This is a genomic window from Actibacterium atlanticum (assembly GCF_000671395.1).
Classification (GTDB): domain Bacteria; phylum Pseudomonadota; class Alphaproteobacteria; order Rhodobacterales; family Rhodobacteraceae; genus Actibacterium_D; species Actibacterium_D atlanticum.
Genome location: NZ_AQQY01000008.1, coordinates 55,667 through 113,337, shown reverse-complemented (window position 1 = coordinate 113,337; position 57,671 = coordinate 55,667). Strand labels below are relative to the sequence as shown.

37 protein-coding genes (2 of these 37 running past the window's edge) are annotated in these 57,671 nt (G+C 59.5%); 15 read left to right on the top strand and 22 right to left on the bottom strand.

Translation table 11 applies throughout. The features are described from left to right. Positions 1-423: the 3' portion of a sulfotransferase domain-containing protein gene (locus tag ATO10_RS12670; RefSeq protein ID WP_035252096.1), read on the top strand. The gene continues 159 nt to the left of window position 1, outside the view; 423 of the gene's 582 nt are visible here — the last part of the coding sequence; its start codon lies beyond the left edge, outside the window; it ends in the stop codon at positions 421-423. 3 nt (positions 424-426) lie between these two features. Here ATO10_RS12670 and ATO10_RS12665 read toward each other — a convergent pair whose 3' ends face one another. Then, positions 427-3,513, bottom strand: coding sequence for an HlyD family secretion protein (locus ATO10_RS12665; RefSeq protein ID WP_035252095.1), 3,087 nt, complete (start codon positions 3,511-3,513; stop codon positions 427-429). A 302-nt stretch (positions 3,514-3,815) separates the two neighbouring features. Between ATO10_RS12665 and ATO10_RS12660 the strand changes: the two genes are divergently transcribed. The 4 genes from ATO10_RS12660 to ATO10_RS12645 all read left to right on the top strand — a co-directional run bounded on the left by ATO10_RS12660 (position 3,816) and on the right by ATO10_RS12645 (position 7,200). After that, on the top strand, positions 3,816-4,532 hold the full coding sequence (locus ATO10_RS12660) for a lipase family protein (protein ID WP_035252092.1): 717 nt from the start codon (positions 3,816-3,818) through the stop codon (positions 4,530-4,532). Between the two features lie 268 nt (positions 4,533-4,800). Beyond that, entirely contained in the window at positions 4,801-5,718 is a 918-nt protein-coding gene (locus ATO10_RS12655; protein ID WP_035252090.1) for a CE1 family esterase, read from the top strand. Between the two features lie 36 nt (positions 5,719-5,754). Next, complete coding sequence (locus ATO10_RS12650; protein WP_035252088.1) at positions 5,755-6,432, top strand: SDR family NAD(P)-dependent oxidoreductase; 678 nt, start codon at positions 5,755-5,757, stop codon at positions 6,430-6,432. Positions 6,433-6,456: 24 nt separating this feature from the next. Further along, positions 6,457-7,200 carry an SDR family oxidoreductase gene (locus ATO10_RS12645; protein ID WP_051598140.1) on the top strand — a complete coding sequence of 248 codons (744 nt, stop codon included), beginning with the start codon at positions 6,457-6,459 and terminating at the stop codon, positions 7,198-7,200. Here the strand turns inward: ATO10_RS12645 and ATO10_RS12640 are convergent. Beyond that, the gene (locus ATO10_RS12640) at positions 7,197-8,087 is read right to left on the bottom strand and encodes a sulfotransferase family protein (RefSeq protein ID WP_081806521.1); all 891 of its coding nucleotides are present in this window, start codon (positions 8,085-8,087) and stop codon (positions 7,197-7,199) included. The genes ATO10_RS12645 and ATO10_RS12640 overlap by 4 nt on opposite strands. 2 nt (positions 8,088-8,089) lie before the next feature. Next, positions 8,090-8,848, bottom strand: a complete 759-nt coding sequence (locus ATO10_RS12635) for a hypothetical protein (RefSeq protein WP_035252085.1) — start codon at positions 8,846-8,848, stop codon at positions 8,090-8,092. 230 nt (positions 8,849-9,078) lie between these two features. Here ATO10_RS12635 and ATO10_RS16070 point away from each other — a divergent pair, with 230 nt between their 5' ends. Then, the gene (locus ATO10_RS16070; protein WP_051598139.1) at positions 9,079-9,966 is read left to right on the top strand and encodes a CE1 family esterase; all 888 of its coding nucleotides are present in this window, start codon (positions 9,079-9,081) and stop codon (positions 9,964-9,966) included. Here the strand turns inward: ATO10_RS16070 and ATO10_RS16065 are convergent. From ATO10_RS16065 to ATO10_RS12550, 16 genes are all read right to left on the bottom strand, one after another. Continuing rightward, positions 9,963-11,801, bottom strand: a complete 1,839-nt coding sequence (locus ATO10_RS16065) for an NAD-dependent epimerase/dehydratase family protein (RefSeq protein ID WP_051598138.1) — start codon at positions 11,799-11,801, stop codon at positions 9,963-9,965. The two genes, ATO10_RS16070 and ATO10_RS16065, sit on opposite strands and share 4 nt — an antisense overlap. 29 nt (positions 11,802-11,830) lie before the next feature. Then, on the bottom strand, positions 11,831-12,793 hold the full coding sequence (locus tag ATO10_RS12620; protein ID WP_035252084.1) for an NAD-dependent epimerase/dehydratase family protein: 963 nt from the start codon (positions 12,791-12,793) through the stop codon (positions 11,831-11,833). Positions 12,794-12,856: 63 nt separating this feature from the next. After that, entirely contained in the window at positions 12,857-14,359 is a 1,503-nt protein-coding gene (locus ATO10_RS12615) for a tetratricopeptide repeat protein (RefSeq protein WP_035252082.1), read from the bottom strand. Between the two features lie 42 nt (positions 14,360-14,401). Beyond that, the gene (locus tag ATO10_RS16060; RefSeq protein ID WP_081806519.1) at positions 14,402-16,990 is read right to left on the bottom strand and encodes an NAD-dependent epimerase/dehydratase family protein; all 2,589 of its coding nucleotides are present in this window, start codon (positions 16,988-16,990) and stop codon (positions 14,402-14,404) included. 27 nt (positions 16,991-17,017) lie between these two features. Next, on the bottom strand, positions 17,018-17,950 hold the full coding sequence (locus ATO10_RS16055; RefSeq protein WP_051598137.1) for an alpha/beta fold hydrolase: 933 nt from the start codon (positions 17,948-17,950) through the stop codon (positions 17,018-17,020). Positions 17,951-17,955: 5 nt separating this feature from the next. Beyond that, a complete protein-coding gene (locus ATO10_RS12600) occupies positions 17,956-19,557 on the bottom strand; it encodes an alkaline phosphatase family protein (protein ID WP_035252081.1) in 1,602 nt (533 codons plus the stop codon). Positions 19,558-19,573: 16 nt separating this feature from the next. Next, the gene (locus ATO10_RS12595; protein ID WP_035252080.1) at positions 19,574-19,864 is read right to left on the bottom strand and encodes an acyl carrier protein; all 291 of its coding nucleotides are present in this window, start codon (positions 19,862-19,864) and stop codon (positions 19,574-19,576) included. Between the two features lie 24 nt (positions 19,865-19,888). Then, positions 19,889-24,661 (bottom strand): type I polyketide synthase, encoded by a 4,773-nt coding sequence (locus ATO10_RS12590; RefSeq protein WP_051598136.1) that lies wholly within the window; start codon positions 24,659-24,661, stop codon positions 19,889-19,891. Between the two features lie 11 nt (positions 24,662-24,672). Beyond that, entirely contained in the window at positions 24,673-32,652 is a 7,980-nt protein-coding gene (locus tag ATO10_RS12585; protein WP_051598135.1) for a type I polyketide synthase, read from the bottom strand. Between the two features lie 1,325 nt (positions 32,653-33,977). Beyond that, the gene (locus ATO10_RS12580; RefSeq protein ID WP_035252079.1) at positions 33,978-35,378 is read right to left on the bottom strand and encodes a TRAP transporter large permease; all 1,401 of its coding nucleotides are present in this window, start codon (positions 35,376-35,378) and stop codon (positions 33,978-33,980) included. Positions 35,379-35,389: 11 nt separating this feature from the next. Next, positions 35,390-36,022: a TRAP transporter small permease subunit gene (locus ATO10_RS12575; protein ID WP_035252077.1), complete on the bottom strand. Its 633-nt coding sequence runs from the start codon at positions 36,020-36,022 to the stop codon at positions 35,390-35,392. Between the two features lie 63 nt (positions 36,023-36,085). Next, positions 36,086-37,096: a TRAP transporter substrate-binding protein DctP gene (gene dctP, locus ATO10_RS12570; RefSeq protein WP_035252076.1), complete on the bottom strand. Its 1,011-nt coding sequence runs from the start codon at positions 37,094-37,096 to the stop codon at positions 36,086-36,088. 117 nt (positions 37,097-37,213) lie between these two features. Continuing rightward, positions 37,214-38,554, bottom strand: a complete 1,341-nt coding sequence (locus ATO10_RS12565) for a sigma-54-dependent transcriptional regulator (protein ID WP_035252074.1) — start codon at positions 38,552-38,554, stop codon at positions 37,214-37,216. Further along, positions 38,551-40,281, bottom strand: coding sequence for a sensor histidine kinase (locus tag ATO10_RS12560; RefSeq protein WP_035252072.1), 1,731 nt, complete (start codon positions 40,279-40,281; stop codon positions 38,551-38,553). Before ATO10_RS12560 ends, ATO10_RS12565 begins: the two co-directional genes overlap by 4 nt. 42 nt (positions 40,282-40,323) lie before the next feature. After that, on the bottom strand, positions 40,324-43,527 hold the full coding sequence (locus tag ATO10_RS12555; protein WP_035252070.1) for an efflux RND transporter permease subunit: 3,204 nt from the start codon (positions 43,525-43,527) through the stop codon (positions 40,324-40,326). Beyond that, positions 43,520-44,488 carry an efflux RND transporter periplasmic adaptor subunit gene (locus tag ATO10_RS12550; RefSeq protein WP_035252067.1) on the bottom strand — a complete coding sequence of 323 codons (969 nt, stop codon included), beginning with the start codon at positions 44,486-44,488 and terminating at the stop codon, positions 43,520-43,522. Before ATO10_RS12550 ends, ATO10_RS12555 begins: the two co-directional genes overlap by 8 nt. Before the next feature lie 213 nt (positions 44,489-44,701). Here ATO10_RS12550 and ATO10_RS12545 point away from each other — a divergent pair, with 213 nt between their 5' ends. The 3 genes from ATO10_RS12545 (at position 44,702) to ATO10_RS12535 (ending at position 48,478) form a co-directional block, all read left to right on the top strand. After that, positions 44,702-45,040, top strand: a complete 339-nt coding sequence (locus tag ATO10_RS12545; protein WP_035252064.1) for a hypothetical protein — start codon at positions 44,702-44,704, stop codon at positions 45,038-45,040. A 65-nt stretch (positions 45,041-45,105) separates the two neighbouring features. Further along, positions 45,106-46,116, top strand: coding sequence for a deoxyribose-phosphate aldolase (deoC, locus tag ATO10_RS12540; RefSeq protein WP_420313647.1), 1,011 nt, complete (start codon positions 45,106-45,108; stop codon positions 46,114-46,116). A gap of 4 nt (positions 46,117-46,120) precedes the next feature. Further along, positions 46,121-48,478 (top strand): aldehyde dehydrogenase family protein, encoded by a 2,358-nt coding sequence (locus tag ATO10_RS12535; RefSeq protein WP_035252062.1) that lies wholly within the window; start codon positions 46,121-46,123, stop codon positions 48,476-48,478. 2 nt (positions 48,479-48,480) lie between these two features. Here the strand turns inward: ATO10_RS12535 and ATO10_RS12530 are convergent, their stop codons facing one another. Then, positions 48,481-49,299, bottom strand: coding sequence for a sulfotransferase family protein (locus tag ATO10_RS12530; RefSeq protein ID WP_035252060.1), 819 nt, complete (start codon positions 49,297-49,299; stop codon positions 48,481-48,483). Between the two features lie 129 nt (positions 49,300-49,428). Here ATO10_RS12530 and ATO10_RS12525 point away from each other — a divergent pair, with 129 nt between their 5' ends. The 3 genes from ATO10_RS12525 (at position 49,429) to ATO10_RS12515 (ending at position 52,152) form a co-directional block, all read left to right on the top strand. Next, the gene (locus ATO10_RS12525) at positions 49,429-51,006 is read left to right on the top strand and encodes a DUF5928 domain-containing protein (protein WP_035252058.1); all 1,578 of its coding nucleotides are present in this window, start codon (positions 49,429-49,431) and stop codon (positions 51,004-51,006) included. A gap of 8 nt (positions 51,007-51,014) precedes the next feature. Beyond that, a complete protein-coding gene (locus ATO10_RS12520; protein ID WP_035252057.1) occupies positions 51,015-51,395 on the top strand; it encodes a histidine triad nucleotide-binding protein in 381 nt (126 codons plus the stop codon). Positions 51,396-51,456: 61 nt separating this feature from the next. Continuing rightward, positions 51,457-52,152, top strand: coding sequence for a hypothetical protein (locus tag ATO10_RS12515; protein WP_035252055.1), 696 nt, complete (start codon positions 51,457-51,459; stop codon positions 52,150-52,152). Positions 52,153-52,160: 8 nt separating this feature from the next. On the opposite strand, the gene ATO10_RS12510 is transcribed toward ATO10_RS12515, so the two are convergent. Continuing rightward, positions 52,161-53,093: an ABC transporter ATP-binding protein gene (locus ATO10_RS12510; RefSeq protein WP_035252053.1), complete on the bottom strand. Its 933-nt coding sequence runs from the start codon at positions 53,091-53,093 to the stop codon at positions 52,161-52,163. Positions 53,094-53,193: 100 nt separating this feature from the next. Between ATO10_RS12510 and ATO10_RS12505 the strand changes: the two genes are divergently transcribed. The 3 genes from ATO10_RS12505 (at position 53,194) to polA (ending at position 56,966) form a co-directional block, all read left to right on the top strand. After that, positions 53,194-53,373, top strand: coding sequence for a zinc-finger domain-containing protein (locus ATO10_RS12505; RefSeq protein WP_035252050.1), 180 nt, complete (start codon positions 53,194-53,196; stop codon positions 53,371-53,373). Between the two features lie 89 nt (positions 53,374-53,462). Then, the gene (gene trhA, locus ATO10_RS12500) at positions 53,463-54,113 is read left to right on the top strand and encodes a PAQR family membrane homeostasis protein TrhA (RefSeq protein ID WP_035252122.1); all 651 of its coding nucleotides are present in this window, start codon (positions 53,463-53,465) and stop codon (positions 54,111-54,113) included. Positions 54,114-54,179: 66 nt separating this feature from the next. Beyond that, positions 54,180-56,966, top strand: coding sequence for a DNA polymerase I (polA, locus tag ATO10_RS12495; RefSeq protein ID WP_035252048.1), 2,787 nt, complete (start codon positions 54,180-54,182; stop codon positions 56,964-56,966). Positions 56,967-57,029: 63 nt separating this feature from the next. Here polA and ATO10_RS12490 read toward each other — a convergent pair whose 3' ends face one another. Continuing rightward, positions 57,030-57,671, bottom strand: partial view of a hydroxypyruvate isomerase family protein gene (locus ATO10_RS12490; protein ID WP_035252046.1) — the 3' portion only. It continues 111 nt past the right edge of the window; 642 of the gene's 753 nt are visible here — the last part of the coding sequence; its start codon lies beyond the right edge, outside the window — the gene reads right to left on this strand; it ends in the stop codon at positions 57,030-57,032.

Sequence of the window (57,671 nt, the reverse complement as noted above, 5' to 3'; positions counted from 1 at the left end):
CCGGTCAAGGCGTTGAAAGAAGACAGTTCCTGGGTTCCCGGCGCGCGTGGGAAGTCTGTCAAAGTGATCTACAAACTGGTTTATGACCTGCCTGCCAACGTCGATTATCGCGTGATCTTCATGCAGCGCGATTTGGTCGAAGTCCTGCGCAGTCAGGAAACCATGATGCGCCGGGACGGATTGGACCCTGATTCGATTGGGCGCGATTTGCTGCTGCAAATGTTTCAGGGCGAGGTCATGGAATTCCGCCGTTGGGCCGAGGCCCAGCGCAATATCCGCATTTTTTACGCAGATTACGCGCGTGTGGTTTCTGAACCCGAAGACATGGCAAAAGAAATCGCCAAGTTTCTGGATACTGACCTGAACGTTCGCGCCATGGCTGAAGTCGTCGATCCGAACCTGTACCGCAACCGAAGCGCGTAAGGATCAGGGGATCCAGCCCCAGACTTCGATCCGGAAGAACCGATCAAACAGGCGGGTGAAAGCCCGCCAAGTGGTCATTTCTCCGCCGTCGATCTTTGCAACACCTGTCATGCCGGGGCGATAAAAACCCTCGGCATTTTCGAACTGCGTGATGACGCGCACGATCTGGCCCAGTTCTTCTTCCTCGGCCAATGGCGCGATGGTTACAACAGTGCCGTCCCATTCACTCTCAACACTGGCCCAGGCTTTCAGGCGGGCAGTATCGCCAATTGCCACCAGCCCCACATCGGTTTCCGAAACACGCACTTCTGCACGGGCAAGAGTGTGATCTTCGATTTCTACAAACAGGTCACCAACATCCAGATAGCGGCCAAGGACAAGATCGGCATTCTCGGTAACAACGCGCCCGGTCACGGGCGCATAGATGGTCACGCCATCCAGCGCGGTTTGCGCCAGTTCCAGCTGGGCCTCGATCTGGGCGATCTCGGCTTTGGCAATGGCGATATCCGTTTCAAGCGCAGGGGCTTCGACCCGTGCAAGGTTTGCTTTTGCTGTCGTCAAATCCTGCTGCGCCACGACATACGCCAGACGGAACCGCTCGGCCTCGGCATCGGAAATAGTACCGCGCGCAAGCAGGGTTTCCGCGCGTTCGGCCTGTGATTGGGCGAAAGGCAGTGCGGCCTCAGCTGCCGCAACTTGTTCGCGTGCGACCTGAATTTCTTCGATCGGTGCACCGGCCAACAGCTTTTGCAGTTTGCCTTTGGCTTTCTCCAGCCCCGCTTTGGCCGAGGCGACCTGGAACTTGGGTTGATGATCCGAAATTCTTGCCAGAAGCTGGCCTTCTTCAACGATATCGCCTTCACGGATCAGGACTTCGGTCACATCCCCTGACACCCGCACGGTCACCGCAGTCCGAGAATCCGGCAAGATTGAGAAGTCCCCGGCGACCTCATATTCATACGGTAGAAACGCCAAATAAATGAGCCCACCCAATGCGGCCAGCATTGTCAGACGGGTGACCCAACGCCAACGCCGGCGCTTGGGCGAATTGTCGACGTAAACGCCCTGCAATGGGCGACCAACCGCACCACCTCGCGGGAAGCCAACTTCGCCTTTGGATCCCTGCATCAAAGCACCACCGCGTGCCCCTGCAAGAGCCATCGCCCGTCCACCGCCAGCACCACCTTCGGCCATCATGTCGGCAAGACCGCCGCCACCGCCGCCCATACCCATGCCGCCGCCCATTCCCATGCCAGCGCCCATGCCCATGCCAGCGCCACCGCCCATGCCGCCGCCCATCGCACCACCGCTGTCGTTCTGGGCGCGGCGCTCTGCGATTTTATCTGCCATTTGGGCTTTCATGGCGCTTTTGCGGGCTTTCATCTGACTGGCTTTCATCATGTTGAACCACAACACAGCCAGCCCCACCAAAGCCACAAACATCACCAGACCTGTGCCGCCAAAACGCCCTTCCAATGCGGTCGTCGCGTAAATGAAGATGAGCGTCAGGATAACTGCCGTAAACAAGGCAGACCCAATGGCGTAAAAGCCGAACGCCCATTTTTCACGTGGTGTGGGATCAGGCAGATGCTGAGCGATCTGCTTGGATGTTCCGAACACATAATAATACGCCCGTTGGCGTAGCAGAGGTTGATCGAAATAGGTCGAAATCCACTTATACCCATCGCCCTGCGCCAGCGGAAACGCGGCCAGCAAAAAGGTGATCCCTGATATCAGCTCTACAATCAAAGCAATGTCCGGGATCATCGAACCAGAGCGTCGCGTCGCAATCCAGATAATGGTTGCAATGGCAAACATGAACAGGCGCGACTTTATAGATGCGGCATAGACGGCCAGTTTGCTTTCCTTATCCAGGCTGTTCACCCCCGTCAGATCAACCGCGAAACGCGGGATCACGAACAAGAAGAACATCACACCGAAGTGCTTGACCTTGGCACCGCGATTCACCGCCACCGCAGCAGTCACCAGCCGCGAGAACAGGTTCACCGATAGGAAAGAGATCAGCAGAAAACTGATCCGCGTCATCGTGGCACGACTGCTGGCCAAGTCGACGCCGAATTCCACAAGCCTGTGAAACACGACCATCAAAGCGAAAATAGTCAGCGGGTATAGCACCCAGCCAATATGGCGCCACCAGCCAAACATGTCCCAAAGGACGTGCGACAAGCCCGTGGGGTTGAACCAAGACCACATGCCCGGCGCGCTGGTCTTGCCTTCGGCTCCGGCATGGCGCTCGAATTTGACCTTGCGGTTGGCAATTCGCGGATCCGCCAGCTGTGGTTCCGGTTTTTTTGTTTCTGTCGCCTGTTCAGTGTCTTGCTCGGGGGCGTCCTTACGGGTCCGGTTGGCAAACAATGGCGTCTTGGCAGGCTGTTCTGCGCCTTTGGAGTCGGTCTCCTGAGACTCTGCCTGATCCTGCGGCGGCGTCTTGGCCTTCTTGCCGGCTTTCTTGGAAGCTTTCGGAGCCTTTGAAGCCTTGGGGGCGTCCGGCTTTGACGTGTTCGGGTCTTTATCTACGGGTGCCGCGGCGCTGGCATCCTGCGATGGGGGCACGCGATTTAAGGGCTTCTTGGCCTTGTTAGGCTTGTCCGAACCAAAGACCATGTCTTCAAGGGCACGCATATCCGCCGCCTCACCCTGACCTGGTTGAAACGGGTTATAATCGTCTTCCAGATCTGGCTCGTCATCGGTGTCGGAAACCGATTTTGCGGGCGTGGCGTCGATCACCTCGGCCACGTCTTCTTCGACGCTTTCACCCTGTACCAGAATTCCAGCGCCGCTCATCTGGCGGGCGAAAGACTCGACAACCTCGGGGCGCACAGACTTGCCAAGGTCTCGCGCCATGTCCTGAGCAATCGTTTCAAAGGTATCGCCGCTGTTTAACGCATTGACCAAAAACAGCTCTTCGCGCCCCAAACGCCAAAGTCGGCCACTTTGATTGTGCTTTACAAAGGCGGCATCTTTGCCACCTTCACCTGGCTCTCGAACGGTGACCGTCACCTTGGGATTGATGCGGAACGTCTTGCGTTTAACGCCTTTGGTCTTCTTTGCGGCGTTATGCGCGGGCATTTTTACCTACCTGAGTGTCCGTCTTTGCAAGCCTCATGGCGCATAAGGTCTCATAAATCAACAAAAGGTTCAATTCAGCGCTTCGCAGCCAGCCCAACATATGCTCAGCCAAAAGGCATCTATCGACGCTTGTGGCACAGGAACAATCACGAAAGTCCTATAAGGCAGGTCGGCGCCGGAAAAGTTGCCGAAAAAGTGATATTTTGTTAAGTTGACGTCGGATGAGGGATGAAACGGCGTACGCAAAGGGATCATTTACCCAGCTGCGACCATTACGCCATGACTATTTGAAAGTGAAAACTATGTTGAATCAGATTGCTGATGGCGCTGCGGTTGTAGAGGGATCGAAAGATCACCTGATCGTGTTCTTTAGTTCCCGAGGCGCTTACCGAAAAGGTGTGTTCGACTCGACCGACTTCAGCAAAGACATGCCCAACCTGCGCCTCTATTTACGCGACGAAGGTCAGGATTTGTTTTACCTGAACGGCATTCCGGGCCTTACGGATAATACCGAAGAAAACGCCGAATTCCTGAAGTACTTCATTGAGCGCTATCAAGCAGAACGCGTGACTTTTGTCGGCATGTCCCTCGGAGCCTTTGGCGCGTTGACCCTCGGCCATATGGTTGGGGTGGATGACATTCACTTGGTTTCCTCGGTGAACTATCTGAATGTAAACATCGGAAAAAACCCTGAAAACGGAGCGCTTTGGGAAGGCGTATTCGACAACGTCAACACCCTTTGCGAAGAGCGCGGGTTTGATAAGAAGCTGCTCGATTCCCGGACATTCATCGATGAAAACCCCGGTAAGGTTAAGCTTGTCCGCGCGCATGTCGTGGCCACAGAACCGGTGGATATGAACCATGCGGATCATATTCGCGGGTATAGTCACGTTCAAACCCACGTGCATCCGCGCGGTCGCCACGGCACTTTGGCGGCACTGATGCTGCGCAGTGGCCAGCTGATGCATGACCTGACAGCGCCACTCGAGGTGCTGATGGAATCCGAGGCCGCCGCATAAGCGCTCAGGCGCCCGCGAAATCGGCAAATACTCCTTCCGTTATAGATGAGCCGCAGGGATGATATTGAATATCATCCCTGTTTTACTCAGAGTTTGCATGTACACAGGCTTCTGTGCGCAGATATCCGCAAAGACCCGGCGAACGGGCATATATCTGTGGTGGGGCCGATGTGCACGTAGTAGAACGAACACGAAATACATACAGGCGGACGGGCTGCTTGAAGACCACACGATGTGCCTTCCGCAAAACCGATCAGGATCAATTGATATGAAATGTTTGACCCGACTTAATCTCGTGAAAGTGTTGCGCGCCGCATCGCTTGGCGTGGCGGCAATGCTGACCCTAGGCATGAGCGCGGCCCAGTTGGACGCGAAAGTCATGGAGCGTAAAATCTCTGTTGGCGGCACCAAGCGCAGCTATGTTCTGTACCTGCCAGACAACCTGTCAGCGCGGAGCAGCTGGCCCGTAATCATCGCCTATCACCCCGCTTTGGGCACAGGTCAGGGCATGGCCGACATCACTAAGCTGCATCAAACCGCCGGCGACAAGTTCATCGTTGCCTACCCTGACGGCTTCCGCCGCACGTTTAACGCGGGCGATTGCTGTGGTGTGGCTGAAAAGCGCAACATCGACGACGTTGGCTTCTTCAAGGCCATGATGGCGGACATTGGCTCGATGGCGCCGGTTCAGTCCAAGGCCTATCTGACCGGCTATTCCAACGGTGCTCGCATGGTCTATCATCTGGTCTGCAACGTCCCCGAAATGGTAGCAGCAGCCGCGCCCTTCGCCGCGACCCGCAACATGGACAACTGCAAAAGCAGCCGTGTGCCCGTTCTGCACATTCATGGCGACGCAGACGAGGGGTCTCCGGTTGATGGGGGCTATGCGCAATCAGGCTTGATGAAAAACTCTCTGGGTTACATGGAACCTGCGCAATCCGTCGTTTCACGCATCGCATCGCGCAATGGCTGTGCTTCGGGTGGCGCAACGATTTCGGAAAGCGGTCTGGGGAATTCCATCTGTAAACGCTATTCGACCTGTTCTGGCGGCGAGACGATCCTATGCGTCGTACCGGGACTGGGCCATGTCTGGCCGGGAGCTCCGGCAGGCAGCAAACGTTTTGGTCCGGCTCGTCCTGATCTGAATGGGTCGCGCGCTGTGGTCAATTTCTTCCTGCGGCACTAGGCTGCGCGCAACGGAATTGATTCACAGGGAATACCCATGCCCACAGTACTTATCGTTGGGGCCAGCCGCGGCATTGGTTGCGAGCTGGCCCGACAGTATCTTTTAGAAGACTGGAAAGTGCACATCACCACGCGTGATGCAAAGACCCCCGACCGCCTGAAAGAGGCGGGCGGGGATTTGACTGTTCACAAGCTGGATGTGCGCAACGCCGATCAGATCGCCGGGCTGGCCAAGTGGTTCAGTGGCAAGCCGATTGACGTTCTGATCATCGCTGCGGGGATTTTTGACCGCGTTGGCGGTGTTTTCAGCGATGGTCCCATGGTGCCCACCGATGAGGTCTTTGCCGTCAACACTGAAGCCCCCATCAACATTGCTGAAGCGCTGTTCCCCAATATGATTGCCGCCGACCTTGGCCGCATGGTGTTCATCTCGTCGGCCGAAGGCATTCGCGCCACAGGGCGTGAACAAGGCCCCTATGGTCAATCCAAGGCTGCCCTGAACGACGAAATCCAACGCTTTGCCGCCGATTGGTATCATAACGGGGTCATCGGCATCGCCATGCATCCCGGCTGGGTTGCCACCGATATGGGCGGGCCGCGCGGGCCTGTTACGCCGCAACAAAGCGCCAATGGCATTCGCGAGGTCGTGGCCGGGCTGCAACCTGATCATTGCGGCACGTTCCTGGATTTTCGCGGCAACTTTCTGCCCTGGTAAACCCGCCCCAACCGGAGACCTCACATGAGCCATGTTTTCCTACTGTTCGGCGCAAGCCGTGGTATCGGCGCCGCCACGGCGCAATCGCTGGCGCGTCGTGGGGCACAGGTCTGCGTGACCGCGCGCGACGAAGACCGGGTCAAAGATGTCTGCGCCCGCGCGGGTGGCAACGTCTGGGGCACCGGTTGTGATATTTCGGATGACGCCAGCGTGGCGGCCGCGGTGCAAACCACATTGGACAAGTTCGGACGGATCGACACGGTGATCAATTTCGCGGCCTTCACCGGGCCACTGGATGGCGCCAGCTGGCAGCTAAAGCAACAAGATTGGGACCGTGCCGTCGCCATCAACATGACTGGCCCCGCAAATATCATCCGCCATTGCACCCCGGTGATGCAAAAACAGGGCAACGGGGCGTTGCTGTTTGCCTCGTCGCCCTTCGGAGACGCCACCACCCCCGGCATGGGCGCCTATGGCGCCAGCCGTGCTGGCAGCCACGCCCTTGTCCGGCAATTGGCCGCCGAGCTTCAGGGCACGGCCCTTGGCGCCGCGCTCATCTATCCGGGGATGACGGAAACCGATGGCCTGTCTGATTTCCGCAAATCGCGTGGCGGGGCGATGCAGAACGCGCAGGTGGCCTCGGCCGAAACCATGGCCAACCTTTTCGTTTGGGCCGCGATGCAATCCCCCTGGGACATCAACGGCGCCACTCTGGCCTGGAGCGATCAGGCGATCCGCACTGAAGCCATGGCACTGGGGCAGGCCTAAGCGGCCTGATACCCCAACTGCACTGCCAGCTCGACAACCTCTTGCGGCACGCCCGCCGGGTTTAGTGTCATAAGGTCATCACGGTCATCGCGCGTTCGCAATTGCGGTGCCGTCAGGAAGTCGGGATTGTTGCCCCCCCGTGCGCCCATTGGGCCCCATCCCGCAAAGATCGACTCTTCGGGGTGCATCATGGCTTCTAGGTGCGCCTCTTCAGCAGGCAAGTCCAACCAATCCAGAACCTGTTTCATCGCCTCTTTCGGGCGCGTAACGACGTCTTCGCCGTAGATCTTGATGTGCTGTTCGGGGCGCAGCCCCTCCATCAGGCGGTCAATCCCGGTATAAGCCGCATGCCACAGGTCCAGCGGGGCCGGTTGATGCGTCAGCCCAACTTCCGAGGCCGCGAACATACGCATGATCTCTTCGCCGTAGATGCCCCATTTTTCCATCGAACGCACCCAGGACACCGGATTGCGGGTCAGGTGAATGAACCGGGCATCCGGATAGTTGGTCAGAATGCGCTGCAGGAAAGCGGGCTTTTGCATATAGATCGGAGACTGATCGATCAGCGCAGCGGGTGCTGCAGCTTCACGCAGGGCATCCATCAACTGCTGCACGCTCCAGGAAGCGCGAGATTGTAGCCAATCCAGTGCCTGCTGCACGGTCTGCGGTGTCTGCGCCCCGAAAAACAGCTGTGCCACGGTACGGATAAGACCGTCGCAGAAAATATTTGCGCTGGGCTGATCGGCCCATTGCTGAATGGTATCCCCGACAAAGATGTTCAGTTCGGGCGTGGTCATCAAGTTGGGGTGCTGTCCCAACATGCCGCTGAAAACCGAGGTATAGCTCTTGGGCAGAGCGACGACGAAAATAGGCTGAGGCAAGGACATCTTTACAGCAACTTTACGCTGGCATAGCCCAGCTCGATTGGATCAGTTTTGCGAGCACGGCGCAGTTCTTTGGGCTTGTCGACATGATCTGCGTTAATGCGATCCGACATGACCGGATCACGCCGCTGTACAAACATCGGCACCCGGAAATGATCGCCGCGGTGATAAACCGTTGAGCGCACATGTGGCAGGTCTTCGACATTGCCAGCCTGATCAATATCCATCTGATCATCCAGCCCATAGTACAGATCCACACAATCGACTTTGTCGGTGTTGGCCTGCATGAATTCACGCAAGTTCACGTACTCATATCCTTCGTCGACCATCTGTTGAGCCACTTTCGCGGACTCGGCAAAGGCGGGATGGTAGGCGCGCTCTTGCTCGATACCCAGCATAAGGTCGGTGACAGGGCCAATCAGGTGAATGTCATCAACGCCAAGCTTGTGGCCCCACAGCACAGTAGCGTGGCTGCCAAGTGAGCCGGAAATAAAACTCACGCGCTTGGGCCCGATTTTGTCCAACAAGTACTTCAGGAACTCGACACTTTCTTCCTCGTTTTCGGTCACACCTTGAATGCCCTTGGTATAGTGGCAGTTGGCATGATCACGCAGGAACAGTTTGGTTTGGCTCAGCGTGTTGGCAAAGGGCTGGAAATGAAAGTTTTGGTTCCCGGGCTGGCCCCACCCTGACACGAAGGCGACCAAATGATCGGGATCCCCATATTCCAGTTTGGCGCCCCAACCGATATCTTCTGTGGTCATCTTTCCCTCCAGTATGGTCGACACACGCAGCACGTCTTGTTGCAAGTCACGTAAGCAACCCAATTACTGCAATACACACGGCCATGGCATTTCAACGCAAATCCACTGTTAAAATCCACCGCCTAAATCGTGGGCAAGGTCACAGATAAGGTATCCAGCCGCAAGCATTTTCTGCCCGCTGCCTTGCATGTTACTCTAAGGATAGAACCGCAGTTCACAGGGGCCACACAATGAAAAACCGTCTTATGGCGCTGGTCGGCCCAATCTTGCTTGCCTTTCTCGCCGCCCAAGCTGCGGCAGGCACACGGGTTGTGCGCTCTGTTGAACATGACGGGTTGACCCGGCGCTATATCGCGCATGTCCCGGAACAGGCCAGCGACCCGCTCTCGGTGATCTTCGCGCTGCATCCCGGCTATGGGACGGGCCGTGGATTTGAACGCCAATTGGCGCTGCACGAGGACCCTGCTGCAAAGGACTATGTGATCGTCTACCCCACCGGAATCCAGCGTTCTTGGAACTCAGGGTATTGCTGCGGCAAGGCGTTTGCCAACCAAGTGGATGATGTGGGGTTCATCATGGCCATTCTGGCGCAGATCGGTCAGGATCTTCCGCTATCGCAAGACCGACACTTTGCCACGGGGTTCTCTAATGGCGCCATGCTGGCGCAACGGCTGGCCTGCGAGAAGAACACCGTATTTGCCGGGTTCGTTGCCATGGGGGGTAACCGGGACTATCGCGATGGCTGCGATGTGGCGCGCCCGGTGTCAGGCCTGTTTCTGCATGGCCTTCTGGACGCCTATTCCCCGATCGAGGGCGGACAGGGCAAACTGAAACGCCCGGGAGTTCGCCCCTCGCTCTACTCAAATGTGGATTTCTGGGTGGCCCAGAACCATTGCCAAGCGAGCAGCAGCACGACGCGTTTGGGCGCCGTGCCGTGCACCCGCCATTCAAGTTGCGATCAGGACAGCATCGTCGAGCTATGCTTGATCAAAGACCTGGGGCACTGGATGCCGGGTCAGACCGCAACGTCTGACCGTCAACGAGATGCGCTTGGCCCTGACCGCCCGGACTTGGACGCCCGCTCAGAGATATTCCGCTTTTTCGCGACTTTGCCTTAGGCGTCCACAAGCCCTGCAAACTCGGCACATTTGTCCCACAACAGCCAAGCCTGTTTACTGTCTTGCGCCGTTTCCGATGCCTGCCCTTTATCGCCCTTATCCATATAGAGCCCGTTTTCACCATTATATTCAGGTGAAACCGCAAGGTTCACGACATAGGCTGCGGCCTCTTCGGGCGAGATCATCTGCATGCGCTGGCGATCACGTTGGGTGTTGAGCCGCTGCTTGGCCTGCGGGCCGAGGTTCTTATCCTCGTCAGATTCCATACCGTTTTTCAGTGCGATGTCGGTACGCACTTCACCGGGATGAATGGCATGGGCCGCAATGCCTGTGTCTTTCAACTGTTCCGCCAGACAGCGGGTAATCATCAACCCACACAGCTTGGCGCGGCTGTAGACCTCCATCGGTTCATAGCCGTCCGTGCTTTGCAGGTCTTCCAACATCAGCTCGGCTTCTTGGTGCGCTTCGGAAGACAGAGTCACCACACGGGCGTGGTCTGCGGCCTGCAAAGGTGCCGCCAGTTCCTGCGTCAACAAGAAGGGCGCCATGACATTCAAGGCAAAGGTTGCCTCAAGGCCGTCGGGCGTTTCGGTTCGGCTGCCGTAGGCAGCGCCAGCATTGTGAATAAGATAGTCTATCGCATCATGCTGCTTGGCGATCTTTGTAGCCAAGGCACGCACTTCTTTCTGCGAGGTCAAATCCGCGGCCATAAACTTGCCGTTGGTATAGACCTTTCGACCCTTCATTTCATCCAGAAGGGCGGCGCCGGCCTCTTTGTTGCGACCCACGGCGACAACCTTGGCACCAAGGCGCGAGAACATCAGCGCGGTGGCGCGGCCAATTCCGTCGGTGGCACCCGTCACAACCGCCAGCTTGCCCTTCAACGGCTTTTCGCGGCGCTCCACCGCCATCTTGGCATAAGAGGTTTTATACGTGATTTCAGGCAGTTCGCCTTCAGCACGCTGCCTATGCACGATCTCTTGCGCAATTTCGGCAAGGCTGACCCACACGCGCTTGATCGCGTGTTTGGGGAGCAACGTCAAAGCGCGGTCGGTCGAAATCAGCGGGCTGGCAAACTCATATTCTGGGCGCACACGCACCTCAGAGTTTTCAGTGTCCCGCATGACACCCAACAAACGTCGCGCTTCGGCGCTGGCATCAGCTGTGAGAATGGCAATTGGGCCCGCGACATTGATCGCATGCCCTGCCGCTGACGGCGCTCGCCCTGCGGAAACCATCAAATCCGCCAGATCATCCGCGTCGATGGGTTGAACGCGATCACCGTAGTGAAGCTGTGCGTCATCTTTCAGCAAACCCTTAAAGAAGGTCTCAGCCAATGGCTTGTGATCAGCTGACAAAACCAGCGGCGCGCGCAAAACGATGCGCTCGATCTGTCCGGGCAACCCACGCACATAGCTTTCAAGCTCCAGCGCGGTTTTCCCCTTGGGGCTGGCTTGTGCCGGATCAATCTGCGCATCGCTTTCCAACAGCGTTCGCCCACCCAGCTTGGCCAGATCATAAACTTCGATACTGCTCAGCACGACAACGCGCTTTACGCCGACTTTGGCGGCAGCCTCCAACAAGGCTTTGATCTGCTTAAGTTCTGACGCAGGCAGGTCATCCACCAGATTGGGAACAAACAGCTGATCGATACCTTGCAAGGCATCTGCCAATTTGCCCGCCGCCTTGGGCCAGGCCATCAGCTGCGCCTCTCCGGGGTCGGCCTTGGCATGTTTGCCCGGCGCAAAGCCCACGACATCGTGTTTGAACGCCAGCAGGCGCTCAATCATCCGATTTCCAATCAACCCGCTGGCATCGCACACAAGTGCCCGCATGAGCCTTCTTCCTTTTGTCCTGCCGACGATCAGTCGTTCAGCATATATTCCGGCATATTGATCGCCGCAGACGAGTAGAACTCCAAACGTCCCAACACTTCGGCGATACATTGCTTCACACCAACCTGAGGTGCCCAGCCCAATGACTTCAACTTGCGCGAGTCGAACTTGCGCAGCCCCATGTTATTGCGCGAGGCGATTTCGGCATGGGGGTTGTCGCTGCGGCCAACATTCATGATGTCCCACATCAGGGCCTGCACATCATAGATCGTGATCGGCTCATCCCCGGCGACCAGAAAACACTGGTTTTTGGCTTTCTCATGAGTGCCTGCGATGACGGCGGCACGGCCAATGTCCGAGCCATGCGACCATTGCATCATGTCCCACATCCGGCGCTGCATTTCCAGATTGTCCGGATTACGCAGGATGTTGATCACCATCTGGTCGATGAAGGGCGTTTTACGCCCCGCGACCACGGTCGGGCGCAGAATGGCATATTCGATTTCGCCGCGTTCGGCCGCTTCAAAGATCAGATCTTCGGCGGCGATCAGGCTTTCGCCCACGGCAGACTGCTGTGGGTTCCCGTGTGCTTCGCGCGGGGCATCATCAGTAAGAGGCCACATCGCAGGCGAGCGATGCGGCGTATAGACGTTGTTGGAACTGGCAAAGACCAGACGCTTGACCCGGTTCGCACAAACCTCAAGCAAGTTGCGCGTGCCCTCGATGTTTACTTCGTTCATCGTTTCAGGCTTACGCCCCGGCGGAGGGCTGATCACAGCGGCGTGGAACACCACATCGACACCATCAACGGCCTCTTCCAACGCGATTTTATCGGACAACTGCCCCGGCACCATTTCGATCCGGTCGCGGAAATTGACCCGATGCATCGAGTCAGGCAGCGAGAACACACGGACATCAAATCCGGTGGTCATCAGGATTTCCAGAATGTACTGCCCGACAGCACCGCTGGGTCCGGTTACAAGAACTTTCACATGTCCCTCCGCGAAAACCCGGCCCACAGGGTGCAGGCCGGGGAATTACCAAATTTCCAGCGTTTAGTTTTGCTGGTTGCGACGGCGCTGCATCATTGCGCGCAGGAAACCACCACCGGCATTGCCGCCGGCGTTATCCCCGCCCTGACCGAAGTTGTTGCCACCCTGCTGGAAGTTGCCTCCCTGCATGTTGCCACCCATACCGCCTTGGAAGCCTTCGCCGCCGTTTTGCTCACGTGCCTGCTGGACGCGCTCACGGATGCGTTCGCGCATCTGACCTCGGCCGCCAGCACCGCCACGCTCTTCGCGACGTTCGCGCAGACGCTTCACCATGTCGCCACGATCACGGTTGCCAGCCTCTTCGCGACGGTTCTCCATGCGGGAGGTAAACTCGTCTTTGTAGAGTTTGACCAGCGCATCGCCTTTCAGCCCGTCCTTGGCATCGGCCTTGGCCGCGTCAATTTTCTTCAGCGACTCTTCGCCTTCGGGCGATTTAAGCAGTGCAGCCCGGTAGGATTGCTCAGCAGCTTCGGCTTTGCCTTCTACGGCATAGGCGTCACCGTACATGCGCTGCACGATCATCGAGGCCCGGCCATTGCGCGGCACCTTCGCCAGAATCTCGCGGGCTTCGGTCAGCTTTTTCTGCGGAATCAGAGCCTGAACCAAAGCCAGTTGCGCGGTGGTGTTGGGGCGCGGCGGACGGTTGCCACGTGCCTGCTCAATCCGTTCACGTATCTGACCACCTTGGCCCCCCTGACGCTGCTGCATGCGCTGCGCCATCGGGCCACCTTCACGGCGACGCGGGGTGCGCTTTGCGTTGACCGCACGACGCAGAACTTTTTCGGCCCCGGCATAGTCCTTCGCCGCCAGCTTTGTACGGCCAATAGCCATCATCAAGCGGGCATCGTCAGGAGAAGCAGCCAGCGCCTTTTCCAGCGCTTTCATGGCTTCATCGGGCTTGCCCATACGGTTGTTCAGGCTGGCCAGCATCATGGCACTGCGTTGATCTTCGGGTTTGACTGTCAGCGCATGCTCCAGCTGCGTTTTGGCCTCGGCTTCGTTGCCCATGTTCACATAGACCATAGCCAATTGCTGGCGCACACGCTCGGACTGGGGATCAACTTCCAAGGCCTTCTTGAGGACCTCGACGGCCTCTTCAGGCTTCTTGTTGCGCTGATGCAGGCGGGCCAGACCGGTCATCGCCTGAAGCGACGTCGGATTGGCAGACAGCGCCTTGTGATAATTGGCTTCGGCGTATTCGGGGTTGTCGCCCTGAACGCCAATCGATGCGGCCAGCAATGCAGCTGTCCCATTCGACGGGTCCACCTCCATGGCGCGTTCAAAATACTCGGCCGCCTCTTCCAGTCGGCGCTCGCGCTGCAATGACATCCCATAGGCCATGATGGCGCGGGTGTTGTTGGGATCCTGATCAATCAGGTTCTGCAGTTCAGCGCGGGCTTCATCTGTCCGCCCTTCGCTCATCAAGCTGCGAACATAGTTCATGGCCTGCGACTGGTCGCCACTGACCTGTTCCACATTCGGCATCCATTCATCTGTGTTTGCCATGTTTTCTCTCCATCATCTTCTGTGTGCCTGAAGGCACGAAAATCAATTTGCTGCCTTTTGCATTACCTCGTCCTGATGCGCAGGGTCGGGCGCGCCAGGGGTCTTGGTCGGCACTTCGTCGTTTTGCGCCGCAAATTCCGGCTGCATAAGTTGCCCCGCCCCGCCAAATGTCGGAGTGGAGTCGGCGGAAGCGACTGGCAAGTCGCCATCTGCCTGCGCGGCTTCGATGATCTGCCTAAGCCCTTCCGAGAACGGAATGGACGGGCGGAACCCGAGCTTCGTCTTGCCTTTGTTTATATCATATTGCTGGACATAGCGGCGCCAAACCCGGGTTCGGTCTGGGTCCAGGTCTTCTTTGGTCGCCTTGCCAACAGCAATCCGGGTCATCCGGCCAATGTCGCCATAGGTGATGACGTCCGGCCCGGCGACATTGAATGTCTCGTCTTTGGCTTCTTCCTGGAACATGGCCCGCAGGATCACTTCGACCGCATCGTCGATATGCACGAACTGGCGCATCTGATCGCCGCCCTGTGATTTGCCAAAGTCAACGTCCGTGGCTTGTTCCCGCACCATTGAATCGACCAGCGGATCCCCGATGCCATAGACCAGCGCAAAGCGCAGGATCGCATGTTCATAGCCGTGTTTGCGGCCATAGAAACGGGCCAAATTCTCGCCGGCGACCTTAGTCATGCCATAGTCGGCCAAATCCTGGCCACCATCCACACGCAAGGGGTGCGATTCATGGATCGGCCATTCTTTGTCGTTGAACTGGTTCTGATAGGCCGCGACCGAGCTGGAGAAGACAAAGCGTTTCAGCACATCCGACCGGTTACAGGCGCGCAGCAGTTGGTGGGTGCCCTCAACATTGGTTTCGCGCAGCGGCTCCACCGCGCATGAGCCACCCAGCCGAGCCGCCATATGCAGCACGATCTCAGCCCCATCCACCAACTGATCCAGAATATCGGAATCTTCCAGATAGCCTTCGATCACCTCGTGGTTGGGGTGTTCGGGGATGTCTTTGGCGGTGCCCGGCAATGTCAGCGACCGTATCGTATAGCCAGCATCCAAAAGGTGTGGCACCAGATGCCGTCCGATGTACCCCGTGGCCCCTGTGGTGGCGATGTCGACCTTCACCCCCTCTTTCCGCTTGGCCGGTGCCTTGGGCAGGGTGTAGGTGCGGTGGCTGGGGTCACCCAGAAAAATCTCGGTACCGCCATCCGGGTTTTCAACATATTCCCACCGCGAGGCGAACTTGGCGGGCGACTTGCCGCCAAACACGTTTGCAGTGCCCACAGCCAGACCTTTCGGGGTGCTGACCATGGTGCGACCACCATAGTTATAGGGGTTGTTCATGCCGTTGATCGTCACCGGCATCCAGTTCACACCATCTTTGGTGCGCCACATCTCAAACCCGCCGCCGACATCCGCCATCTGTTCAAAACTGTTGGCATCCACCAGTTTCTTGGCGGTCGGGGACGGACGGTGTGCGTATTGCAGGAACACCGACCAGTCAAACGTGGTCACATAGAGCCAGCCGTCGTGCACGCACATGCGCCATGTGTAGCCCGAGAAGATGTTGTCAAAGCCCGGCCCAATGCCCGAAAGCGGGTATTTCATCCCGTCCGGCGTGTCGCGCGGCAGGCCCACCAGCAGGTCCCAGCTGTCATCGGGATGAATGCGGATGATCTCACCCGCGGCAGGACCAACCAGATTGGTCCGGTCATAGCCGCCGTTCTGGATTGAACTGCCCACGTATAGCGCGCCATTGAATTCAACCATGCCCATGGCGATTTCAGAAAGCGGGCCACGATACGCGCCTTTGTCGATCACCTTGCGCCATTGCAGCGGGCCGTCGCCACAGGGCGGGGTGGTCCAGATCTGGTAGCCTTCGTAATTGTTGAACGTCCCGGCATAGAGCTGGTCATTGGCGGTGGTCATCATGAACACGCCATTGTTGGTCGGATCGCCAAAACCCAGATCCATCGCCACTTCCCAGTTGCCCGGTTTCGGGTCGTTGGAGCGTTTGATCACCCCCGTCCGATTTGAATTGAACTGGATGCCTTCACCCGCCGGGGGGGCATAGAGGTAGCCGTCAAACTCAACCAGTTCGCGGAAGGTCGAGATATTGTCGTTGCCGATGCCGGGCTCGCAGGCCGGTTCAAAGTTGATCCCGTCCTCGGAGCGCAGAACATGCGCCGCACAGCCGCGCAGAACGGTCGACATGGTCGACACATAGAGGTTGGGTTTTTCGTCAGATTTGCCCTGAAACACTTTTGCGCCACGATAGCCAAGGTCGCGCGGAGCGGGCTTGCCGTGTTTGCCGTCGATCAACGGTGAACGATAGGCCAGTTCCCAACTGTCGGTTTCCGGGGTCCAACGCCAAATCTGACCTTGCATATCAAGGTCTTCCACGCTGGGCGGCACATCCACAGGCCACGGATCCAGCGCGGGCGGGTCGATCGGCGGAAAGAGTTTTAGCAGCTTGAACGAGTTTCGGGTCATCCCGCAGTACAGCCGGCCTTCAAACCATTCCATGCCGTGCACATAGGCGTTCGACGGGTCCCCGATACCGTTCTTGGCGAGCTGCCGAAATTGTCCGGCGTTCAACCCAGTCCCCGATTTAAAAGTCACGTCCGCTCTCCGCCTTCTCTTTACGGGTCATCGCCGGGCCTGAGCCGCGCGATCCCGCCACGTTTCTTTGCCCCGGGTCAAGCCGGGTGCTTTTCCGCTTTCGCCCATGGCGCGTAGCAACGCGTCAGGCCGCAACAGCGGAAAGTAATGCCCCATTCCGTCAAGCTCTACCGGTCTGGCATCCGGCAACGCTTTAAGCAACCCGTCGCGGCTTTTTAGATAGCGCGAGCGGGTGCCATAAATCAGGTCGACCGGACCGCGCACGGCCTTCAGGTCATCCATGCTCAGCCCTGCAGGATCGCGGAACTCGGCGTTGGCCGGTGTACGTTCCATCAACTCGCGCCAACGACGCATGGCGCGGGTGGGGCGCTGACGCCCGCCACCGGCTTGCATCCCGGCAAAAGCCCCTGCCCCGCCCGAGGCGCTCGCTGCCGCAGCGCCGCCTTCGTCTTCGGCGTCCAGAAGCTCTTCAAAAAATGCCTGTGCCACACGGGGCATTTCGCCTTCGACTTCAATGCCGCGCTTGGCCAACCGCCCCTTGAGTTTTTGCCAGGCATCCTGATCGTTAAGCGGAGGCATGGCTTGCAACGACGGCACCCATGCATCAGCCAATGTCAGTTTGCTTACCCGGTCTGGGGCGGTGGTCGCCACGGCCAAAGCCACGGCACCCCCAAAGCTATGGGCCACAAGATGCGCGTCCTTGATCCCCAGATGGGTCATCAGTTCGGTCACGTCTTCGGCCAGATCAACCGCGCGATACCCTTCCCCCGTCATCGCCGAGAACCCGTGGCCGCGCAGATCAAGCGCGGTCACGCGATGCGTTTCCGCCAGTTTCGGGGCAACCCGAAACCACCAGAAGGCGATGTTGCAAAACAGGCCGTGAATCAGCACCACATCTGGGCCTTGGCCCGTCTGCTGGTAGTGGATCACATGACCCGGGCGGAGGGTTGCGCGCGGCATATCTGTTACAGATAACCAAGCGACTTGAGCCGCTCTTTAATCTGCTCCTGTGCCTCGGCATCCAGGGCCGACATATCCGCATCGCCTTTCAACGCTTCGACATCTGCATAGGTCAGCGCGTTTTCAGCCAGATAAGCGTCATCATAGGCGGCAGTGCAAACCTTGCCTTCCATGTCCGAAGGCACCGACAGACCCAGCGAATAGATCGCCGTGGGGGCCACATCTGCGATGTACATATCGTCCAGCGCGGTCTCTTTTTTGAAGCCCGGGCCGGTGGCGACAAAGATGCCATCGGGGTGGTGCGTGGCATAGGGCACCTGACGGTCCTTGATCGGCGCATCGGCGCGCAGAACCGACAAAAAGCTGTAATCGTGCAGCATAAGCGTGATGTCAGGTGCACGATCAGTATAGGCCCCGGGGAACGCATCTTCGCGTTTGAAGACATGCTTGATAACCGGCTTGCCGGTATCGGGGTCTTTCAGGTCGTACAGTGCCTCAATCATCTTGTCGCGGAAGGCTTCGTAGTCGGCCGGGGCAACGCCGGGTTCACCGGGTGCATTCGACTGACGGATGAAGATCGCGTTCGACGACGAACTCAGCGCATAAGCCTTGGTGGTTTCCCAATCAATCAAGGTCGAGGCTTCGGTGTTTTCGTCCAGAGCAACGCGGCCCTGATCATCCATCGGGGTGCCTTCGATCCAATCCAACCAGCCCTTTTGCTCCAGCCAGGTGTTGGCATAGAAAATACGGCTGCCCGAACGGGTGAACCCGTGATCCGATACGATCATCACCTGCGCCTGAGGACCGGCTTTCTCGATCATCTGGGCGATGTAGTTGTCGACATCACGGTAATACTGCAGCGCCAGTTCGGTGGTCTTCTTGGCGTCTTCGGTCTGATACTGATCGCGGGTCTCGCGGTCGATCAGGTGATAGCACAGGTGCTGAATACGATCGACGCCATCAAACAGAACGGCCATCAGCTCGCAGGGCTCTTCTTCCATCAGGGTCAGCAGAATGTCCTGCCAGCGCTTTTCACGCACGATGTGGAAGTTCACCCAATCTTCCAGCTGGTTTTCACCCAAGCCCTGTACAGCCTTGCGTTCATGCTGCCAGTCGGTCGACATTTCCGAGGCTTTGAAGACACCCTTTTCCTTGAGCATCTTAAACACCGGACGCGGGTGAATCGCACGACCCAGATAAGACCAAGGCACATAACCGGGAATCACCACGCCATTGATTGGCTTGGCGGGGAAGTTCACCGGGAAATTCAGCGTGGTGGCGCGCAGGCCCTCACGATCAGCGATCTGCCAGATGGTGGGCACCATCACATCGGCCGACGTGGCCAGCGTGTAGTTCGGTTTAGAGCCCGAGCGATCCACGCGAATGAAATCAAAAACACCGTGATTGCCGGGGGTGCGACCGGTGGTCATAGTGGTCCATGCAGGCGGGGTCAAAGGGTGGATTGTCGACTTCAGGATGCCCCGCGCACCTTCCTTCATGATCTTGCCCAAGTTGGGCATGATGCCCTCTTCGACAAGCGGGTCCAGCAGATCATAGGTGGCCCCATCAAGGCCGATCAGCAGTGTTTTGATTTCTCTTTTGGTCATGAAAAACGCTTTCTATTCAGGCGGATGCCTTTGAACCCAACTCGACAACCGAATTGATGATGTCGCCGACACTCATGTCGACAAGCAGTTTGTCTTCTTCGCGCATTTTGCGGAACAGGGCATCCCCCAGCCCATAGTGCTGCTGCAGCTCGGACACCAGGTACACAAGACTGATCGATTCCATGCCAAGATCAATCAGCTTAGAGTCTGCGGCCAGTTCGCCACCATCGCTATCCAGATCGTCTTCCAGATCCTCGAAGATCTCTTTCAACACGCCATAGGCGTCGTCATAACTAATGTTCGCCATCCCGAACCCTTTTATTAATCATCCCTACGCTGGCCGCAGTGCTATAACAGCAACCATGTCGCCAACAATTTCCTTGAGTGCGCTTGCAAATACAAGGTCACCCGTTGTGATTTCACGAACCTGAAACTGTTCTGCACCGGCATCGGCGGAAACAATCTCAAACTTGTCGAACATCGTGGCAAGACCAGAGCCATATGCCTTTCCGACAGCCTCTTTGGCGCACCACATCAAGGCAACCATGCGATCACGCGGGGTGCCCGGGGCCGTGTCGGCGATGATTTTGCGCTCACCTTCGGTGAAAGCTGTGTTCAAAAACGCCGCATCACGGGTTTTGATCTGCTCCATGTCGATACCGACACCCGCATATTGCGCGGAATCTACAGCCACCGCCACCGCCATCTGCACCTTGTGCGAGATCGACAGGTGCGGGGCGGCGCCCCACTCGGCAGGCCATGACGCACCGATTGAAGGGCCATGCGTGTCATCGCTTGGCAAAATCTCGACATCCGCCGGGCGAATACCCGCAGCTTTCAGCATTCTGACGGCGTCCTTTACCGCAGTCCGCCCGCGCAGCCATTCCCAGCGACGTTTCTCGGTTGCGGTCCCCAGCGCATCCCAATCGACGCGTTCCGGCGGCGACAGCACCAAACCAGCCAGAACCTTGGCCCAAATCCCGCCAGACCCTTCCAGCAAGTCGGTAGAAAGATCGTCAACCATCGTCACCGAGACACCTTCGGGCGCCGGCAGGGCGCGCGAAACCGAATTTTGGGCCGGGTCCAGACGAGCCTGGAAGAAACGTTCGGGCAAATTAAACCGTTTGTCCCACCAGCCATGAATACGGCATTGCAGATGGCCATCAGCGGTGACCACGTCGATATAGCTCGACATTTCATCCACACCGATCAAGCTGATCGCACAACGGCAGCGGGCTTTTTCACCTGGCGAAAGGGGCGGGCCAAACATTTCCAGTTTCTCAACCCGGAACGGGAAGATGTGGAAGGCTTCGTCCAGCATTTCCGCCGACCACACGCCCACCAGCTGCCCCACGGCATCCAGCGTGATCGGATCGGTTTCGAACTGCGGTTGTGGGATGCCAGTGTAAAGCTGATCCAAAGGCAGGCCGGTCAGCGTGCCTTCGCACCCATCAACCGCCGTCAGGTCCATGGTTTCCACGGCATGCAACTTGGGCCCGTGGAACATTATCTTGCTGTACACATCCTGCAGATTCCAGAACACGTCCCGCTGGGCGCCATATTGCATCGGCGCGGCGACAGGAGCAGCGGGGCGGGTCGCAGCCAGTTCGACCTCGGCCTCAACCAAGATCGGGCGCAGGGCAGGACCTTCGGCTTCGCGCAGACGCACGTGAACGCGGGTCGTTGCCCCCTCTTCTTTCAGCTCAACGCTGGCTTCAACAGCCAGAACAGGGCGATCAAGCGCCAACCAGCGCGAGGCGCGCACTTCGTTCATGGCGGTGACCACCAAATTCGGGCGCAGGGCAGCGGCAGCTTGCGCCAAGGCCTCCATCGTGAAGGTCAAAGGCACCACGGGCAGTCCGGTCAAATCCTGATTCAACGCAGAAATGCCGCGTCCAAAACTGTGATCTAACAAATAGGGTGCGCGGGCCACGTCGACCTCAATGCGCGCGGTCAAAGCTGTGCCATCGGGCGATCGCTCAAACGATGTCAGCATCGGAAAGCGCAGCGGCTCTGCCGTCACCGGAACAGCCGGTGCGGGCATCGGCGCAGGTGCGGCTTTTTCGGGGGCCCCGGTATAGGCGCCGAAATAGGCCGACATGATGTCCCGTTCAGCCGAGACAAACTGTTCCATCGTATCGAAATACGAGGCCACCAACTGTTCCTCGGGTGACGCCGCGACCGGCGCGGGCGCATCGCCCTTTGCGACCGGCACTTCGACGATTTTCTCGACCACCTTTTCTGTCACCGGCTTAGAGGTGATCGGCGGCACATTTTTCATCTCCATCGGCTGGAGACCCATTTTCAAAACCTGCGGGCGCGAGGGGCCTTTGGTTTCGGCGGAGTCTTCAGCCGGAGCGGCGAATGCATCTACATTCAGCTGCACACCTTCGACAGACAGCTGCGCAATGAAATGGTTCAGTTGATCCAGCCCCACCCGGCCCGGCGTGTCCATCGCCAAAGCCACATGCGGTTTGCCACGCAGAATATCGTTGGCAAAAGCGGTCAGGTTGTTGCGCGGGCCGCATTCGATGAAAATTCGTGCCCCGTCTTCATGCATCTTCTGCAGGGTCTCGGTGAACCGCACGCGTCCGGCCCATTGGCCCGATGTCAATTCACGAATGCCTGCGGCGTCGTCGGGGAACGTTCCCGTAGACAGACAGGAATAGACCGGCAATTCAGGGGCTGACAGCTCCATGCCTTGCAGAAACGTATCAAGCCGTTCCGAAAATCCCGAAAACGCCGGGCTGTGATAGGCGCGTTCAAACGGCAGTGTCTCGCCAAATCCGCCCAGCTCGCCGGCCAGTTTTTCAGCCCAGGCACGGGCGTCGTCGTTAAAGGTCGCGATTACCTTCTGGTTGGGACAGTTGTCCATCGCAAGATAGACATCGTCGCGCCCTTCCAGCTTCTCGTTCAGCGTGTCGGCGGGCACAGCGCCGATGGCCACCAAAGCCCCTTCGGCAATCACACCGTCGCGCGACATTTCCTCGTAGGCGTCATTGAGCGCCCGCATTTCCGATTGTAGCTGCGTGGGATCATCACGACGCGTCACCCCGGCGGCATAAAGCGCCGAGTATTCGCCGGTGGAGTGCCCTACCAACATATCCGCTTTAAGCCCGATCTTGGTATAGAGCGCGGCAACGGATTGGTTGGCGGCAAAGATGGCTTCGGGGCCGATGTCCATGCGCCAGATGCCTTCGCCTTCAGAGGCAACATAGGACGGCGGGTAAATCACCTGACTGGGTTTCAGCGCGCGGGCGTGATCGGCAAAGGCGCCATCGACCAGATCGAACCAGCCACGCATTTCGGGGTGATGCAACATCACCTCGCGCAGCATGCCGGTGTGTTGGCTGCCCTCACCCGGGAACATAAAGGCCACCTTGCCGTCACGCGCCAAGGGCTTGCTGACCAGATAGGCGCCCTTGCGGTCTTTCAGCTTGGTTTTACCGGCTTTGATACGGTCGACAATCTTGGTCAGCTTGGCTTCGGCATCCGCCTTGTCCGCAGCCACAACGCCAACACGCCAATCCCCGTCTCCACCTTGCGCATTCACCTGACGCGCCAACGCAGGCAGGGTCACGTCCTCGGCACCAAGAGTTTGAACAACGTTCTCTATCTTGGCGGTCAGGGCTTCGGCACTGGCACCGTCCAGCAAGATCACCTCGGAGCTGCGGGTAATCTGTGGCTTGGGCTGCGGCGCGCCGGTGTATTCTTCCAGCACGGCATGGGCGTTGATCCCGCCAAAGCCAAAAGCATTTACCCCTGCACGGCGCGGTTCTTGTCCACCGTGAATCCACGGGCGAGCTTCGGTGTTTAAGTAAAACGGCGTGTCTTCGATCCCCAAATCAGGGTTCGGAGTGTCGACCAACGTCGGGGGCAAGGTACGGTGATACAAAGCCATCGCGGTTTTGATCAGACCGGCCGATCCTGACGCCGGAATACAGTGCCCGATCATCGACTTCACCGCGCCAAGGGCGCAATCGGGTTCCTCAGACGCGCGGCCGCCAAATTGATTGGCAAGCGCTTCGACCTCGGTCGCGTCACCAACTGATGTGGCTGTGCCATGGGCCTCGATCAGCCCGACCGAGGACGGGTCCACATCGCTTTGCTCATAAGCGCGGCGCAGGGCCAGAGCCTCGCCCTCGATCCGGGGGGCCAGCATGCCCAGACCTTTACCGTCCGAGGCAACCCCAACCCCGCGCATCAGCGCATAAATCTTATCGCCCGCCGCTTCGGCATCCGACAGGCGTTTGATCGCCAATATACCGACGCCTTCACCCAGAAGCGTGCCGTCCGCTTCGGCCGAAAACGGCTTGATCGACCCCTTCTTCGACAAAGCCTCGATCTGGCAGAAAATCTGATAGATCGGTGCAGGGGTCGAGGCATGCACGCCGCCGACAATCGCCATATCGCACAGGCCCGCGCGCAGGTCATTGATGCCGCGTTCCATCGCGATCAACGACGAGGCACAAGCCGCATCAATGATGTAATTCGCGCCCTGAAAATCCAGACGGTTGGCAATGCGCCCGGTCACAAGGTTGGGCACCAAAGCCGGGGCGATTTCTGCGTTAAACGGCGGCAGCGAAGCTTTCAGCTCTTTTTTAACAGCGGCCAGTTCATCCGCCTGTGTTTCCGGGTGCAGCTTCTTCAGTACATCCAGAAAGCGGTCAAGCATGATCCCGTGCTGCACTACGCTGGTGAAACCACGGTTGATATAGGTGCCGCGGCCCAGAATAACCGCCACACGATCACCGGGCACCGGGCGTGCATCAAACTGCGCGTCTTCCAGCGTGCGCGCGGCAAGTTCCAGCGCCAGAAACTGATCCGGCTCACCACCATTGATCGACGTGGGCGGAACCCCGTGTTTCAGCGGGTCGAACACCGCCAGATCGCCCAGAAAACCACCCTTGGTCGTGTAAACCCGGTCGTTTTCAGTGCTGTCAGGGTCCATATAAAGGTCCCCGTTCCAATCGGCGGGGGCATCGTCCACCGCGTCGACCTTGTTGACGATATTTTGCCAGAACGACACCCGATCAGGTGCCTTCGGGAAGATACAGTCCATGCCGATGATTGCGATGGGCTCGTTTCGATCAGGTCTGGACATTTATAGCGCCGTTATTCAGCCGCTTCGCGGGCAGAGGGTTTACGATAAGTCTCATCAAGACGTGTCGGGTCATCCTCCCAAGGGCCACGTCCCCAGACAACCTCACTCTCCTCCAGAGGGCCACGGGTGATCTCCAGCTCCATGGCGCGGGTGCCATGGGCGGGGTGGATCGGCTCGATCTTCATTTCAGCGAACTGAGCGCGGATTTCGGCATTCACCATGCCGCCGCTGTCCCATGGGCCCCAGCTGACTGCCGTAACCTTGGCATCCCAGCTTTCGTTCAGGACCCGGGCCAACTTCGAGACAGTCTCGTTTGCGGCGCCATAATCCCCCTGACCACGGTTCCCGAAACGCCCGGCAACCGACGTAAAGAACCCAAGGAACTTCAGGCTTTCGGGCTTCAGGGTCTTGGCCAGCGTAAAGGCGCTTTCGGTCTTTAGGCGCACAACATTGTCGAAGCTTTCAACCTCTTTATCGAGGATCAGTTTGTCTTCGATGACGCCAGCACCATGGATCACGCCATCAATCTGGCCATAGCGTTCATAGACGTTTTCAATCACAGATGCGAAAGCATCTTGATCGCGCACATCGCAGGCCATGTATTCCACCTGACTGCCAAGGGCTTCCACTTCGGCGACGGCGGCGCGAATTTCACGGGCCTTCGTCACTGCGCGGAAACTTGCTTCGATGGCAGCCGGGCTGACGGTCTGCCCCGCGGCCTTGGCCTGCGCAATCAGCGCCGCCTTCAGCGAATGCGGCTCGGTAGCACGGGCTGTTTCAGGGGCTTCTTCCCCTTCGGGCACGGGCGAAGACCCCAGCAAGATGAAGCGCGGCTGGCTGTTAGAGGCCAGTTGTTTGACGATCTTGGCGGTGATGCCACGAGCGCCCCCCGTGACCAGCACCAAAGAGTCAGGGCCCAGCGGGATTTCTTCGGCGGCGCTTGGGTCAATCACGCGCTGCTGCGCGAACAGACCGATGCGATCTTTGCCGTTCAAGCCGATTTCAACCAAATCATCGCGGCGTCCGGCCTCGGCCATCAGCCCGTCAATCATCGTATCGGCACCCGCATCAGCCGGGAAATCCACAGCACGGACATGGGCATCCAGCCACTCCTTGGCGACGGTCTTAAGCAAACCGGGCGCGCCGTTTTGCGCCGGGGCCGCAAGCCGCGAGCCATCAAACCCAAAGGCGCCGCCCATCGATGTGGCAGACATGACCACGGCATCCTTACGACTGGAAAGCGATCCGCCCAGGGCCGACAACAGCCCATAAAGCGAACGCAGCGAGGCATCCACCGCCGCGCGCCAGCCTGCTTGATCCATTTCCTCGACCGACTTGGTCGCCCGCAGCGGGGCACAGTGGATCAAACCAGCCGCATTTCCAGCGACACCGGACACCGCCTGACGCAACGCGCTGTCTGACGACAGGTCCACCCCGTCGCCCAGCAACAGGGGCGTCCCGCCCAGCGCTTCGATCTTGAGGGCCAGACCGGCAGCAACACCTGCGCCATCGTCGGTCAGAACATAGGTCGCCCCGGGGGTAACCCAATCCTGTTCATCAGGAGTCGCGACTGCAGCTGGTGCCATCACATAGCGCGCACCCCAATCATCCGGGTCCACGGTCGGCGCTTCTTCGGTCGCCGTTTCAGCAGCCGGCGAGGCAGCTGCGGCGGCAGGCGCACCCGCCGGAGACAAGGATTGTGCAACATCCAGGAACTTGGCAACGATGCCGCGCACCGTGCGTTCACGGCTTACCGGACCCATCTGTTCGCGGGCTTCTTCCCCGGCTTGCGGCATCAAATCGCCACGCAAAGCGCCAAGGATTTCAACCCGCTTGATGGAATCGATCCCCAGATCGGCCTCAAGGTTGAGATCCAGATCAAGCATTTCCTCAGGATAGCCGGTACGGTCTGAAATCAGCGCCAGCAATGCCGCGGTCACGGTGGCTTCGTCCAAATCTTCGGTCGAAGGCTCGGGCACCAATGTGACTGGCGATGCAGCGCCGGGCGCCGCAGGGGCCGCGAATTCAGCCGCAACCTCCATGAACTTCGCCACGATGCCACGTACCGTACGTTCACGGCTGACCGGGCCCATCTTTTCGCGGGCTTCCTCGCCTGCGTCGGGCAGCAAGTCACCGCGCAGCGCGCCCAGAATTTCAACCCGCTTGATGGAATCAATCCCCAGATCAGCCTCAAGGTTGAGGTCCAGATCAAGCATATCTTCGGGGTATCCTGTCCGGTCCGAAATCAAGGCCAGAAGCGCAGAAGTCACCGAAGCATCGTCCAGCGCCGGGCCTGTAGGTGCCGCAGGTGCGGCTGGTGTCGAAGCGGCGATCGGCGCAGCCGCTGGCATATCCAGTTCGGCAACAACCTCCATGAACTTCGCCACGATGCCACGCACCGTACGTTCACGGCTGACCGGGCCCATCTTTTCGCGGGCTTCCTCGCCTGCGTCGGGCAGTAAGTCACCGCGCAGCGCGCCCAGAATTTCAACCCGCTTGATGGAATCAATCCCCAGATCAGCCTCAAGGTTGAGGTCCAGATCAAGCATGTCTTCGGGGTATCCTGTCCGGTCCGAAATCAGGGCCAGAAGCGCAGAAGTCACCGAAGCCTCGTCCAGCGCCGCAGCGGCGGGTGCTGCGGGTGTCGCAGGTTCATGCGCTGGTGCAGGCGCGGCAGCAACCGGGGCAGGTTCGGGCGCAGCGGCAACCGGGGCAGCAACCGGGGCGGGTGCCGCCACAGGCGCGGGCATCGGCGCCGGAGCCATTGCAGGCATCGCGGGCTGTTGCGCCAGTCCGGGCTGCGCAGCGCTGCCGCCCAACCATTGCATCATCACCGCACGGTTGTTTTCAAGGAAGGTGGTCATCAGCTCCTGATGGCGCTGCATGATCGCCTCGGCGCCTTGACCAAGCGGGGCAGCAGGTGCAGCAGCGGGCATCGGCATGGCGGGTGCGGGCACAGCGGCTTGCGGCGCAGGTGCAGCGGCAGCCGCAACGGGCTGAGGGATGGGCGCGGGGTTTGAATTTTCCTGCGTCACGGGTTTGGGATCCTCTTCAATGCGGGCGGCAAAGCCCCGGCGGGCGGGCGTGCCATTGATCGGGCGCACATTGGCCCCGTCAATCTTCCACAGCATCGCCTTGCGCGGATTTTCCGGCAGCGCCAAATTCCAATTCTTAACATCGACCGATGCATCGGCACGATCAGCCCAGAGAGACTGCAAATCCAGCTCCAGACCAGCCGCGCACGCACCCGCCAGCAGGCTCAGCAATTGCTGCACGCCCGCACGGCCTTTTTTGTCAGACGCCAGTGCAAGATGCGGTTTGTCGCCCAGAATACGGTTGGTCAGGCCCGTCAGAACCGAGCCGGGACCGACCTCTAAGAACAAGCGCGCGCCAGCGTCGTGCATGGCTTCGATCGAGCCAACGAAATTGACCGATTGCACCAGATGCTCAGCCAGTTGATCGCAGACTTCGGTATCTGTTTGCGGATAAGGCGCGGCCGAGGCATTGGCAAAGACCGGAAGCTCGGGCACCGAAATGTCGGCGTCTTGCAAAGCGGCAGCCAGAAGGTCGCGCGCTGGCGCAACGCAAGCCGAATGGAACCCACAGGCAACCGGCAGACGTTTGGCCGCGAACCCGGCCGCTTTCAGCACTTCAACCGCCTCTTCGATCTTGGGGGTGGGGCCAGCCAGAACGGTTTGGTCAGGCGCGTTGATATTGGCCAGAGTAACCTCTTCCACCTTGCCGTCCAGCGCGGCCAGAACCTCGTCAGCGCCAGCATTGGCGGCGACCATTGCGCCCAGATCATCACCCCCGGCGGTCATGATCGCGTCTCCGCGCACATGGGCCAGTTTCAGCAGCGTGTCGGCGTCAAAAGCCCCGGCAGAATAGAGCGCCGAGAATTCGCCAAAGCTGTGACCCGCGGTCGAAGCCGCTTTCAGTCCGAACCCGCGCAGCAGGTCCAGAACGGCAATCGACACCGCGCCAATGGCGGGCTGCGCCACATCGGTACGCTTCAGGTCTTCAACCTGCGCATCGCGCACATCATCGTCCAGCGTGGGCAGCGGGAAGATCAAGTCAGACAGCGGTGCGGGCGTACGACCCAGCAAGGCTGCCGACGCATCTTCCAGCGTTTCACGCACTTTCGGGAAGGTCATCGCCAGATCACCGGCCATGCCCGGATATTGCGAGCCTTGGCCCGGGAACAAGAAGGCAACCTGATCCGGCGACACCGGTGTATCGGCCGAGAAGAAAGCGCCCATCGGGTCGATGCTGCGCAGGTCGGTCGCATCCGATGCCAGCGATTTGGCGGCGCGTTCGAGGCGCGCTGCAGCGTCCGCCAGCGACGGTGCCACCAGCGCAAAACGCGCCGCAGCGGTTGGTTTGAACTTGCGCGCCAAGCTGGCGGCCACATCCCGTGCGGGCAGCTGGGCAGTGGCCATCGCAGTGGCGGCTTTGCTTAGCTCGTCCGCAAGGGCCTGCTGGCTATCTGCGCTGAACAAGAACAGCTCATGCGTCCAGTTCTTGCGGAAAGGTTCCTGATGTTTGGGCAGGTAACCACCTTTGTACTCTTCCAGCACCGCGTGGAAGTTGGTACCGCCAAAGCCAAAGGCCGAAACACCGGCACGGCGCGGGGCATCCCCCTTGGCCATCCACGGGCGCGTCTCGGTCGAGATATAGAACGGGCTTTGCGGGAAGTCGGCGCCTTTGTTGGGCACTTCCACATGCAGGGTCGACGGCAACACTTTGTGGTGCAGCGCCATGGCCAATTTGATCATCCCGGCACAGCCGGCAGCGGCTTTGGTATGGCCGATCATCGATTTGACCGAACCAACACCACAGAACTGCTTATCGTCAGAGTAATCCGAGAAAATCTTGGCAAGGCTTTGAATTTCGGTGCGGTCACCAACGGCGGTGCCGGTGCCGTGTGCTTCAACCAACCCAACTGTCGAGGGCGACACGCCAGCGCGATCATAAGCACGGGTCAGGGCGTTTTCCTGGCCTTCGGGGCGTGGCGCAGTCAGCGACAGGTCACGGCCATCAGACGAACCAGCGACGCCGCGCAACACGGCATAGATGCGGTCGCCATCGGCTTCGGCCTGATCCATGCGGCGCAGAACCATCATCGCCAGACCTTCGGAAATCGCAATGCCATCAGCACTGTCGTCAAAGGTGCGGCAACGGCCACGCGGGCTCAGCGCCCGGGTTTTTGAAAACGCCAGGAAATCGAACGGGTTCTGGAAACTGTCAGCCCCGCCAACAATCACCATATCCGAGGTGCCGTTTTCCAGTTCGCGCGCGCCCATCATCACAGCCGCCAGCGACGAGCCACAGGCCGCATCGACGGTAAAGTTCACACCGCCCAGATCGAACCGGTTGGCCACACGGCCTGCGATCACGTTCAACAGGATGCCGGGGAAGCTGTCTTCGGTCCATTCGGGCAGACGCTCTTCGGCGGTGGGCGAAATCTCACCTGCAATCGCCGGCAGCGACGAACGCACAGCGTAACGCTGCCCCAGCGGGCCAGCGCCGCCACCAACACCGATGATCACGGATGTTTTGCGACGCAGTTCGGGGTCGTCAATCACGCCATCCTTGAAGCCCGCGTTTTCAAGCGCCTGACGCACGGTTTCCAGCGCCAGCAGCTGCAAGGGTTCAATCGACGACATTGAGTTAGGCGGAATGCCATAGCGGATCGGGTCGAAATCCATTTCATCAAGGAACCCGCCCCATTTGGAGTACGCCTTATCAGGCGCGGCGCGGTCGGCATCGAAATAGCGGCGCCAATCCCAGCGACGCTCGGGCACTTCTTCGATCGCATCGACGCGATCCAGAATGTTTTCCCAATAATCCGAGAAATCCAGCGCCTTGGGCAGGATCGTCCCCACACCGGTGATGGCGATGTTTGCACCATCCCCTTCGCGGATCAGCGGTTCGGCCTTGGCGGCCTCGGGCTTGGCAGCCTCCAGAATTGCGGTGCTGTCGCTGCAGATCGCCTGATGCAAGGCCGCGATGGTGGTGGGTTTGTCATGCAGGTTGGCTGCCTGACCAATCATATAGACGCCGTATTTCAGTTGATCGTCTTTCGAGACATCAATGAACTTTTCAGCCCCTTCAACCTTGCGGTACTCCGGGTTGCGGTCCACGCCTTTGGACGCAATACGCGAGCGGCCAACGTTGAAGTTTTCCAGCTCGTCCTTGACCTCATCCGGGTCGACGCCCTCTTCCAGCAGCTTTTTCTTGCGGGTGAAAAATTCATCCACAATCGGGCTTTCGACCACGCGGGTCGAATGGCCTGCGCCGCTTTCCAGCAGCATGGTGCGTGACGAATTCAGCGCCAGTTCCTGATAGGTGTCCAGAACCGCGCCCGCCGTCACGGCCTCCTCGGTCAGGATATAGGCGGTGCCGACGATCACGCCAATCTTGGCGCCGCGCTCTGCAAGGCCAGCCGCAAGCGCCGACACCATCGCGCCAGACACATCATCATGGATGCCGCCAGCAAAGATCAGCTCGGCATCAATATCGCCATCAGGGCCATAGTAATCTTCGACCGCATCAATCGCCTGTTGCCACAGCACAGCCGAGGAACGCGGGCCAACATGCCCACCACATTCGCGGCCTTCAAAGATGAAACGACGCGTGCCGCCATCAAGGAAAAGGCTCAGCAACCCGGGCGAGGGCACATGCAGATAGGTTGGGATACCTTGCTTTTCCAGGGCCGAGGCCTGATCCGGGCGCCCGCCCGCGATAAGGGCATAGTTCGGCTTTTGCTCGGCGATGACAGCGGTCTGCTCTTCGCGCAGGTCGTCTTCGACGAAGCCCAGAATGCCAACGCCCCAGGATTTGCCGTCGATCTTGGCCTTGGTTTCCTCGATCAACGCAGTGGCTTCGGGCTTGCGCATCAGCGACAGCGCAAGGAAGGGCAGCGCCCCGCCTTCGGCCACCGAAACGGCAAAGTCCGCGACATCGCTGACACGGGTCATCGGGCCTTGGATGATCGGATAGCGGGTTTGGGTGACTTCGGTCAGGGCCGAGCCTTCGGCCAGCGGTTTCACCCGCGCGGCGGTATCACACAGGGTCGCAGCCTGATCAGCAATCATATCCAGCGCGGCTTTGACAGAACCGTAATTGTCGGCAAAGCGACGGGCAAAGCAGGCGTCTTGGCCAACCAGCCAAACAGAGCCGACTTTGGCCGGGGTCACGGCATCCGCGACCGCTTTCAGGAATTTCTTGGGATCGGTGCCGGGGATGTCTTGTTCGGCCAGCACCTGCGCCGGCTTATGGTCAGCACGCCAGAACACGCGATGGGCAACCTCTAGGTCGCCGCCCAGCGTGCGGGTCTCGCTGCCGTCCATGCGGGCCAGCGCCATTTTCAGCGCCGGGTCGGTTTCGGCTTCGTCCAACAAGGCCAGCTGCCAGTCCAACGCCACGCCTGCGGCCCCTGCCACGCGCAGCGCTGCGGCGGTGTTGGGGCCAACACCGCCCATGGCGATGATCGGCAGGTCGCTGTCGCGCACCAAACGCTGGGTCAGCAGGAAAGAGGTCTCATCACCTACACGTCCACCGGCTTCGTGGCCCTTGGCCACCAGCCCGTCAATGCCTGCGGTTTTCAGCTTGGACACCAGCGTGTCATCGGTCACTTCAAACAGGGTGCGCGACGCAGGCGCGATCTGTTTTTGCAGCTTGATAAGTTTCTTCAGGTTGGTCGCGGTTTCGCCCTGATAGACCACCCATCCCAAACGGGTCAGATCGTCCCCAAAGGCAGCAAAGAAAGCTTCGGCTTTCTCCAGCGGCAGCTTCACCCCCCAAGCGCCGCGTGCGCAGGCCGAAAGGGCGGCCACAGCTTGCCCAACCTCGGGCGCGTCAATATCAGCATAATCCAGGCTCAGCAGGCCCACATGGCCCGCACGGCTTGCCGAGATCGCAATTCCAGCGGAGATCGCATTCGGATGACTGGCACCAAAAACCAGAAAGTCCTGATCGTTAAACAACATCTATCGCGCTCCTGAATACTGACCCGCAAAAGCGCGCCATTCCTTTTACTGCCCGGGCCACAATATCGACATGCGCTGACCCACCGAAACAAAACGCGCCCCGGCGACGGACATAGAAAAATAAATCGTTACGTTTACACATCCCTGGTCCAGCTCATGGATGCTGGAAATACCTGTACTTCCTTACATCCTTCTGCATCGCGGCAAAACACCGACTGCACTAGTAAACATAAAAAGCGGCAAAAACTTGCCGCCACTATTCGTGGTTTCTAACCTATCACCAAATCCGCAGGCACAGTATCGCCCTGATGCGCTGGATTCAATGACAGCCAGTTATTATCAAAATGCTCTCATCCTCGTGACAGCTTTGATTACTAATACAAATACTCGCGTTGGTCCATCTCTGTGGTGCAGATACGCAACAGTCGAATACAAATCCGATCATGCCGAATGCCCAACTTAGATCAATGTTCACATTTAGCGAAAGTCAGCGCGTCGTGTCGCAACCCAAGGCCGTGATCCGCCGACAACGGACTTCGCTACTTGACGGGCCAAGACTATGATTGGTCTCTCGCGGCGCTCTCGCCGATCAGATTAAACGCAGCCCCCCGGACTGGCCCCGTTTGAGCCCGCCTCGCCGCCCGCGCCATTTGAATGGGGCGCGGCATTCCTCGTCAATGGCGTGTTTAAAGCACCGTCGGAATTTACCCTGGCCTGCGCCTCATCGAAAAAGCTGCAGGTCGCGCTGCCACCCTGCAAGACCGTGCCATCGTTCAGCAAATCAGAACCATGGCTTGGGAGGGTGGCTCCACGCATGTCATAAATCACGGGTTGTGCGATGGTAAAACCACTCTGCGTACAGACCAAATCGAAACAATGAACGCTGATCCAAGGCCATGCGAAAGCGGTGTATTAAACGCGCCGGTCAGCCGTCAGTTTGCCCTCATTCTGGTATGATATCGCCCAGACGCCCTTCACCTGCCCAGTATCAAAAAGCCCATTGGCCGGTCAAATCTCTGCAGCATCTTGGGCGCAGCCAAAATCAAAGCTGTCGCGCCAGCCAAGGTTAGAAAACCTGCCTCAAGCCCGACGGGCGACGCGACCCACAGGTTGCTGTCACGCTTGGGGTCACAAAACGCGATTGCTTAATTTTTATGCAGCCACCCCAGATAAAGGCACAATGCATCGCCGCGCTACAGCGCTGCGATTCGCGCCTTCGCACTCGACCATCACCGGCATCACGTCCAAATGCATCTGTCCGCAGCGCCCAGCGAAGCAAGCCTCCCGATCGCTCTCTTCCTTCGAGGCGCGATCAGGAGGGATCGTCAGACTTGGCTCGGCAACCACAGCACGATGGCCGGGAAAGCCACCAGCAGAGCAATGGTAATCGCGTCCGCGATAAAGAACGGGGTAACGCCCTTGAAGACGTCCTGCACGCTCAGATCATCCCGCACACCGGCGACAACAAAGCAGTTCAGGCCAATCGGGGGGGTAATCAGGCAGAACTCGGCCATCTTCACCACCAGAATGCCAAACCAGATCGCGCACATCGGGCCGGACATGCCAAAGGTACTGTCGGCGGCTGAAACAAACTCGCCGCCATTCAGCGCCATCACCGCCGGATAGACCACCGGCAGGGTCAACAGCAGCATCCCGATGGCGTCCATGAACATGCCCAACACCGCATAGGCCAGAAGAATGCAGATCAGGATCAGCATCGGCGACATCTGCAATGAGGTGATCCAGGCCGCAAAGGCATCGGGCAGTTCGGCAAAGCCCAAGAACCGCACATAGATCAGCACGCCCCAGATGATGGTAAAGATCATCACGCTCAGCTTGGCGGTTTCCAGCAATGCGTCTTTCAGCTGCGCCCAGCGCATCCCGCGATAAAGCGCCATGCAGAAAACCACAAAGGCGCCAATTGCCCCACCCTCGGTCGGGGTGCCCCAAGCGTCTCCGCCAAAGGGGTTGTAGACAAAGAAGATGATGGTCACGACGACAAACAGGATCGGCAGCGCGGGCGGCAGGGCAACAAACCGCTCTTTCCAGGTAAAGCCGCTGACCGCCGGGCCAAAGCCCTTGATCGTCAGCGCCATGCCGATGATCAGCGCGCCATAGATCAGCGCCGAAAACGCGCCGGGGATGAAGCCCGCCAACAGCAGCTTACCCACGTCTTGTTCCACGATGATTGCATAGATCACCAAAATGGCCGACGGCGGGATCAGGCTGGCCAGCGTGCCACCGGCCGCCACGACCCCTGCCGCAAAGCGTTTGTCATAGCCGATCTTCAGCATCTCGGGGATGGCGATCCGCGCGAACACCGCCGAGGTCGCAACCGACGCGCCCGACACCGCCGCAAACCCGGCAGTCGCGAACACGGTCGACACGGCCAAGCCACCCGGCACCCATGCGAACCAACGTTTCGCGGCCTCAAACAGCGCCTTGGTCAGGCCCGCGTAATAGGCCAGATAGCCGATCAGGATGAAGGTCGGGATCAGGCTCAGCGCTTGGCTGGAGACCTTAGAGTGTGGCACCTGCCCGGCGGTTTTCACCGCCACGGTCAGCGCCTTTTCGAACTTATCGGGCGCATAGCCAAACTTGGCCCAGAAAATCCAGATCAACCCTACAAGCCCGGCCAGACCGGCAGCAAAGGCCACCCGCATCCCAAGGATCACGAGCACCAGCATCCCGCCTGAAACGATCAGGCCAATTTCAATCGGTTCCATCTGATCGCCCCTTAGCTGTCTTGACCCGAGACATGCTCGGCTTCCAGCGCGGCTTGCTCGGCCGCATTCAAAATCATCGGCACGGCAATGGGCCGCGCGTCATTGTTGATAAAGGCCCGGACATAGGCCCAAAGCTGCAGGGCCAAGCGCAGACACAGCACGCCAAAGGCCACTGGCGCCAACAGCTTGGCCGGCCAGATTGGCAGTGCGATATCCATAGAGCTATCGCGGCTCCACATGGGCGCACCGAAATCGAAACTGCGTTGGAAATGCGCCCATGTGCCCCACACAAGCAGCACCATCAGAACAAAGATCGCCAGCGTGGTCACGAACTCCACCGCATAAAGCGTGCGCCCCTTCAAAGCGCCGACCAGCATATCCATCCGAATGTGCCCGCCGTCGCGCTGGGTATAGGATATCCCCATAAAGGCAATCAGCGGCATCGCCTGTTCAATCCAGTCGACATAGCCCGGCAGGGGCTGGTTCAGAAAGTTACGCCCGCTGACGGACAACACCGCCAGAACCATCAATGAAAACACCGCAAGCCCGCTGAGAAGGGCCAGACGTTTTTCCAGTTCGTAAAGCACGCGATCAGCTTTGCTGAGCACGCTGGCATCTGTGAATACCAAGGATGATCCGGCCATGGCGGGTCCCCTATTCTGTCATCAGGAAATGCCCCGCGACAAAGCGCGGGGCACGGGGTCAGATCAGCTGTCGCCAGCGATCATGCCAGTGATCATATCGTAAAGCTCCTGCGCGGGCAGACCACGCGCGGTGTTCTCTTCGATCCATGATGCGGCTGCCGGGGCGGCTGCGGCCTCTTTGAACGCTGCGATCTCAGCATCGGCAAAGGTCACCTGCTCAATCCCGCGCTCCTCCAACGCTGGCCCCCAGGCGGCCATGGTCTTGTTGTTGTAAAAGTCGATGTAATAGGCCAGCGCCTCATCAACCGAGCTAAGCAGCGCATCGCGATGCGCGTCCGACAGATCAGCCAGTGCATCGGTGTTCACAACCACGGGGCAATGGACCGAACCGGGGTTCAGGTTAGTGGTCCACCACTTGCCGTTCTCGATGGTGCCAAACGACATATGCGCATGCGGGGCAAAACTGGCGGCCTTGATCACACCACTGTCCAGCGCCTGACGCACCTCGGTGGCCGACATAGAGGTCGGGACAGCACCGACAGTTTCCATCGCCTTGCCAATGCCGCCGGTGGCACGCACGGTCAGACCGGCGAAGTCCGCCAGCGTTGCAGGCGCGTCGCCCACACCCACAAGGTTGTACTGGGGCAGCGGCGAGGGCATCAGCAGCGTCGCGTTCCAGCGACCCAGGTCTTTTTCGACGGCCGGGTGCTTATAGAGCGCCATCGCCAGATCAACCTCTTGCTCCAGCGAACTTACACCCAGAAACGGCAGCTCCAGCACGGTGATCGACGGGTTCTTATCGCGGTGATAGCCCGCGCAGAACTGCGCCATCTCAAACGCGCCGATCGAAATACCATCCAGATTTTCGCGGTTCTTGGACAGGCCACCATAACTGATGCTCAGGGTGAATTCGCCGCCGGTTTTTTGATCGACCAGCTCGGCCAGTTTTTCAACATGTTCGGTAAAGGCGCGGCGTTTGCCCCAAAGCGACACGTTCCATTCAGTCGCCAGAGCTTCGGTTGCAAAAGTCATCGAAAGCGCCGCGATCGCGGCACGGTTCAGGTATTTGCGCATGGTGATTCCTCCCTCAGTCATGCGTTGTGACTGCGACAAGAATGCGCCAGCGCAACGCGTTTGCATATGAGGGAAATCGCATGCCTCCCGCCCCCTGCCCTGCGGATTTCCGCAGGGCTACAAAAGCGCCTCTTTGTCCAAACCCAGCTTAACGATCTTTTCGTTCAGGGTGCGTCGGCCAATGCCCAGCGCCTCGGCGGTGGCGTCCATCCGCCCCGCGTGCGTCCTGATCGCCTTGGCGATCAGCTCACGCTCAAAGGCGGCGACGGCCTCGCGCAGGGTCTCGGGCACGTCTTCGGGTGTTGCACTGGCCTGCAAGGCCTGCGCCATCGAGCCCCCACCACGCCGCGCCGCCAGCACCCGACGCTCGGCGACACTACGCAGTTCGCGCACGTTTCCGGGCCAGTCATGGGACATCAAAGCCGCCAGATCGGCCTGGCTCAGCTCGGGCGGGGTCACCTCATAGATGCGGGCATACTCGGCCAGGAAAAAGGTCGCCAACATGCCCAGATCGTCCAACCGGTTGCGCAGGGTCGGCAAGGTCAGAACCACGGTGTTTAGCCGGAACAACAGGTCAGCACGCAGCCGCCCCTGCACCACTGCCTCTTGCACATCCTCGTTGCTGGCCGAAACCACCCGAAACGCCACCGGCACCGGGGACGACGCCCCAACCGGGAAAATCTGTTTCTCTTCGATGACTCGCAAAAGCTTGGCCTGTACCGGCAAAGGACAGGCGCAAACCTCATCCAGATAGAGCGTGCCACCCGAAGCGTTCAACAGCCGCCCCTCCCGCCCGTCAGACGTGCCGAACATCTCAGCCTCGAAGGTGTCTGGCGTCAGCGCCGCGCAATTGAGCGCCAGAAAAGGGGCGTCCGAACGCCGCCCCAGATCATGCAGCGCATGGGCCACAAGATCCTTGCCGGCGCCGGTTTCCCCCTGCAACAGCACGGCGACCTCGGTTTCGGCCAAATCCAGCACGTCTTCTCTTAGGGCGGCGATGTCGGGGGTCTGGCCAAGCAAAACCCGATCCAACCCCGACAGGCGCATCAGCCGTTCACGCAACCGGGTGTTGGAGTGTCGCATCCGGTTTTGTTCGGCGGCGTGGCTGAGGATCGTCAACAACCGGCGGGGCTCATATGGTTTCTCGACAAAACTATAGGCCCCGTCCTTGATCGCCTGCACCGCCATTGGGATATCCCCATGCGCCGAAATCAAGACCAGCGGCGGATGCGCGTTGGGATCAAGGCTGGTCAACAGCTCCAATCCCGACATGCCCGGCATCCGCACATCAGATAAGATCACATCAGGCAGGAACATCGTCAGGTGTTCGGCCACGCGATCCGCCCGCGATAGGGCCTCAACCCGCCAGCCTGCGGCCTCCATCAACTCGACAAGAGATTGCCGCATACCGCGATCATCTTCGACGATCAGAATACTGAAAGGACGGTCCTGACTCATGCAGCCTCGCTTGTGTCTGTTTCGGAACGCGGGAACACCACGCGGAAAACGGCGCCCCCCCGGTCCGCGTTGCGCGCGGTCATTTCGCCGCCATGGTCGTTCACAATGCTGGCCGAGATCGCAAGCCCCAGCCCCATGCCCCGTCCGCTTTCGCGGGTGGTCACGAAGGGTTCTTGCAGGTCCGCAAGGGTGGCCTCGCCCAGACCGTGCCCGTTGTCCCGGATTTCAAACCAGCTTTCTGCCGCGGATTGATCAACGCTGATCCAGATGGCGGGCGCGGCGCTGTCTTCGACCGCATCCACCGCATTGCGCAGCAGATTGGTCATGACCTGTTCGATCCGCAGCCGACTTCCGCGCAGAATGATCGGGTGATTGGGAAGATCAAAATGGGTCGCAACATCATTGGCCTGGATGTTGGTTTCCACCAAGGCCAAGGCGGCTTTCATCGCGGCGCTCAGATCGACTTCCTCGAACGGGCGATCTTCAGATCGGGCAAAGAACTTAAGCTGCCGGGTGATGCCCTCCATCCGGTCCACCAGCTCTGTGATGCGCGTCGGCAGCCGGGCTTGATTGCCGGTATTCAGCTCGGCAGCAGCCAAATGATTGCGCATCGCTGCGATGGGCTGGCCCAGCTCATGCGTGACCGAAGCGGACAAACGCCCCAACGCCGCCAAGCGGCTGGCGCGCTCTAACTCTCCTTGCGTGCGCTTCAAACGGCGCTCTGCGGCGCGGCGCTCGGTGATCTCAAACGCAAGCTGCTTGTTGGCCTGACGCAGTGCGGCCTCTTCAAGTTCAGAGCGTTGCAAGGCGGCGCCCATACGCCGCGTGCGTTGCACCTGCACGAGCACCAAGACCACCCCGGCGGCAAAAACCGCCAGCGCCGTCGCCAACCAACTGCGCGTCACCGCGCGGTCATCGCTGGCGAAATAGTGCAGCTCCCAGCCGTGGGGCAGGTCACTGCTGGTCAGATGCAGGCGATCAACCCCCGAAATCGTGGCGCGCTGATCCCGTTCGCGGGTCCAGTCCAGCTCTTGCAGGGCTTGACCCGGAAACTGCCTTTCCGCCACGATTTCTGCGCGCGCCTCTGCCTCAAGCGGGGCCAACAGCCGATACCGCCACGCCGGATCTGACGCCAGCAGCACCACCCCATCGGCATTAGACAACAAAACCTGTTCGCCCGCGCTGCGCCAGCTTTCTTCCAGCTTTGAAAGATCCAGCTTGATCGCAATCACACCGACCGGGCCAACCCCCTTGGACTGCACCGCATCGGCAATGAAATACCCCGGCAGACCGGTCGTCGCGCCAATCGCGTAATACCGCCCCTGCTGGCCGGCGACGGCGTCCTGAAAATAGGGACGAAAGGCATAATTCCCACCCAGAAAGCTGATCGGCTGATCATAGTTGGAGGCAGCCACCGTCAGCCCGTCCGTCGTCATCAGATAGATCGCATCCAACCCAGCACTGTCGGAAAACCCCTTGAGCCTTGGGTTCAGGGTTGCAGCTTCGGCCCCCAGTGCCGCCGCCATCACATACACATCCTGAGCCAGCACCTGCGTCAGATGTGAAAACCGTTCAAGCTCAGCTGTGACGGTACTGCGATACAGCGATAAACGCCCCTCAGACCGCGACAGCTCCTGCGCCCGGAAAATGTCATAGGACACAATCTGGACAACCACGGCCACCGCGACCACCGCGGCACTGATCAAAAGAGCGGGCAAGCTGCGCATGGTTTAGTCTTGCCGGGTTTGTTCCCGGCAAGCAAGCACAGCTCAGGTGCGGAAGATGCGATAGATCGCCGGGATCACCAGCACTGTCAGCGCGGTAGACGACGCCAGACCAAACAGCAGCGAGATCGCCAGCCCCTGAAAAATCGGATCCGCAAGGATCACCACTGCACCAATCATCGCCGCAATCGCAGTAAGCAGGATGGGTTTGAACCGCGTCGCGCCTGCCTCGATCAACACATCCACCGTGACCTTTCCATCCGGGTCGGCGTGGCGAATGAAATCGACCAGCAGGATCGAGTTGCGCACAATGATCCCTGCCAGCGCGATGAACCCAATCATCGACGTGGCCGAGAACGGCGCCCCATAAAGCCAATGGCCGAACATGATGCCCAGGAACGTCAGCGGTACCGGCGTCAGGATCACCAGCGGCAGGCGGAAGCTGCCAAACTGCGCCACCACAAGGATGTAAATCCCCAGCAAAGCCACACCAAATGCCGCCCCCATATCGCGGAAGGTGATCCATGTGACCTCCCATTCGCCATCCCAAAGCAGGGTCACGTCAGATTCACTGGCGGGTTGGCCATTCAGGCTGATCTGCGGTTTGGGCAGATCAGACCAATCCATCGCGTCCAGCTTTTCCTGAACAGCGATCATACCATAAAGCGGCGCCTCGAATGTCCCGGCCAGTTCGGCCGTGACCATCTCGGCAAAGCGGCCGTTGTGGCGAAAGATCGGGAAGCTGGCGTGTTCCTCGGTGATCGTGACCACATCGCCAAGCTCAACAACGCCGCGCCCCCCCGGCAGCGCATTTGCCGGCACCGGGGTGGCCAGGGCGCGTTCGTCCAGCACCCGGTTCGCGCGGTCCTGCCCCACCACAATCGGCAGCGGCGCGCGGCCTTCGCCGCGATGCGAATAGCCAACGGTGGTTGAACCGTTCAACAGCTGAAGGGTCTGCAAGGCGTCCGCCTCTTGCACCAGATAGAAATTCAGGTCCGAGGCGTTCAGCTCAGCCCGCAAACGGCGGGGTTGTTCACCAAAGCTATCATCGACGTCGACAATAAATTCGACCTCTTCAAAGGCGGTGCGGACACGCCGGGCAACCTCGCGCCGGGTTTCGGCGTCCGGGCCATAGATTTCAGCCAGCAGGGTCGCGATCACCGGCGGGCCGGGAGGCGGTTCAACCACTTTCATGTTGGTGCCCGGTGGGACGTCCAATTCGGCCAGCATCTCGCGCAGCTCCAGCGCAATGTCGTGGCTGGCGCGCTCGCGGTGATGCTTGGCATGCAGGTTCAACTGCACCTCGCCCAGTTGCGGCTGCTGGCGCAGGAAATAGTGTCGCACAAGCCCATTGAAGTTGAACGGCGCGGCGGTGCCAGCGTGGGTCTGGGCCGAGTGGACCTCGGGCAGATGCATGGCAACCCGCGCGGCATCCTGCACCACGGCGTCGGTGGCTTCAACCGATGCGCCTTCGGGCAGATCGACCACGATGGCCAGTTCGGACTTATTGTCAAAGGGCAGCAGTTTGACGGTCACATCCTTGGTGTAAAGCGCGCCCAAAGACCCAAAGGACAACACCACCACAGCCAGCAGGAACACCCAGCTGATGGTTTTCGTTTTCAGAACTGGCCGCGCGATGGCCGCATAGATCTTGCCCAGCCGCCCCCCGGCCTCGGCGCTTTCGTCGTGATGCGCGGGGGCTTTGCCCGCGATCTTCAACATCAACCAAGGCGTGATGATCACCGCCACAAAGAACGAGAAAATCATCGCCGCCGAGGCATTGGCCGGAATGGGGCTCATGTAGGGGCCCATCAATCCCGATACGAACAGCATCGGCAACAGGGCGACGACCACGGTCAGGGTGGCCACGATGGTCGGGTTCCCGACCTCGGCCACCGCATCTATTGCCGCCTGCAAACGGGTTTTCTGTGGGTCTTTGGCCCAGTGGCGGGCGATGTTTTCGATCACCACAATGGCGTCGTCCACCAAAATCCCGATCGAGAATATCAGCGCAAACAAAGACACCCGGTTCAGCGTGTAGCCCATGATGTAAGCGGCAAACAGCGTCAGCAGGATCGTCACCGGAATGACCACGGCCACCACGATGGCCTCGCGCCAGCCAATCGCGACCAATACCAGCCCAACAATGGAAACGGTCGCCAACCCCAGATGGAACAACAGCTCGTTGGCCTTTTCATCGGCGGTTTCGCCATAGTCGCGGGTGACCTCGACCGCCACGCTATCGGGGATCAATCCGCCTTCCATTGCGTGAACCCGGTGTAGGATTTCTTCGGCAACGATCACAGCGTTGGCCCCGGCGCGCTTGGCCAAGGCAAGGGTCACAGCGGGCGAAGTTTCGATCCCGCCATCTTCAGCGTGGTGCAGGCTGTAAACGTGATGTTCATCTAGATCCGACACAAAGCCGACCTCGGCCAGATCGCGGACATAAAGCGTCCGGCCATCGCGCGCCGTGACCTCTAGGTTGCTGATCTCTTCGGCCGAACTCAGCGTGCGGCCCAGCACCAGACCGACCTGCGCGCCGCCATCGCGGATCATGCCCGCGGGCGCGGCCGAATTGGCCCCTTCGATCTTGCCCGCCAGCTGCTGCAACGTCACCCCGTAAAGCGCAAGCTTTTCAGGGTCCGGCGCGATGCGCAGGGCCTGCTCGGTCGCCCCGACAAGATAGGTCAGACCGACATCTTCAATCTTGGTCAGTTCGACCTCGACCTCGCGGGCGATGCGGGTCAGATCGCCCGCCGACACGTCGCCGTGCTGGCCGGTGAACGTTAGCGAGACAATCGCAACGTCATTGATCCCGCGCCCGATCACTTTCGGTTCGGGAATGCCCTTGGGGATACGATCCAGATTGGCCAACAGCTTATCGCGCACCCGCACGATGGCAGTTTCCGCATCCAGCCCCACTTCAAAGCGCGCCGTTACAAGAACCTGATCATCCGCAGTCTGCGAATAGACATGTTCGACGTCGTCCAGCCCCTTGACGATAATCTCAAGCGGCTCGGTGATCAGCTTGACGGCATCCTCGGCACGCAGCCCCGCCGCCTGCACATGAATATCCACCAGCGGCACGGAAATCTGCGGCTCTTCCTCGCGCGGCAGTGAGATCAGCGCGATCAGCCCCACCGCCAGCGAAGCCATCAGAAACAACGGCGTCAGAGGCGAGGCGATAAAGGCCCGGGTCAGTTGCCCGGCAATGCCCAGCGGGCCAGAACCCTTGTCAGAATCACTCATCGGGCGTCACCACCATGTCTCCGGCGCGCAGGCCGCTCAAAATTTCCCGATGCGCATGCCCGTCAATCATCACGGTGCGGCCCGGAACAACGGTGCGCTGCACCTGATCCCCGTGTGTTTCAATGGTGACAAAATCCAATCCACCCAGCTGCGAGACAGCCGCAACCGGCACCATCAGCGCCGCGCGTTGTGCCACAGGCACGCGCACCGGCAGACGGCGCCCGATGAACCGCGCATCCAGATCGGGAACTTCGACATCGGCCAACACCCTGCCCGCCTCAATCTGAGGATAAAGCTTTACCAGAGTGCCCTGTGCCCCCCCGGCTTGGGTGCCCAGTTCAATCTGGTCCCCTTCGGTCAGGCTGTCAGCATGGCGTTCGGGCAGGGCCAACCGCAAGAACACGCCGCCCCCGGCAATCTGGGCAATCGGCTCACCGGGGTTAATAACAGATCCACGGGCCACCGGCACACTCAACACCACCCCGTTCACCGGCGACAACACGGCACCTTCGGCCACGCGTTGCTCCAGAACCAACCGTTCGGCCTGCGCTGATTTTATATTGTTTTCAAGCACATCCACCGCCGTGCGCAGCTGATCCAATCGCTGCACCGTGATCACACCGCGTTCCCGCAAGGATTCACCGCGCTCCAGATCAGCCTGTGCCGTGGCAAGTTGCGTGGTCAGCCCGGCCAACTGCGCATCCACCGCTTCTTGTTGAAAGACCAGCTTGTCATCCACCACAACAGCAATCCGCGCGCCCTCGGCCACGCGGTCGCCCTCGGTGACTTCCAGCGCGACGATTGTGCCGCCAATCCGCGCCCGAGCCGGAACCAGATCGCGCGGCTCGACCTCTCCGTAAACGGCCTTCCATTCGGTGATTGACGTGGGTTGCAGCTGAAAAACATCCCCATACGCGCCGCTGCCCGTCAAAAATACTAGGGTCAAAATTAGTCTCAGCATCGGTGATCTCCTTCTGCCCTGAAATCCATTGCAAATGGTGCCCTTTTGTTACCATGGCAGCAATCTGCCAGGCTATATATTCATTATATGGAATTTGTCTAGAGCCGCGCTGCGCCGTGCCCATAAAGCCTTACTCGACCTTTCGTGCCGTTAACTCTAATAAATACCGGGTGCGGGCCGCATTTGGCGCGCGGGTAATGAAGAGTATGGCCGATGTCGGCGCGTGACACAGACAGCATGATTGAAGCCATCATCGAAGCCCTCGTTTCACGGGATGACGGCTGGCGGGACGTGGTGCGTGATATGGTGCGGGCCTACCCTGAATCATCGGTGCATGAACTGGCCTTCGCGCTGACCGCAGCCGCATCAGCCATTGAATCGATGTACCTGCCACAAAGCCCCTCTTACCCGGCTGCTCAGCGGGCCTATCGACTGGCCGCACTGCTGGGGGCGGATATCTATGCTGCGCGAATGCGGCGTGTCTGGGTGGATGACCTTGCGTCGCTCGAAGCTTATTGGCGCGATCATGACGACTATTTCCTGACGCTCTAAGCCGCGCCCGGTTGCCAAGCCTTTACACCCATGCCACCCTCACGGCCAAGCGCAGGGAGGCGCAGATGCCCCAGACCAAAACCACCGCGATGACCCCAACATCCGAGCAAACGACCAAGCTGCCGCAAGTGACGCTGACCCGAAACCCGGGCCTGCCGCTGGATATGGATTGGGTCATGGCTGCGCAGGCCAACACCTCGGCGATTGAACGGCGCGCCAAAACCCTGCCGGGGCGGCGGTCGGTTAAGAAAGACTATCAGGCGGCGTGGCTTCTGAAAGCCGTAACCCTGATCGACCTGACCACCCTGTCGGGTGACGACACAGTCGGGCGCGTCCGGCGCCTATGCGCCAAGGCGCGCCAACCTGTGCGCGCTGATCTGCTGGATGCCGTGGGCATGGGCCCGATCACCACCGGCGCAGTTTGCGTGTACCACGACATGGTCGAAACAGCAGTGGCCGCACTTGCGGGCACGAACATCCCCGTTGCCGCCGTATCCACCGGGTTTCCGGCGGGCCTGTCCCCCTTTGCGCTGCGCGTGCAGGAAATCCGCGAAAGCGTCAAAGCCGGGGCCGCAGAAATCGACATCGTGATCAGCCGCCGCCATGTGCTGACCGGCAACTGGCAAACGCTTTATGACGAAATGCGCGCCTTTCGCGAGGCCTGCGGCGACGCCCATGTAAAGGCCATTTTGGCCACCGGTGAACTTGGCAGCCTGCGCAATGTCGCCCGCGCCAGCCTTGTGTGCATGATGGCCGGGGCCGATTTCATAAAGACCTCAACCGGCAAGGAAAGCGTCAACGCCACCCTGCCCGTCAGTCTGGTGATGATGCGCGCCATCCGCGACTACCACCAACGCACCGGGCACATGGTGGGCTATAAACCGGCGGGCGGGATCTCCAAAGCCAAGGATGCGCTGGTCTATCTGTCCTTGCTCAAAGAGGAACTGGGCACCCGCTGGATGCAACCCGACCTGTTCCGCTTTGGCGCCTCCAGCCTGTTGGGCGATATCGAGCGCCAGCTGGAACACCACGTGACCGGCGCCTATTCCGCCAACTACCGCCACGCGATGGGATAACGATATGACCGTTTCCGAGATTTTCGACAGCATGGATTACGGCACCGCCCCCGAAAGCGCGGCCGAGGCTTTGGCCTGGCTGGTGGATGGCGGCGACCGGTTTGGCCATTTCATCGACGGCGCGATGACGGCGCCGGCGGATGGGTTCGAAAGCCGTAACCCCGCCACGGGCGAGGTTCTCGCAACCCTGACACACGCCACGCAAAGCGATGTCGACGCCGCCGTCACCGCAGCCCGCAAAGCCTTTGGCCGCTGGTCCAAACGCCCGGGCCATGAACGCGCGAAATACCTCTATGCGCTGGCGCGATTGGTGCAAAAACACGCACGGCTTTTCGCGGTGCTCGAAACCCTCGACAACGGCAAACCGATCCGCGAAAGCCGCGATATCGACGTGCCCTTGGTGGCGCGGCATTTCTATTACCACGCCGGGCTGGCACAGCTGATCGACAGCGAACTGCCCGGCCACGCGCCCCTTGGCGTGTGCGGCCAGATCATCCCGTGGAACTTCCCGCTGTTGATGCTGGCATGGAAGGTCGCCCCCGCCTTGGCGGCGGGCAATACGGTGGTGCTGAAGCCTGCCGAATACACCTCGCTGACCGCTTTGCTGTTTGCCGACATCTGCCGCGAGGCGGGCTTGCCAAAGGGCGTCGTCAACATCGTCACGGGCGACGGCGCGGTGGGCGAGATGATCGTGAACCACAAGGGCATCGACAAAATCGCCTTTACCGGCTCCACACAGGTGGGCCGCGCCATCCGCGCAGCCACCGCCGGGTCGGGCAAGGCGCTGACCTTAGAACTTGGCGGCAAATCCCCCTATATCGTGTTTGATGATGCCGATCTGGATTCAGCGGTCGAGGGTCTGGTCGATGCGATCTGGTTCAATCAGGGTCAGGTTTGTTGCGCCGGGTCGCGCTTGTTGGTGCAGGAAGGCGTGGCTGATGCGTTCTATGCCAAACTGCGCGCCCGGATGGACAAGCTGCGCATCGGCGACCCGCTGGACAAATGCATCGACGTCGGCGCGCTGGTCGACCCGGTGCAACAGCAACGCGTCACGCATATGGTCGACGCCAACACGGGCGGCGACACCTATCGCGCCGCCTGTCCCTTGCCCGAAACCGGCTGCTACTATCCCCCCACCCTGATCACGGGGCTGGCCCCGTCAGACGCATTGATGCAGGAGGAAATCTTTGGCCCCGTTCTGGTCGGCTGCACTTTCCGCACCCCGGCCGAGGCGGTGCAACTGGCCAACAACACCCGCTATGGGCTGGCGGCGTCTGTGTGGTCCGAAAACGTCAATCTGGCGCTTGATATCGCGCCCAAACTGGTTGCGGGCGTGGTTTGGGTCAATGGCACCAACATGTTCGACGCCGCCGCCGGATTTGGCGGCATGCGCGAAAGCGGTTTTGGCCGCGAAGGCGGGTGGGAAGGCTTGCAGGCTTATCTGAAACCCGATCATCCGACCAAACCTCTCAAACCCATCCTGCCGCATTCAAAACCCGAAGAGCCCGAGGTCGCCGACCCGCTGGACCGCACCGCCAAGCTGTTCATCGGCGGCAAGCAGGCCCGCCCCGATGGCGGCTATTCCCGCGCGGTCTATACCCCGCGCGGGCGGCTTTTGGGCCATATGGGGCTGGGCAGTCGCAAGGACATCCGCAACGCGGTTGAGGCCGCCAACAGCGCGCGCAGCTGGGCCAAGACCACCGCGCATCTGCGCGCACAGATCCTGTATTACATCGCCGAAAACCTCTCGGCCCGCCGCACTGAATTCGCGGATCGGATCAGTGATCTGACCGGCCAGCACGGCAAAACCGCCAAGGCCGAGGTCGACGCCGCCATCGCCCGCCTGTTCACCTATGGCGCCTGGGCCGACAAGTTTGACGGCGCGGTGCACGGCGTGCCCCTGCGCGGCGTCGCCATGGCGATGAACGAACCAGTTGGGGTGATCGGCGCGCTCTGCCCCGATGATCTGCCGCTGCTTGGGCTGGTGTCGGTCATGGCCCCGGCGATTGCCATGGGCAACGCCTGTGTTCTGATCCCGTCAGAACCTTTCCCGCTGGCCGCAACTGATTTCTATCAGGTGCTGGAAACCTCGGACCTGCCCGCAGGTGTGGTGAACATCGTCACCGGCAGCCACGCGGAACTTGCCGCGCCCATGGCCGCACATATGAATCTGGACGCCGTCTGGAGCTTTTCGTCCACCGACCTGTCAAAAACCATTGAGCGCGAGGCCGCAGGCAACCTGAAACGCACTTGGGTGAACAACGCCCGCACCCGCGACTGGTTCAACGCTGCGGGCGAAGGCCGCGCCTTTTTACAAGCCGCGACCGAGGTCAAAAACATCTGGGTGCCCTACGGCGAGTAACCTTACTCGCCCAGTTTGGCGTGGACCTCGTCCAGGTCGATTTCTCCAATCGGCATCTTGTTGCCCGGATTGTCGAAATCATATTTGAACAGGTCGAAATCACGCTTGTAGATTTCATAGACCAGATGCATCGACAGATCGTCGAAGTAATCCTCAACCGGGTGGGCGCGCTTGGGGCCGTGGCCTTCGGATTCGTTGAACCGCGGAATATCACCCAGATCGACCGCCTGCGGCGTTTCAATCGCATCCATCACCTGTTGCATGCCGTCATTGAAAGCCTCGGTGTGAATGATCTTGTCATACCGTCCGCCATTCACGATGAAGGTCGAGACATGCCCCGACATGGCCGACCAGTGAATGTCAGGCTCCATCGGGCGACGCCAGCGGATGGTATCGCGCGCGAACAGCAAAAAGCGGCGGAAAGACTGGACCTGATCAAATTCAAACCCGGTCTCCGGGTCGCCCACTTCGATGCCGTACCGCTGGATCAGCAAGGGCACCATATTGCCGCGATACCGGCGGCCGTTGCGCTGAATCCCGCAAATCTTATCAAAGAACGAGCTCAGAATTCGCGTGTACGGATTGCGTACACAGGTGAAAGCATAAGAATTATGCGCTTTCACATTGCTTTCAATTTTGGGCTGACTGTGCTCAAGCGACCACTTGTGCAACCCATCTTGGGCGTCGTGAATATCTCCATCGAAAAATTCGCCATGATCCGAATAGAACATGATCTGCCCGATGGTCGAACAGGCACATTTCGGGACGACGCGATACACAACGCTTTCACTTTCGGTCATCCAAGTCCCGGGAAATCCCATACTGTCGCGTCTCCTTGACTGCCTACGCGCGGCTTTTGCTACAAAAAAGCAAAGAAACCCTGTTTATTCAACGGGTGTTCACTGTATCAAGTTACCCACAGGCAGATTAATCAGAGTATGACCCGTTAAATGGCCCGTATAGCCTACATTTTGCTGTGTCACAAAGACCCCGATGCGATCATTCAGCAGGCGGAGCGGTTAACCGCCGTGGGCGATTTCATTTCGATTCACTTCGATGCCCGCGCCAACAAGGCCCATTTCGATAAAATCCAGTCGGCGCTGGGGGGCAATGCCAACGTGGTGTTCGCCAAGAAACGCATCAAATGCGGTTGGGGCGCATGGTCTCTGGTTCAGGCCACGCTCTATGCCGTGCAAGCCGCAGAAGAGGCGTTTCCCCGGGCCACGCATTTCTACATGTTGTCGGGCGACTGCATGCCGGTGAAATCCGCCGAATACGCGCATCAGTTTCTGGATGCCAAAGATGTGGACTATATCGAAAGCTTCGATTTCTTCGCATCCGACTGGATCAAGACGGGCATGAAGGGGGATCGGCTGTTCTATCGCCACTTCTTCAACGAACGCACCCATAAATGGTGGTTCTATACCTCGTACAAAATGCAAAAACGGCTGGGGCTGGATCGTAAGATTCCCTCTGATCTGCAGGTGATGATCGGCTCGCAATGGTGGTGTCTGCGCCGCCGTACGATTGAGGCCGTGCTGGAATTTTGCCGCAAACGTAAGGATGTGATGCGGTTCTTTTCCACCACCTGGATTCCGGATGAAACCTTCTTTCAGACCATCGTGCGCCATCTGGTTCCCGAACAAGAGCTAAGCAGCCGCACCCTGACCTTCCTGGTCTTTTCCGACTATGGCATGCCAGCCAACTTCTATAACGACCATTACGATATGCTGCTGAGTCAGGATTATCTGTTCGCGCGCAAAATCTCGCCCGAGGCCAAAGAACTCAAGCGTCGGCTTGGCGCGCTCTATGCCTCGCAAGGGGAACAGTTCAACATTTCGAACGAAGGCCGGTCGATGTTCAAGTTCCTGACCGGGCGTGGCCGGATGGGACGCCGGTTTGCCCAACGGTTCTGGGAGGCCGAATCAAGCCTGGGCCGCGAACGCGAACTAATGATTGTCACCTGCAAGAAGTGGCACGTGGCCAAGCGACTGATTGAACAGACCCGCAAGGAAACCAACGTTCCGGTGATCGAGTACCTGTTCAACGAAGAATCCACCCCGCTGCCCGATCTGGGCGGCATTCAGACCACGCTGGAAAAACGCACCCGCCACCGCCGCGCGTTGATGCGGATGCTGTTTGACTATTATGACACCGACCGTCTGATCATCTGCCTGGACCCCAGCAACCTGGACCTGATGCAGGATTTCTACGCGGACCGCTCGACCACCAAGCTGCTCGAAATCCGGACCGAGTTCACCGATGACTACCTGATCGGCCACGCCACACGGATTGGATTGGCCAGCGAAAGCACGCCGCCCGAAACCATCGACCGCTTGTTGCCGACGATCCGCTATGACATGCGGTTTGAAAGTGAACGCATCCGGGATTCCGACTTCCCGTTCTATTTCCGCATGGAAGAACGCAAAACCGCCACCGAAAACGCCGCCGCCCTGTCCGGTTTTCTGGACATTAGCCCCGAAGTAGCCCAGCGCATCGCGGGCACTGAATACCTATACGTAGACTGAGGAAGACAATGGCTTACAGCTATGACACGGAAAACATTTTCGCCAAAATCCTGCGCGGTGAGATCCCCAATGACACGGTGCTGGAAACCGAACATTGTCTGGCCTTTCGCGATATCGCCCCGCAGACCCCCGACCACATTCTGGTCATCCCGCGCGGCGCCTATGTGAATTTCGACCATTTCGTCACCGAAGCCTCGGATGCGGAAATCCTCGATTTCAACCGCACCGTCGCGCGCGTGTGCAAAGAGGCTGGCGTCAGCCCCGATACCGGCAACGGCTACCGCGTGATCACCAACGCCGGCCCCGACAGCATGCAAGAAGTGCCGCACCTGCATTTCCACATTCTGGCCGGCCGCAACATGGGCGCTCTGCTGGTTAAACCGGCCTAAAGCGGCAACCTGGGCGGGCGCAAGTTGCCCGGGGCCGCATAGGGCACAGGCGCATATTTCAATGAACAAACTTTTCCTTTTTGTCGGGGCGGTTTTGGCTGTCGTTGCGGTGTTCAGCATGGTCAGCGGCGACTCTGGCCTTTTGGGCAGCGCGCCAAAGCGGCATGAAAATTTCAGCGCCAAGCAGTTGCAAAACCTGTCCGCCCTCAGCGGCGAACGCATTGCCGAATATGCAGCCAGCTTTAGCGAGGAGTCGTGGCGTTGTAGCAATACGCTCGATAACAGCTCCTATTTCTATGACTACCTGCAGGCCGGTCTGCTGAGTGTCGCGGCGCAAGAGTGCAGCGGCAAACCCTATACGCTGACGCGCAACAACGCAGGCCAGACATTTGTGCACGCAATGGAGCAAGGGCTGAAAGATCAGATATTGCCCTGGCCCCAAGCGCCGGGTCTGACTCAGGATCAAGAGTTTCTGATCAGCCAGCTCAGCGGGCGCAGCCTAATGCTGTTGTCACAGAAATTCGGATCCTATGTAAAACGCGACCCGCGCAAATGGAGCCAGCAATGCACCAAGGCGCAAAAGGTTCCGAACTTCCCCGCATGGTCCGCACTGCACGAGGCAGGCCTGATTGAGCCCACACAGATGCAATGCGCTAGCCTGCCTTTTGCCGTGGTTGCCACGCCCCTGGGCCGGGCCGTTTCGCTTGCCGTTTACAGCGGGCTAGAGGCCGAACGGGCGCGTTTTATCGCGAAATAAGGGCCCGATCAGCTGCGCGATTTGGTCAGTTCCACGAAAACATCCTCCAGCCGCGCCTCTTCCGTGGCGACATCGCGCAGGGTGATGCCCGCGTTACGTACCAGATCCAGCACCGCCCCGGTGGCGATCTCGCCGCGTTGATAGGTCAGGCGCAGCACGCCGCCGGGCGCGCGTTCCAGCTGCACCTCGGGCGGCAGCTCCAGAGTCGCGGGGGTATCCCCTTCGGGGGTGACGACCAGCGTCTTGGCATCCATCTGTGCCAGCAGGCTTTCGGTGGTGTCGCGCACGATGACCTCGCCGTGGTTGATGATGGCGATCTCGTCGCACATCGCCTCGGCCTCTTCCAGATAGTGGGTCGTCAGGATGATGGTCATGCCCTGCTCGTTCAGCTTGCGCACGTTGGTCCACAACATCTGACGCAACCCGACATCCACACCGGCGGTGGGTTCATCCAACACCAGAATCTGCGGGCTATGCACCAGGGCCTTGCCCAGCAACAGCCGCCGCTGCATCCCGCCTGACAAGGTGCGGGCATAGGCCTCGGCTTTGTCCTCAAGCCCGATGGTGTGCAAAATCTCTTGCGTGCGGCGCTGCGCTTTGGGCACCCCGTACAGCCCTGCCTGCACTTCCAGCGTGCCGCGCGGGGTAAAGAACGCATCCAAGTTCAGTTCCTGGGGCATCACCCCGATGGCCGCGCGTGACTGGCGCGGGTTCACATCCTGATCAAAGCCCCAGATTTTCACCCGCCCCGAGGTTTTCACCACCAATCCGGCCAGAATATTGATCAAGGTGGACTTGCCAGCCCCATTGGGCCCCAACAAGCCAAAAACCGACCCTTTCGGGATATTCAGATCAATCCCCTTCAACGCCTCTTTCGGTGGCTGACCGGGCGAATTATAGGTCTTGCGCAGGGCTTCGATTTCGATGGCGTTCTGGGTCATATGCCGCGATCCTCTGGTCTTGCCCGGACGCGGGCAATCGCTATCATGCCTGCTGACTTAATGGCTGCGCATCGGCGCGGCAAGCAACGGAGCCACAACAATGACCATTGAAGCCCCCGAAATTGAGGTTGTATCCACCTGGCGCGTCTGCTGCGACGGTGGTGAGGGCGCTCTGGGCCATCCCCGCGTCTATCTGACCGTGCCCCATGACACCGGCGAGGTCGAATGCGGCTATTGTGACAAAAAATTTGTGCACGAAAGTTTCGCAAAGAACAGCTGACCTTGCGTCAGTTTACGCCCCTGCACAGGCTTGTGACCGACATCGCGTGAACCAGATGCTAAGCTGACAGCATGGTTTCGGATGCACATATGTCGGCAAGCGGGCCCAGCCGCCCCTACTCCAAAGCCGAGCTGATCAGCGACGCAGCCCTGCATGTCACGGCGCTGGTGGTGGCGCTTGGCGCCGTGCCGGTGCTGATCACCCTGACGGCCATCTGGTATGGGCAAGCCGCCCCCATTACAGGCGTGGCCATCTACGGCGCAACGCTGATCGCGATGATCTCGGCCTCGCTGCTTTACAACCATCTACCTATGCCACACTGGCGCAGCTGGTTGCTGCGGTTTGACCGTTCGGCGATCTATCTGAAAATCGCGGGCACCTATACGCCCTTTACCCTTCTGACCGGGGCCGGGGGCCTCTTGCTGACGGTGATCTGGGTCTTTGCCATACTGGCTGCAATCGCCAACTTCTTTATCCCGCGCCGCTCGGTCGGCCTGTCCATCGGCATCTGTCTGGCCTTGGGCTGGGCCGTGGTCGCGGGGGGATGGTCCATCATCGCACAGCTGCCCCTTGCCGTGGTCATCCTGATGATCACCGGCGGGCTGCTCTACACCGTCGGCACGCTATTTCTGGCGCTCCACAAGCTGCGCTTCCACAACACCATCTGGCATGGGTTTGTCTTTGCCGCCTCCACCCTGTTTTTCATCGCGATCTTCATGCAATCCGCCACCGGGGTCTGAGCCCCCTCGCCAAATCACGGGCAGCACGCTAAGCAGGAACGGCACGCGAACACGGGGGAGCACATCATGAGTTTCGGCACCGGCTGCCATCTGCATCTGATCGACGGATCGGCCTTTATCTTTCGTGCTTTCCACGCGCTACCGCCCCTGACGCGCAAGTCCGACGGGTTGCCCATCGGCGCGGTCGCGGGCTTTTGCAACATGCTGTTCAAAATGGTCGAGGACAACACCGGCCCCAACGCCCCCACCCATGTCGCGGTGATCTTTGACCATTCCGGCAAAAGCTTCCGCAATGATCTTTATGACCTTTACAAGGCCAACCGCCCCCCCGCGCCCGAAGAACTGGTGCCGCAATTCCCCCTGACCCGCGTCGCCACCAAAGCCTTCAACATCGCCTGCATCGAGAAAGAGGGGTATGAGGCCGATGATATCATCGCCGCCCTGTCCGTTCAGGCGCGCGAGGCCGGTGGGCGCGTCACCATCATCTCGTCGGACAAAGACCTGATGCAGCTGGTCGGCGGCGGCGTTGAAATGTTTGATGCCATGAAGAACAAGCGCATCGGCGTGGAACAGGTCGAAGAGAAATTCGGCGTTGGCCCTGATCGCGTGATCGACGTTCAGGCGCTGGCCGGCGACAGCGTCGACAACGTCCCCGGCGCGCCCGGGATCGGCATCAAAACCGCCGCGCTGCTGATCAACGAATACGGCGATCTGGAAACCCTGCTGGACCGCGCCGAAGAGATCAAACAACCCAAGCGCCGCCAGACCCTTCTGGAAAAGCGCGAACAGATTGAGCTGTCGAAACAACTAGTGACGCTGGACGTCAACACCCCGATTGATTTCAGCATGGAAACGCTAGAAGTGCAGGACCCCGACCCCGAAGTGCTGCTGCCCTTCCTTGCGGAAATGGAGTTTCGCACGCTCACCAAACGTGTCGCCGATAAGATCGGCGTCGACGCGCCTATCATAGCCGAGCCTAAAGCCGCTGAAGTGGCTGCCCCCGAACAGCCCGCCATCGACCCCGATAAATACGAATGCGTCCGCGATGCCGAGGCCCTGCAACGTTGGATCGACCTTGCCTACAAGCGCGGCTGGGTTGCGGTGGATACCGAAACCACCGGGCTTGATGAAATGGTGGTCGATCTGGTCGGAATTTCGCTGGCGGTTGAGGTCGGAGAGGCCTGCTATATTCCGCTGACCCACAAGGATGGCTCGGACGATCTGTTCGGCACGGATCAACTTTCCGACGGTCAGATGAACGAAGTTCAGGCGCTAGAGATGCTCAAGCCCCTGCTTGAAGACCCTGCCGTTATCAAAGTGTTCCAGAACGCCAAGTATGACTGCAAGATCTTTACCCGCTACGGCGTCAACGTCGCGCCGATTGATGACACCTTACTGATGTCCTATGCGCTCAACGCCGGGCGGCACAATCACGGCATGGATGTGCTGTCCGAACGTTATCTGGATCACAGCCCGATCCCGATCAAATCGCTTTTAGGCACCGGAAAATCCGCCATCACCTTTGATCGCGTCGCGATTGACGAGGCCACCAAATACGCCGCCGAAGACGCCGATATCACCCTGCGCCTGTGGCAGATGTTCAAGCCACAGCTGCACGCCAATCAGGTGACCACCGTCTATGAAACGCTGGAACGCCCCTTGGTGCCCGTATTGGCCCAGATGGAAATGAACGGCGTTCAAGTTGATCGCGATACCCTGTCGCGCATGTCCAATGCTTTTGCGCAAAAGATGGCCGCGCTGGAGGCTGAAATCCACGAACTGGCGGGGGAAACCTTTAATGTCGGCTCTCCCGCGCAGGTCGGCCAGATCCTGTTTGAAAAGATGGAACTGCCCGGCGGCAAAAAGGGCAAAACCGGCAAATACTCGACCCCGGCAGATGTGCTGGAAGACCTTGCTACGGAACATGACATGCCCGCCCGCATCCTTGATTGGCGCCAGCTTTCCAAGCTGAAATCGACCTATACCGACGCGCTGCAGACCCATATCAACGCCGAAACCGGGCGGGTGCACACCTCCTACCTGCAAACCGGGGCCAACACCGGGCGCCTCGCCTCAACCGATCCGAACCTGCAAAACATCCCTGTGCGCACCGAGGATGGCCGCCGCATCCGCGAGGCCTTTGTCGCTGCGCCGGGCAACACGCTGATCAGCCTCGACTACAGCCAGATTGAACTGCGCATTCTGGCCCATGTCGCGCGCATCGACAGCCTGAAACAGGCCTTCCGCGATGGCCATGACATCCATGCCATGACCGCGTCCGAGATGTTTGACGTGCCACTGGACGAGATGACGCCCGACATCCGCCGCCAAGCCAAAGCGATCAATTTCGGGGTGATTTACGGCATCAGCGGCTTTGGCCTTGCCCGCAACCTGCGGATCCCGCGCGGTGAAGCACAAGGCTTCATCAACCGCTATTTCGAACGCTTCCCAGGCATCAAGGAATACATGGACGACACCGTGGCCTTCGCCAAAGACCACAAATACGTCCAGACCCTGTTTGGTCGTAAAATCCACACGCCCGAGATTGGCGCCAAGGGTCCGCAAGCCGGGTTCGCCAAACGCGCCGCGATCAACGCGCCCATTCAGGGCACCGCCGCCGACATCATCCGCCGCGCGATGATCCGCATGCCGGATGCGATCAAGGATCTGCCCGCCAAGATGCTGCTACAGGTCCACGATGAACTGATCTTCGAGGTCGCCGACGACGCCGTCGATCAGACCATCGACGTGGTGCGCGACATCATGGAAAACGCCGCCGATCCGGCCGTACATCTGGATGTGCCTTTGGTCGTCGATGCGGGCACCGGGGCCAATTGGGCGCAGGCGCATTAACCGCAAAACCTATGCATGGGATGTGCATCGCTTGTGCATGGGTTGTGCATCACCGGTTTGGCCCTAAAAATCGCGCCAACCCAGCCCTGCTGTTGTGCCCGCCGCCGGGTGATATTCAGCGCCAACAAAGCCGGTATAACCACCCGCATCCAGTTGCCTGAAGAACGCCGGATAGTCGATCTGACCGCCCATGGGTTCATGCCGCCCGGGCACCCCGGCGACCTGCACGTGTCGGGCATGCCGCGCGCATCTGGCCCAGCTGCCCATAACCTCGCCGGTGATGCGATGCGCGTGATAGGCATCAAATTGCAGCCCCAGGTTGGCGGTTGAAACCCGGTCGATCACCTGCACGGCCTGATCAAAGTCAGCCAGAAAATACCCGGGCATATCATCGGCGTTGATCGGTTCTATCGTCAGGCTCTGGGCCGGAGCGTGCTGCGCGGCCCAGGTTAGGTTGCGCTCATAGACTTCGGCGGCATCCTCACCCTGCGCCAGACCGGCCATAACGTGAATATGATGGGGTGCAAGAACATCGGCATAGCTTAGCGCCAGATCGAACTCGGCGCGAAATCGGGCCTCTTCTCCGGCAAGGGCCGCGACCCCGCGCCCGCCGTCCTCCCAGTCGTGCACCGGGGTGTTGAACAGCGCCAGTTTCAGCCCGGCCTCCTCCAGCCAGTCGCGCACATCAGACGCGGGATAGGCATA

Bases quoted from the DNA above. Each gene is read 5' to 3' on its own strand.
- ATO10_RS12510 (WP_035252053.1), bottom strand. From the start codon at position 53,093: ATGACCCAGAACGCCATCGAAATCGAAGCCCTGCGCAAGACCTATAAT.
- ATO10_RS12550 (WP_035252067.1), bottom strand. From the start codon at position 44,488: ATGCTGAGACTAATTTTGACCCTAGTATTTTTGACGGGCAGCGGCGCG.
- ATO10_RS12615 (WP_035252082.1), bottom strand. From the start codon at position 14,359: ATGGCAAACACAGATGAATGGATGCCGAATGTGGAACAGGTCAGTGGC.
- ATO10_RS16055 (WP_051598137.1), bottom strand. From the start codon at position 17,950: ATGCCGCGCGCAACCCTCCGCCCGGGTCATGTGATCCACTACCAGCAG.
- ATO10_RS12575 (WP_035252077.1), bottom strand. From the start codon at position 36,022: ATGGCCGGATCATCCTTGGTATTCACAGATGCCAGCGTGCTCAGCAAA.
- ATO10_RS12565 (WP_035252074.1), bottom strand. From the start codon at position 38,554: ATGAGTCAGGACCGTCCTTTCAGTATTCTGATCGTCGAAGATGATCGC.
- deoC (WP_420313647.1), top strand. From the start codon at position 45,106: ATGCCCCAGACCAAAACCACCGCGATGACCCCAACATCCGAGCAAACG.
- ATO10_RS12505 (WP_035252050.1), top strand. From the start codon at position 53,194: ATGACCATTGAAGCCCCCGAAATTGAGGTTGTATCCACCTGGCGCGTC.
- ATO10_RS12515 (WP_035252055.1), top strand. From the start codon at position 51,457: ATGAACAAACTTTTCCTTTTTGTCGGGGCGGTTTTGGCTGTCGTTGCG.
- ATO10_RS16070 (WP_051598139.1), top strand. From the start codon at position 9,079: ATGAAAAACCGTCTTATGGCGCTGGTCGGCCCAATCTTGCTTGCCTTT.
- ATO10_RS12600 (WP_035252081.1), bottom strand. From the start codon at position 19,557: ATGACCAAAAGAGAAATCAAAACACTGCTGATCGGCCTTGATGGGGCC.
- ATO10_RS12595 (WP_035252080.1), bottom strand. From the start codon at position 19,864: ATGGCGAACATTAGTTATGACGACGCCTATGGCGTGTTGAAAGAGATC.
- ATO10_RS12530 (WP_035252060.1), bottom strand. From the start codon at position 49,299: ATGGGATTTCCCGGGACTTGGATGACCGAAAGTGAAAGCGTTGTGTAT.
- ATO10_RS12525 (WP_035252058.1), top strand. From the start codon at position 49,429: ATGGCCCGTATAGCCTACATTTTGCTGTGTCACAAAGACCCCGATGCG.
- ATO10_RS12520 (WP_035252057.1), top strand. From the start codon at position 51,015: ATGGCTTACAGCTATGACACGGAAAACATTTTCGCCAAAATCCTGCGC.
- ATO10_RS12635 (WP_035252085.1), bottom strand. From the start codon at position 8,848: ATGACCACAGAAGATATCGGTTGGGGCGCCAAACTGGAATATGGGGAT.
- trhA (WP_035252122.1), top strand. From the start codon at position 53,463: ATGTCGGCAAGCGGGCCCAGCCGCCCCTACTCCAAAGCCGAGCTGATC.
- ATO10_RS12655 (WP_035252090.1), top strand. From the start codon at position 4,801: ATGAAATGTTTGACCCGACTTAATCTCGTGAAAGTGTTGCGCGCCGCA.
- ATO10_RS12545 (WP_035252064.1), top strand. From the start codon at position 44,702: ATGTCGGCGCGTGACACAGACAGCATGATTGAAGCCATCATCGAAGCC.
- ATO10_RS12555 (WP_035252070.1), bottom strand. From the start codon at position 43,527: ATGAGTGATTCTGACAAGGGTTCTGGCCCGCTGGGCATTGCCGGGCAA.
- ATO10_RS12660 (WP_035252092.1), top strand. From the start codon at position 3,816: ATGTTGAATCAGATTGCTGATGGCGCTGCGGTTGTAGAGGGATCGAAA.
- ATO10_RS12650 (WP_035252088.1), top strand. From the start codon at position 5,755: ATGCCCACAGTACTTATCGTTGGGGCCAGCCGCGGCATTGGTTGCGAG.
- dctP (WP_035252076.1), bottom strand. From the start codon at position 37,096: ATGCGCAAATACCTGAACCGTGCCGCGATCGCGGCGCTTTCGATGACT.
- ATO10_RS12645 (WP_051598140.1), top strand. From the start codon at position 6,457: ATGAGCCATGTTTTCCTACTGTTCGGCGCAAGCCGTGGTATCGGCGCC.
- ATO10_RS12560 (WP_035252072.1), bottom strand. From the start codon at position 40,281: ATGCGCAGCTTGCCCGCTCTTTTGATCAGTGCCGCGGTGGTCGCGGTG.
- polA (WP_035252048.1), top strand. From the start codon at position 54,180: ATGAGTTTCGGCACCGGCTGCCATCTGCATCTGATCGACGGATCGGCC.
- ATO10_RS12665 (WP_035252095.1), bottom strand. From the start codon at position 3,513: ATGCCCGCGCATAACGCCGCAAAGAAGACCAAAGGCGTTAAACGCAAG.
- ATO10_RS16065 (WP_051598138.1), bottom strand. From the start codon at position 11,801: ATGCGGGCACTTGTGTGCGATGCCAGCGGGTTGATTGGAAATCGGATG.
- ATO10_RS12590 (WP_051598136.1), bottom strand. From the start codon at position 24,661: ATGTCCAGACCTGATCGAAACGAGCCCATCGCAATCATCGGCATGGAC.
- ATO10_RS12640 (WP_081806521.1), bottom strand. From the start codon at position 8,087: ATGTCCTTGCCTCAGCCTATTTTCGTCGTCGCTCTGCCCAAGAGCTAT.
- ATO10_RS12585 (WP_051598135.1), bottom strand. From the start codon at position 32,652: ATGTTGTTTAACGATCAGGACTTTCTGGTTTTTGGTGCCAGTCATCCG.
- ATO10_RS12580 (WP_035252079.1), bottom strand. From the start codon at position 35,378: ATGGAACCGATTGAAATTGGCCTGATCGTTTCAGGCGGGATGCTGGTG.
- ATO10_RS12535 (WP_035252062.1), top strand. From the start codon at position 46,121: ATGACCGTTTCCGAGATTTTCGACAGCATGGATTACGGCACCGCCCCC.